The organism is Enterobacter sp. CC120223-11 (assembly GCF_900215375.1).
Classification (GTDB): Bacteria; Pseudomonadota; Gammaproteobacteria; order Enterobacterales; family Enterobacteriaceae; genus Scandinavium.
This window is the reverse complement of record NZ_OBEF01000012.1, coordinates 1-57,671: the sequence shown is the minus strand read 5'-3', so window position 1 is coordinate 57,671 and position 57,671 is coordinate 1. Positions and strand designations below refer to the sequence as shown.

At 56.4% G+C, this 57,671-nt stretch carries 48 protein-coding genes, 2 rRNA genes and 1 riboswitch (1 of these 51 running past the window's edge); of the genes, 16 read left to right on the top strand and 34 right to left on the bottom strand.

The features are described 5' to 3' along the window. Window positions 1–268: the 5' portion of a single-stranded DNA-binding protein SSB1 gene (ssb1, locus tag CRO87_RS14660; RefSeq protein ID WP_097163682.1), read on the bottom strand. 263 nt of this gene lie to the left of the window's left edge; 268 of the gene's 531 nt are visible here — the first part of the coding sequence; it begins with the start codon at window positions 266–268; its stop codon lies beyond the left edge, outside the window. Between the two features lie 246 nt (window positions 269–514). Here ssb1 and uvrA point away from each other — a divergent pair, with 246 nt between their 5' ends. Beyond that, on the top strand, window positions 515–3,337 hold the full coding sequence (uvrA, locus tag CRO87_RS14650) for an excinuclease ABC subunit UvrA (protein ID WP_097163681.1): 2,823 nt from the start codon (window positions 515–517) through the stop codon (window positions 3,335–3,337). Here the strand turns inward: uvrA and CRO87_RS14645 are convergent, their stop codons facing one another. The 5 genes from CRO87_RS14645 to dnaB all read right to left on the bottom strand — a co-directional run bounded on the left by CRO87_RS14645 (window position 3,338) and on the right by dnaB (window position 8,566). Beyond that, window positions 3,338–3,691 (bottom strand): MmcQ/YjbR family DNA-binding protein, encoded by a 354-nt coding sequence (locus CRO87_RS14645; protein WP_097163680.1) that lies wholly within the window; start codon window positions 3,689–3,691, stop codon window positions 3,338–3,340. A 112-nt stretch (window positions 3,692–3,803) separates the two neighbouring features. Continuing rightward, complete coding sequence (aphA, locus tag CRO87_RS14640; protein WP_097163679.1) at window positions 3,804–4,520, bottom strand: acid phosphatase AphA; 717 nt, start codon at window positions 4,518–4,520, stop codon at window positions 3,804–3,806. 207 nt (window positions 4,521–4,727) lie between these two features. Next, a complete protein-coding gene (gene tyrB / locus CRO87_RS14635; protein ID WP_097163678.1) occupies window positions 4,728–5,921 on the bottom strand; it encodes an aromatic amino acid transaminase in 1,194 nt (397 codons plus the stop codon). A gap of 130 nt (window positions 5,922–6,051) precedes the next feature. Continuing rightward, window positions 6,052–7,134: an alanine racemase gene (gene alr / locus CRO87_RS14630; protein ID WP_097163677.1), complete on the bottom strand. Its 1,083-nt coding sequence runs from the start codon at window positions 7,132–7,134 to the stop codon at window positions 6,052–6,054. Window positions 7,135–7,150: 16 nt separating this feature from the next. Further along, window positions 7,151–8,566 carry a replicative DNA helicase gene (dnaB, locus tag CRO87_RS14625; RefSeq protein WP_097163676.1) on the bottom strand — a complete coding sequence of 472 codons (1,416 nt, stop codon included), beginning with the start codon at window positions 8,564–8,566 and terminating at the stop codon, window positions 7,151–7,153. Between the two features lie 75 nt (window positions 8,567–8,641). Between dnaB and CRO87_RS14620 the strand changes: the two genes are divergently transcribed. Continuing rightward, the gene (locus tag CRO87_RS14620; RefSeq protein WP_097163675.1) at window positions 8,642–9,625 is read left to right on the top strand and encodes a quinone oxidoreductase; all 984 of its coding nucleotides are present in this window, start codon (window positions 8,642–8,644) and stop codon (window positions 9,623–9,625) included. Window positions 9,626–9,794: 169 nt separating this feature from the next. Here the strand turns inward: CRO87_RS14620 and pspG are convergent, their stop codons facing one another. The 4 genes from pspG to CRO87_RS14600 all read right to left on the bottom strand — a co-directional run bounded on the left by pspG (window position 9,795) and on the right by CRO87_RS14600 (window position 13,230). After that, window positions 9,795–10,037 carry an envelope stress response protein PspG gene (gene pspG / locus CRO87_RS14615; RefSeq protein WP_097163674.1) on the bottom strand — a complete coding sequence of 81 codons (243 nt, stop codon included), beginning with the start codon at window positions 10,035–10,037 and terminating at the stop codon, window positions 9,795–9,797. Between the two features lie 139 nt (window positions 10,038–10,176). Continuing rightward, a complete protein-coding gene (gene dusA / locus CRO87_RS14610) occupies window positions 10,177–11,172 on the bottom strand; it encodes a tRNA dihydrouridine(20/20a) synthase DusA (protein WP_097163673.1) in 996 nt (331 codons plus the stop codon). Window positions 11,173–11,253: 81 nt separating this feature from the next. Further along, window positions 11,254–12,564, bottom strand: coding sequence for a conjugal transfer protein TraF (traF, locus tag CRO87_RS14605; protein ID WP_097163672.1), 1,311 nt, complete (start codon window positions 12,562–12,564; stop codon window positions 11,254–11,256). A gap of 177 nt (window positions 12,565–12,741) precedes the next feature. Further along, a complete protein-coding gene (locus CRO87_RS14600) occupies window positions 12,742–13,230 on the bottom strand; it encodes a cupin domain-containing protein (RefSeq protein WP_097163671.1) in 489 nt (162 codons plus the stop codon). Between the two features lie 112 nt (window positions 13,231–13,342). Here CRO87_RS14600 and zur point away from each other — a divergent pair, with 112 nt between their 5' ends. Next, entirely contained in the window at window positions 13,343–13,864 is a 522-nt protein-coding gene (zur, locus tag CRO87_RS14595; RefSeq protein WP_097163670.1) for a zinc uptake transcriptional repressor Zur, read from the top strand. 64 nt (window positions 13,865–13,928) lie between these two features. Here zur and CRO87_RS14590 read toward each other — a convergent pair whose 3' ends face one another. From CRO87_RS14590 to CRO87_RS14575, 4 genes are all read right to left on the bottom strand, one after another. Next, window positions 13,929–14,138, bottom strand: a complete 210-nt coding sequence (locus tag CRO87_RS14590) for a CsbD family protein (RefSeq protein ID WP_097163669.1) — start codon at window positions 14,136–14,138, stop codon at window positions 13,929–13,931. A 146-nt stretch (window positions 14,139–14,284) separates the two neighbouring features. After that, window positions 14,285–15,604 (bottom strand): MATE family efflux transporter DinF, encoded by a 1,320-nt coding sequence (gene dinF, locus CRO87_RS14585; protein WP_097163668.1) that lies wholly within the window; start codon window positions 15,602–15,604, stop codon window positions 14,285–14,287. An 84-nt stretch (window positions 15,605–15,688) separates the two neighbouring features. Next, the gene (gene lexA, locus CRO87_RS14580; RefSeq protein ID WP_097163667.1) at window positions 15,689–16,297 is read right to left on the bottom strand and encodes a transcriptional repressor LexA; all 609 of its coding nucleotides are present in this window, start codon (window positions 16,295–16,297) and stop codon (window positions 15,689–15,691) included. Between the two features lie 109 nt (window positions 16,298–16,406). Then, on the bottom strand, window positions 16,407–16,775 hold the full coding sequence (locus tag CRO87_RS14575; RefSeq protein ID WP_097163666.1) for a diacylglycerol kinase: 369 nt from the start codon (window positions 16,773–16,775) through the stop codon (window positions 16,407–16,409). A gap of 129 nt (window positions 16,776–16,904) precedes the next feature. Between CRO87_RS14575 and plsB the strand changes: the two genes are divergently transcribed. Beyond that, entirely contained in the window at window positions 16,905–19,325 is a 2,421-nt protein-coding gene (plsB, locus tag CRO87_RS14570) for a glycerol-3-phosphate 1-O-acyltransferase PlsB (protein ID WP_097163665.1), read from the top strand. Window positions 19,326–19,442: 117 nt separating this feature from the next. Continuing rightward, window positions 19,443–20,051, top strand: coding sequence for a maltose acetyltransferase domain-containing protein (locus tag CRO87_RS14565; protein WP_097163664.1), 609 nt, complete (start codon window positions 19,443–19,445; stop codon window positions 20,049–20,051). Between the two features lie 44 nt (window positions 20,052–20,095). Here CRO87_RS14565 and ubiA read toward each other — a convergent pair whose 3' ends face one another. The 5 genes from ubiA to malK form a co-directional block, all read right to left on the bottom strand. Next, a complete protein-coding gene (gene ubiA / locus CRO87_RS14560; protein ID WP_097163663.1) occupies window positions 20,096–20,965 on the bottom strand; it encodes a 4-hydroxybenzoate octaprenyltransferase in 870 nt (289 codons plus the stop codon). Between the two features lie 13 nt (window positions 20,966–20,978). Further along, complete coding sequence (gene ubiC, locus CRO87_RS14555) at window positions 20,979–21,476, bottom strand: chorismate lyase (RefSeq protein ID WP_097163662.1); 498 nt, start codon at window positions 21,474–21,476, stop codon at window positions 20,979–20,981. A 189-nt stretch (window positions 21,477–21,665) separates the two neighbouring features. Next, a complete protein-coding gene (malM, locus tag CRO87_RS14550) occupies window positions 21,666–22,640 on the bottom strand; it encodes a maltose operon protein MalM (protein WP_097163661.1) in 975 nt (324 codons plus the stop codon). A gap of 117 nt (window positions 22,641–22,757) precedes the next feature. Next, entirely contained in the window at window positions 22,758–24,110 is a 1,353-nt protein-coding gene (locus tag CRO87_RS14545; RefSeq protein WP_097163660.1) for a maltoporin, read from the bottom strand. A gap of 40 nt (window positions 24,111–24,150) precedes the next feature. Next, a complete protein-coding gene (gene malK, locus CRO87_RS14540) occupies window positions 24,151–25,260 on the bottom strand; it encodes a maltose/maltodextrin ABC transporter ATP-binding protein MalK (protein WP_097163659.1) in 1,110 nt (369 codons plus the stop codon). 371 nt (window positions 25,261–25,631) lie between these two features. Between malK and malE the strand changes: the two genes are divergently transcribed. The 3 genes from malE (at window position 25,632) to malG (ending at window position 29,394) form a co-directional block, all read left to right on the top strand. Continuing rightward, window positions 25,632–26,822: a maltose/maltodextrin ABC transporter substrate-binding protein MalE gene (gene malE / locus CRO87_RS14535; RefSeq protein ID WP_097163658.1), complete on the top strand. Its 1,191-nt coding sequence runs from the start codon at window positions 25,632–25,634 to the stop codon at window positions 26,820–26,822. Between the two features lie 123 nt (window positions 26,823–26,945). After that, complete coding sequence (malF, locus tag CRO87_RS14530; protein ID WP_097163657.1) at window positions 26,946–28,490, top strand: maltose ABC transporter permease MalF; 1,545 nt, start codon at window positions 26,946–26,948, stop codon at window positions 28,488–28,490. A 13-nt stretch (window positions 28,491–28,503) separates the two neighbouring features. Further along, complete coding sequence (gene malG / locus CRO87_RS14525; RefSeq protein WP_097163656.1) at window positions 28,504–29,394, top strand: maltose ABC transporter permease MalG; 891 nt, start codon at window positions 28,504–28,506, stop codon at window positions 29,392–29,394. An 87-nt stretch (window positions 29,395–29,481) separates the two neighbouring features. On the opposite strand, the gene psiE is transcribed toward malG, so the two are convergent. From psiE to yjbE, 5 genes are all read right to left on the bottom strand, one after another. Then, window positions 29,482–29,892, bottom strand: a complete 411-nt coding sequence (gene psiE / locus CRO87_RS14520; RefSeq protein ID WP_014068487.1) for a phosphate-starvation-inducible protein PsiE — start codon at window positions 29,890–29,892, stop codon at window positions 29,482–29,484. A 258-nt stretch (window positions 29,893–30,150) separates the two neighbouring features. After that, window positions 30,151–32,247 carry a YjbH domain-containing protein gene (locus tag CRO87_RS14515; RefSeq protein WP_097163655.1) on the bottom strand — a complete coding sequence of 699 codons (2,097 nt, stop codon included), beginning with the start codon at window positions 32,245–32,247 and terminating at the stop codon, window positions 30,151–30,153. Continuing rightward, window positions 32,247–32,984 carry a capsule biosynthesis GfcC D2 domain-containing protein gene (locus tag CRO87_RS14510; protein WP_097163654.1) on the bottom strand — a complete coding sequence of 246 codons (738 nt, stop codon included), beginning with the start codon at window positions 32,982–32,984 and terminating at the stop codon, window positions 32,247–32,249. The genes CRO87_RS14515 and CRO87_RS14510 overlap by 1 nt, the downstream gene beginning before the upstream one ends. After that, window positions 32,981–33,619 (bottom strand): YjbF family lipoprotein, encoded by a 639-nt coding sequence (locus CRO87_RS14505; protein WP_097163653.1) that lies wholly within the window; start codon window positions 33,617–33,619, stop codon window positions 32,981–32,983. Before CRO87_RS14505 ends, CRO87_RS14510 begins: the two co-directional genes overlap by 4 nt. A 63-nt stretch (window positions 33,620–33,682) precedes the next feature. Then, window positions 33,683–33,925 carry an exopolysaccharide production protein YjbE gene (gene yjbE / locus CRO87_RS14500; protein WP_097163652.1) on the bottom strand — a complete coding sequence of 81 codons (243 nt, stop codon included), beginning with the start codon at window positions 33,923–33,925 and terminating at the stop codon, window positions 33,683–33,685. A 501-nt stretch (window positions 33,926–34,426) separates the two neighbouring features. On the opposite strand from yjbE, the gene CRO87_RS14490 reads away from it, so the two are divergent. Further along, window positions 34,427–35,848, top strand: coding sequence for an L-fucose/L-arabinose isomerase family protein (locus tag CRO87_RS14490; protein WP_097163650.1), 1,422 nt, complete (start codon window positions 34,427–34,429; stop codon window positions 35,846–35,848). 146 nt (window positions 35,849–35,994) lie between these two features. Here CRO87_RS14490 and pgi read toward each other — a convergent pair whose 3' ends face one another. Continuing rightward, entirely contained in the window at window positions 35,995–37,641 is a 1,647-nt protein-coding gene (pgi, locus tag CRO87_RS14485; RefSeq protein WP_097163649.1) for a glucose-6-phosphate isomerase, read from the bottom strand. 171 nt (window positions 37,642–37,812) lie between these two features. On the opposite strand from pgi, the gene CRO87_RS14480 reads away from it, so the two are divergent. The 6 genes from CRO87_RS14480 to CRO87_RS14455 all read left to right on the top strand — a co-directional run bounded on the left by CRO87_RS14480 (window position 37,813) and on the right by CRO87_RS14455 (window position 43,407). Next, window positions 37,813–39,600, top strand: coding sequence for a sodium:proton antiporter (locus CRO87_RS14480; RefSeq protein WP_097163648.1), 1,788 nt, complete (start codon window positions 37,813–37,815; stop codon window positions 39,598–39,600). Between the two features lie 57 nt (window positions 39,601–39,657). After that, window positions 39,658–39,852: riboswitch (Lysine riboswitch) on the top strand. A gap of 78 nt (window positions 39,853–39,930) precedes the next feature. After that, window positions 39,931–41,292 carry a lysine-sensitive aspartokinase 3 gene (gene lysC / locus CRO87_RS14475; RefSeq protein WP_097163647.1) on the top strand — a complete coding sequence of 454 codons (1,362 nt, stop codon included), beginning with the start codon at window positions 39,931–39,933 and terminating at the stop codon, window positions 41,290–41,292. Window positions 41,293–41,385: 93 nt separating this feature from the next. Further along, on the top strand, window positions 41,386–42,327 hold the full coding sequence (panS, locus tag CRO87_RS14470; RefSeq protein ID WP_097163646.1) for a ketopantoate/pantoate/pantothenate transporter PanS: 942 nt from the start codon (window positions 41,386–41,388) through the stop codon (window positions 42,325–42,327). A gap of 185 nt (window positions 42,328–42,512) precedes the next feature. Beyond that, complete coding sequence (locus tag CRO87_RS14465) at window positions 42,513–42,845, top strand: type II toxin-antitoxin system RelE/ParE family toxin (protein WP_097163645.1); 333 nt, start codon at window positions 42,513–42,515, stop codon at window positions 42,843–42,845. Then, entirely contained in the window at window positions 42,823–43,104 is a 282-nt protein-coding gene (locus CRO87_RS14460; protein ID WP_097163644.1) for an addiction module antidote protein, read from the top strand. Before CRO87_RS14465 ends, CRO87_RS14460 begins: the two co-directional genes overlap by 23 nt. Window positions 43,105–43,134: 30 nt before the next feature. Beyond that, window positions 43,135–43,407 carry a DUF3811 domain-containing protein gene (locus CRO87_RS14455; protein WP_097163643.1) on the top strand — a complete coding sequence of 91 codons (273 nt, stop codon included), beginning with the start codon at window positions 43,135–43,137 and terminating at the stop codon, window positions 43,405–43,407. A gap of 48 nt (window positions 43,408–43,455) precedes the next feature. On the opposite strand, the gene rluF is transcribed toward CRO87_RS14455, so the two are convergent. The 3 genes from rluF to metH all read right to left on the bottom strand — a co-directional run bounded on the left by rluF (window position 43,456) and on the right by metH (window position 50,098). Then, entirely contained in the window at window positions 43,456–44,349 is an 894-nt protein-coding gene (gene rluF / locus CRO87_RS14450) for a 23S rRNA pseudouridine(2604) synthase RluF (RefSeq protein ID WP_097163642.1), read from the bottom strand. Window positions 44,350–44,422: 73 nt separating this feature from the next. Beyond that, window positions 44,423–46,054 (bottom strand): Na/Pi cotransporter family protein, encoded by a 1,632-nt coding sequence (locus CRO87_RS14445; RefSeq protein ID WP_097163641.1) that lies wholly within the window; start codon window positions 46,052–46,054, stop codon window positions 44,423–44,425. 360 nt (window positions 46,055–46,414) lie between these two features. Next, on the bottom strand, window positions 46,415–50,098 hold the full coding sequence (metH, locus tag CRO87_RS14440; RefSeq protein ID WP_097163640.1) for a methionine synthase: 3,684 nt from the start codon (window positions 50,096–50,098) through the stop codon (window positions 46,415–46,417). 181 nt (window positions 50,099–50,279) lie between these two features. Between metH and iclR the strand changes: the two genes are divergently transcribed. Beyond that, window positions 50,280–51,107: a glyoxylate bypass operon transcriptional repressor IclR gene (gene iclR, locus CRO87_RS14435; RefSeq protein WP_097163639.1), complete on the top strand. Its 828-nt coding sequence runs from the start codon at window positions 50,280–50,282 to the stop codon at window positions 51,105–51,107. Window positions 51,108–51,217: 110 nt separating this feature from the next. Here iclR and aceK read toward each other — a convergent pair whose 3' ends face one another. The 6 genes from aceK to CRO87_RS14405 form a co-directional block, all read right to left on the bottom strand. Next, window positions 51,218–52,942 (bottom strand): bifunctional isocitrate dehydrogenase kinase/phosphatase, encoded by a 1,725-nt coding sequence (gene aceK, locus CRO87_RS14430; RefSeq protein WP_097163638.1) that lies wholly within the window; start codon window positions 52,940–52,942, stop codon window positions 51,218–51,220. A 75-nt stretch (window positions 52,943–53,017) separates the two neighbouring features. Then, a complete protein-coding gene (aceA, locus tag CRO87_RS14425; RefSeq protein WP_097163637.1) occupies window positions 53,018–54,322 on the bottom strand; it encodes an isocitrate lyase in 1,305 nt (434 codons plus the stop codon). Between the two features lie 35 nt (window positions 54,323–54,357). After that, window positions 54,358–55,959 carry a malate synthase A gene (aceB, locus tag CRO87_RS14420; RefSeq protein WP_097163636.1) on the bottom strand — a complete coding sequence of 534 codons (1,602 nt, stop codon included), beginning with the start codon at window positions 55,957–55,959 and terminating at the stop codon, window positions 54,358–54,360. Between the two features lie 267 nt (window positions 55,960–56,226). Next, window positions 56,227–57,156: a homoserine O-succinyltransferase gene (gene metA / locus CRO87_RS14415; RefSeq protein ID WP_097163635.1), complete on the bottom strand. Its 930-nt coding sequence runs from the start codon at window positions 57,154–57,156 to the stop codon at window positions 56,227–56,229. A gap of 213 nt (window positions 57,157–57,369) precedes the next feature. Next, window positions 57,370–57,485, bottom strand: a 5S ribosomal RNA gene (gene rrf / locus CRO87_RS14410). 105 nt (window positions 57,486–57,590) lie between these two features. Further along, window positions 57,591–57,671, bottom strand: a 23S ribosomal RNA gene (locus CRO87_RS14405); the annotation flags it as partial.

Below are 57,671 nucleotides of genomic sequence, written 5' to 3'. Positions count from 1 at the left end.
TCCATTTACGGGTACGCAGCTGGCCTTCAATATAAACCTGAGAACCTTTACGCAGATATTCACCGGCCACTTCGGCCAGTTTGCCGAACAGCACTACGCGGTGCCATTCTGTCTGCTCTTTCATTTCGCCGGTCGCTTTATCACGCCAGGATTCGGAAGTCGCCAGCGTAATGTTGGCCACTGCACCACCACTCGGCATGTAGCGTACTTCCGGGTCCTGGCCCAGATTACCGACGAGAATCACCTTGTTTACGCCTCTGCTGGCCATGATCGTGTCTCCTGAAAATGATACTGAATAGTTTAAGCGGGGGATTCTAACATTACAAAGCGGCCCTTTGATAGTTTGCGAGCCTGATTCCAGGAAACTGATGCGGACAACTTTCGTTGCAGCGAAACGTGGAAGCACGATTCCAGTACTGTATATTCATTCAGGTTAAACTGTGTCATAATTAGCCGTTTCTGCCGTTTGTCTCTCTGACAAACCTGCATGCCGAGTCTCTACCGGGAAAGGTGAATGGATAAGATCGAAGTTCGGGGCGCCCGCACCCATAATCTCAAAAACATCAACCTCGTCATCCCTCGCGACAAACTGATCGTCGTGACCGGGCTTTCGGGGTCAGGTAAATCTTCGCTGGCGTTTGATACGCTGTATGCCGAAGGGCAGCGGCGCTATGTTGAATCACTCTCTGCCTATGCGCGTCAGTTCCTGTCGCTGATGGAAAAGCCCGACGTTGACCATATTGAAGGTCTGTCGCCTGCCATCTCTATTGAACAGAAATCCACGTCGCACAACCCACGTTCCACCGTGGGGACCATCACGGAAATTCACGACTACCTGCGTCTGCTGTATGCCCGCGTGGGCGAGCCGCGCTGTCCGGATCACGACGTTCCGCTGGCCGCGCAAACCGTCAGCCAGATGGTGGATAACGTGCTGTCTCAGCCGGAAGGCAAACGCCTGATGCTGCTGGCACCGGTCATCAAAGAGCGTAAAGGCGAGCACACCAAAACGCTGGAAAACCTGGCAAGCCAGGGTTACATCCGCGCCCGTATCGACGGTGAAGTCTGCGACCTTTCCGATCCGCCGAAGCTCGAACTGCAAAAAAAGCACACCATCGAAGTGGTGATTGACCGCTTTAAGGTGCGCGAAGACCTGGCACAGCGCCTGGCGGAGTCCTTTGAAACTGCGCTGGAGCTTTCCGGTGGCACCGCCATCGTCGCCGATATGGACGATGAGAAAGCAGAAGAGCTGCTGTTCTCCGCCAACTTTGCCTGCCCGATTTGCGGCTACAGCATGCGCGAACTGGAACCGCGTCTGTTCTCGTTCAACAACCCGGCGGGCGCCTGCCCGACCTGCGACGGCCTCGGCGTGCAGCAATATTTCGACCCGGACCGCATCATCCAGAATCCGGAACTCTCGCTCGCGGGCGGCGCCATTCGCGGCTGGGATCGTCGTAACTTCTACTACTTCCAGATGCTGCGCTCGCTGGCGGAGCATTATGAATTCGACGTCGAAGCCCCGTGGGGCAGCCTGAACGCCCACGTGCAAAAAGTGGTGCTGTACGGTTCAGGAAAAGAGTCGATTGAATTCAAATACATGAACGATCGTGGCGACACCTCCGTGCGCCGTCATCCGTTCGAAGGCGTGCTGCACAATATGGAGCGCCGCTACAAAGAAACTGAATCTAACGCCGTGCGTGAAGAGCTGGCGAAGTTCATCAGCAATCGCCCGTGCACCAGCTGTGACGGCACCCGTCTGAACCGCGAAGCGCGCCACGTGTTTGTGGAAAACACGGCGCTGCCAACCATTTCCGACATGAGCATCGGCCACGCGATGGACTTCTTCAATAACATGAAGCTTTCCGGTCAGCGCGCAAAAATCGCCGAAAAAGTACTGAAAGAGATTGGCGATCGCCTGAAGTTCCTTGTCAACGTCGGCCTGAACTACCTGACGCTTTCCCGCTCGGCGGAAACGCTCTCCGGCGGCGAAGCCCAGCGTATCCGTCTGGCAAGCCAGATTGGCGCGGGGCTGGTTGGCGTGATGTACGTGCTGGATGAGCCCTCCATCGGCCTGCACCAGCGCGATAACGAACGCCTGCTCGGGACGCTGATTCACCTGCGTAATCTCGGCAACACGGTGATCGTGGTTGAGCATGATGAAGACGCTATTCGCGCGGCAGACCACGTCATTGATATCGGCCCTGGCGCTGGCGTACACGGCGGTGAAGTGGTCGCCGAAGGCCCCCTTGAAGCGATTATGGCCGTGCCGGAATCGCTGACCGGGCAGTTCATGAGCGGCAAGCGCAAAATCGAAGTACCGAAAGAGCGTGTGCCTGCCAATCCGGAAAAAGTCCTGAAGCTCACTGGCGCGCGTGGCAACAACCTGAAAGACGTGACGCTGACGGTGCCGGTTGGCCTGTTCACCTGTGTGACCGGGGTGTCTGGTTCAGGAAAATCGACGCTGATTAACGACACGCTGTTCCCGATTGCGCAGACGGCGCTCAACGGTGCAACGCTTGCAGAACCTGCGCCATACCGTGAAATCAGCGGCCTGGAGCATTTCGATAAAGTCATCGACATCGACCAGAGCCCGATTGGCCGCACACCGCGTTCAAACCCGGCAACCTATACAGGCGTATTCACGCCCGTACGTGAGCTGTTCGCTGGCGTGCCTGAATCGCGTTCACGCGGCTACACGCCTGGCCGTTTCAGCTTTAACGTGCGCGGCGGGCGCTGTGAAGCCTGTCAGGGCGACGGCGTGATCAAGGTGGAGATGCACTTCCTGCCGGACATCTACGTGCCGTGCGACCAGTGCAAGGGCAAGCGCTATAACCGCGAAACGCTGGAGATTAAGTACAAGGGCAAAACCATCCACGAAGTGCTGGACATGACCATTGAAGAAGCCCGGGAGTTCTTTGATGCCGTGCCTGCGCTGGCGCGCAAGCTGCAAACCTTGATGGACGTTGGCCTGACGTATATTCGCCTGGGGCAGTCTGCCACCACGCTCTCTGGCGGTGAAGCGCAGCGCGTGAAGCTGGCGCGCGAGCTGTCAAAACGCGGCACGGGCCAGACGCTGTATATCCTCGATGAGCCGACCACCGGTCTGCACTTTGCCGATATTCAGCAGCTACTGGAAGTACTGCATCAGCTGCGCGATCAGGGCAATACCATCGTGGTTATCGAACACAACCTGGACGTGATTAAAACCGCGGACTGGATTGTCGATCTCGGCCCGGAAGGCGGCAGCGGCGGCGGGGAAATTCTCGTCTCCGGTACGCCGGAAACGGTCGCGGAGTGCGAAGCCTCCCACACGGCGCGCTTCCTGAAACCTCTGCTGTAATTACTCTGAAAGCTGCTGTCGGACAGTTTCCGGCAGCAGCCCCATCGCCTGCTGATAAGACGCATCCACCAGAAAATAGATTTGTGAATCCGGCAGTGAGCCGTCGAGATAGACCGTGCTCCAGTGCGCTTTGTTGAGATGCTGGCTCGGTCGCACATCGTTGTGCTTCTCACGCAGTAAGTCTGCCAACTCCGGGCTGGTTTTCAGCGAGGTGGCCGGACGCCCCTCCACTTCTTTCACCATCGCAAACAGCACGTCAGACACCTTGATCTGCGTGGCCTTCCAGTCGCTGTGCACGCTCTGCTCAGCACCCGGCTTGTTCATGCAATATTGCAGCAACTCCGAAATGGTCATGGCATTCCCCTGAAGAGACGTGAATCTGTACTTAGTGTGCAACAAGCGGGGGAAAGGGGAAAGGGATCTGGTTAAAAAAACGGCAACCCCTGTGGATTGCCGCTATTCGTGCTCAGTATTCAGAATTAACGATAACCTCTTCACCGTACGCCCCTGCGTTTGGCAAAGGTTTGTAGGTGGAGTTAGAAGCCCGCAATACGCGGATGCCGCGCGCACCAACATCATGGGCCGCGGTGATGTCGTTATCAGAGTCTCCGTAGAAGACCTTGATGCCTTTCTCCTGCAACCACTGCGTTTTGGTGTTCTGCCCGGGCTTGTCGCCTGCGAAAATTACCGGGTTCATATTGGCGGCCGGGATCAGGAAATCATCCTGCAACGTTTTACTGACGGTTTCCGTTTTGGTCTGGCTGCGGCCAGTCACGAAATAGATGCTGTCGCCGCGCTTAACGTGCATGGCAATCAGTGAACGGGCCACTTCTTTCGGGATACTGAATTCATCCCAGCCGTTGTTCATCTTTTCCCAGAATTCCGGGTTTTTCAGATAATCTTCGCTCTCTGGCGAAAACGTTTTTTTACCGCGCCAGAAGCCTGGGCTTGAGAACAGCACGGTGTCATCGATATCGAAGCCAACGGCCATCGGCGCGCGGCCCAACAGACTGTTTTCAATCTGCGCCACGGATACCCAATGGATCGGTGCCTGTTCGGCGAGTTTCGCCACATTTGTGCCGACATAAAGCGGAGATGGCGACGATGCATGAGCATCCGCTATGGTGCTGTTTAGGGTAAACAACAAACAGATAGCGCTGAACGCTAAAGTAACCTTGCGCATAATTATCCCTGAATCATCCGATTGTTATTATTGAAAGCCTGTGGCTCGTCAAAAAAGCTTTTTGACCTTAACCGTGATGGGGGATGAAAGGAAGGAATATCTCGCCTGGATGTCATAGAAAAAGGTGATGATCACACTCAGAGTCTTATCACCCGCCAGGCATAACTTTGACGCCCCTTAAAACGGAGCGCCAAAGTCAGTGAGCACTTACATCACAGCAGAGAAAGCCTGTGCCACGCGCTGGACGTTACGGGTGTTCAGGCCCGCCACGCACATACGCCCGCTGGCAATCAGATAGACGCCAAACTCTTCGCGCAGGCGCTCCACTTGAGCGGCGCTCAGGCCGGTGTAGCTGAACATGCCACGCTGCTTCAGCAGGTAATCGAAGTTACCTTCTGGCATCGCCTGTTTCAGCACGTTTACCAGCTCCTGACGCATGGCCAGAATACGGGTGCGCATGGCTTCCACCTCCGCCAGCCACGAGGCTTTCAGCTCCGCGCTGTTCAGCACCGCCGACACCACCTGCGCCCCGAAATTCGGCGGGCTGGAGTAGTTACGGCGAACGGTTGCCTTCAGCTGCCCAAGTACACGACCAGCCGTTTCGCTGTCTTCACACACCACGGACAGGCCGCCGACGCGCTCGCCATACAGTGAGAAGATTTTGGAGAAGGAGTTGCTGACGAGCACCGGCAGGCCAGCGCTGGCAATGGTGCGAATCGCGTAGGCGTCCTCTTCCATTCCTGCGCCAAAGCCCTGGTAGGCGATGTCGAGGAAGGGGATCAGGTTGCGCGCTTTCAACACTTCCGTTACCGCATCCCACTGGGCGTTGGTCAGGTCTGCGCCCGTCGGGTTGTGGCAGCAAGGGTGCAGCAGGACGATGTCTTTTTCAGGTAACGAATTCAGTTTTTCCAGCAGCGCCTCAAAACGCACGCCGTTGGTTTCTGCATCAAACCACGGGTAAGTGCTTACTTCGAAGCCAGCCCCTTCAAATATGGCGATGTGGTTTTCCCAGGTCGGGTCGCTGACCCATACTTTCGAGCCCGCGAAGTAGTTTTTGAGGAAATCTGCCCCGACTTTAAGCGCTCCGGAGCCACCCAGCGTCTGAATGGTTGCCACGCGTTGCTGCTGCAGCACCGGATGATCGGCCCCAAACAGCAGCGGAGCGATGCCATTACGGTAAGTGTTTAACCCTTCCATCGGCAGATAAACGGAAGCCCCGTGCGGTTTGGCATTAAGCTGTGCCTCCGCGGCGGCAACCGCCTGTAATTGCGGGATAATGCCGTCTTCGTTGTAGTACAGGCCGATGCTGAGGTTCACTTTGTCGCTACGGGGATCTTCTTTGAATTTTTCCATCAGCGAGAGGATGGGATCGCCTGCGTAGGCGTCAACGTTCTGAAACACGCGATGATTCTCCAGGGTTATACAGGGCAGGAAACATCACAATAAACCGGAAAGCGGGGAAGATCGAGGGGATGTTGGGGTGAAAGCCGCAGATACCCTCTCCCAAAGGGAGAGGGTGAAAACGGGTAAATTACTCGTCGAGATACTTCATCGACACCCGTGACGTCAGACGCGTGATAAGTTCGTAAGCACTCACTTTCACCACTTCAGCGATGCGCTCAACCGGCAGGCCTTCACCCCACAGAATGACAGGATCGCCCGCTTTTTCGCAGGCTTCGGGGCCAAGATCGACGCAAATCATATCCATCGCTACGCGTCCTACAATCGGCACTTCGCGGCCGTTCACCAGCACGGGCGTGCCTGACGGCGCAGCGCGCGGGTAACCATCACCGTAGCCCATCGCCACCACGCCCAGGCGCGTATCGCGCTCGCTGGTCCAGGTGCCGCCGTAGCCCACGGGCTCTCCCGCTTTGTGATCGCGCACGGCAATCAGGCTTGAAGTCAGCGACATGACTGGCTGGAAGCCAAAATCCGTGCCCCACGGTTTTCCTTCGAGTGGCGATACGCCGTAAAGAATGATGCCCGGACGCACCCAGTCGAAATGGGATTGCGGGAACAGCAGAATGCCGCCAGACGCCGCGATAGAGCGCTGCCCCGACTTGCCTTCAGTGAAGGTCATGAAGATGTCGAGCTGCTGTTCAGTTGCACCGCATTCGGGCTCATCGGCACGCGCAAAGTGGCTGACCACATTGACCGGCTGGCGCACGTTTGTGCACTTACTCAGACGCTGGTAAAAGTTATTCGCCTCTTCAGGGCGCACGCCCAGGCGGTGCATGCCGGTGTCGAGCTTCATCCAGACAGTCACAGGTTCAGGCAGCGTGGCCTTTTCCAGCGCTTCCAGCTGCTCAAGATTGTGGATGGCGGTATGCATCCCCTGCACGGAGATCACCGGCAAATCTTCGGCGTTGAAGAAGCCTTCCAGCAGGAGAATGGGCTGAACGATACCGCCCGCCCGCAGGCGCAGCGCCTCTTCCAGGCGGGCGACGCCGAAAGCATCGGCATCGGGGAGCGTTCGCGCGGTCTCCAGAAGACCGTGTCCGTAGGCGTTCGCTTTCACGACCGCAACCAGTTTGCTGGCAGGGGCCAGTTCACGCAGGCGTTGCAGGTTGTGTCGCAGAGCGCGGCGGTTAATGACTACAGTTGCCGCTTGCATTTGAATTCCTTAGATATTACTCATCGTCATACTGAGGTCCGGCGTAGTTGTCGAAACGCGACCACTGTCCGTTAAAGGTCAGACGCACGGTACCGATCGGGCCGTTACGCTGTTTACCCAAAATGATTTCCGCGATCCCTTTCATGTCACTGTTCTCGTGATACACCTCATCACGGTAGATAAACATGATTAAGTCGGCATCCTGCTCGATGGAGCCGGACTCACGCAGGTCGGAGTTGACCGGACGTTTATCCGCACGCTGCTCCAGGGAACGGTTAAGCTGCGACAGCGCCACCACCGGCACCTGAAGCTCTTTCGCTAACGCTTTAAGCGAGCGAGAAATTTCCGCGATTTCTAGGGTACGGTTGTCCGACAGCGACGGCACGCGCATCAGCTGGAGGTAGTCGATCATAATGAGGCCGATGCCACCGTGTTCACGGGCGATTCTGCGCGCGCGGGAGCGCACTTCCGTTGGCGTCAGGCCGGAGGAATCGTCGATATAGATGTTACGTTTTTCCAGCAGAATGCCCATCGTGCCGGAAATGCGTGCCCAGTCTTCATCATCGAGCTGTCCGGTACGGATACGGGTCTGGTCGACGCGCGAAAGCGATGCGAGGGAGCGCATCATAATCTGTTCGGAGGGCATCTCGAGACTGAATATAAGTACCGGCTTATCTTGCAACATCGCCGCATTTTCAACGAGGTTCATTGCAAATGTGGTTTTACCCATCGACGGACGCGCCGCGACGATGATCAAGTCCGACGGCTGTAGTCCTGCGGTCTTTTTGTTGAGATCGTCATAGCCCGTATTCACGCCGGTAACACCGTCGTGCGGCTGCTGGAAAAGCTGTTCGATACGAGCGACGGTCGCATCGAGCACGTCGGCAATATTTCTTGGCCCTTCGTCTTTGTTCGCGCGGCTTTCGGCGATTTTAAACACGCGGGATTCGGCTAAATCCAGCAGGTCTTCACTGGTGCGGCCCTGCGGGTCAAAACCGGCTTCGGCGATCTCATTGGCGACCGAAATCATCTCACGCACGACGGCTCGTTCACGCACGATGTCTGCATAAGCGCTGATGTTCGCCGCACTTGGCGTATTTTTCGATAACTCTGCCAGATAGGCGAAGCCACCTACGCTGTCCAGCTGCCCTTCCCGCTCCAGCGATTCCGCAAGGGTGATAAGGTCAATCGGGCTGCCCGATTCCTGCAGGCGCGCCATCTCGGTAAAGATGTGGCGATGCGGGCGGGTGTAGAAATCTTCGGAGACAACGCGTTCGGCCACGTCATCCCAGCGCTCGTTATCCAGCATCAAACCGCCCAACACCGACTGTTCCGCTTCAATCGAGTGCGGCGGTACTTTCAGCCCGGCGACGATGGGATCGCGCTCGCGTGGCTCAGTCTGTTGTTTGTTGAAGGGTTTATTTCCTGCCATAGTGAATGGAGTTACCGGTTAAAGAGTGGGCCGTAAGATTATCATATCTGAGGCTCCTTCACATCTGGAGGAAAAATGGCAACGCGAATTGAATTTCACCAGCACGGTGGGCCTGAGGTGCTAAGCGCCGTGGACTTTACCCCTGCGGATCCCAAAGAAAATGAGGTCCAGGTAGAGAACAAGGCCATCGGCATTAACTACATCGACACCTATATCCGCAGCGGACTTTACCCACCGCCGTCTCTGCCAAGTGGCCTGGGTACGGAAGCGGCGGGCGTGGTGAGTAAAGTCGGCAGCGGCGTGAAGCACATTAAAGCGGGCGACCGCGTGGTGTATGCGCAATCCGCACTTGGCGCGTACAGCACCGTGCACAATGTGCCTGCCGATAAGGCAGCCATTCTGCCCGCCGCTATCTCTTACGAACAGGCGGCTGCCTCGTTCCTGAAAGGGCTGACGGTCTTCTACCTGCTGCGCAAAACCCACGAAATCAAGCCTAACGAGCCGTTTCTGTTCCATGCCGCCGCCGGGGGCGTGGGCCTGATCGCCTGCCAGTGGGCAAAAGCGCTGGGCGCGCAGCTGATTGGCACCGTCGGCTCGCCACAAAAAGCGCAGCGTGCATTGCAGGCCGGCGCCTGGCAGGTGATCAACTATCGCGAGGAAAACCTCGTGGAGCGTGTGAAAGAGATTACCCACGGCAAAAAACTGCGCGTGGTGTATGACTCCGTGGGCAAGGACACCTGGGAAGCCTCCCTCGACTGCCTGCAACGCCGCGGCCTGATGGTCAGCTTCGGCAACTCTTCCGGCGCGGTGACGGGCGTGAACCTCGGTATTCTGAATCAAAAAGGTTCGCTGTACGTCACCCGCCCTTCGCTCCAGGGCTACATCACCACCCGCGAAGAACTGCAGGAAGCCAGCAACGAGCTGTTTTCACTCATCGCCAGTGGCGTTATCAAAGTGGATGTGGCGGAGAGTCAGAAGTTTGCCCTGAAAGATGCGCGCAAAGCGCATGAAACGCTGGAGAGTCGGGCGACGGAAGGGTCGAGTTTACTCATTCCTTAACGGCAATGCTGACAAAGAATTAGGGCTTCCCGTGGGAAGCCCTTTCTTTTTTTATCGTTCGCTGTATGTAGGGTACAGCGCGATGAATTCGTTATCGCACTAAGAATGACAGATTTATGACGAACTGCCTACGCCGCCCTTCTCAGGTTGTGACCCAACCCGCACTCCCTTAATAACGCCAGCGATCGTCCCGGCGATACTGCGGCACTTTTGGCGCTTTTACCGCACGGATGATCCATACCACGGCGATGGCCAGCAGCAGCCACGGCAGCAGTTTGATCATCATTGCCAACAGGCCGCCAAAAAACATCAGCACGGTTGCCACGACAATCGCCGCCAGAATGCCCAGCACCGACACACCCGTTACCAGCAGCATGACAAAGAATCCGATGATAAAGAGCAGTTCAAACATGGCATTTTCCCCTTAAAAATAACCCACTGCCTTTTTCATTACAAAAATCATGCCAGAGTGTAAATGGTTGAATAAAAACGAAAACGCCTCGCAGCACAGTGCGAGGCGTGGTCAATCTGACTAACTTTTAGCGAATATTTTAGCGCTTGTTCGCCACTAACTGCAGCGCCTGCTCGAGCACTTCAATATCCGCGCCCGCTTTATGCGCATTCTCGCTCAGGTAACGACGCCACTGGCGTGCGCCAGGAATCCCCTGGAAAAGGCCGAGCATATGGCGGGTCACGTGGCCCAGATAAGTGCCATTGCTCAGTTCGCGTTCAATGTACGGATACATCGCGCGCACCACGGCAACCGGGTCGGGGTCAGCGGTATTCACACCAAAAATTTCGCGATCGACGGACGCCAGAATACCCGGGTTCTGATACGCTTCGCGGCCCACCATCACGCCGTCCATATGCTCCAGATGCGCTTTGGTTTCTTCCAGCGACTTGATACCGCCGTTGATGGACATTGTCAGATGCGGAAAATCACGCTTGAGCTGATAAACGCGCGGGTAGTCCAGCGGAGGAATTTCACGGTTCTCTTTCGGACTCAGGCCGGAGAGCCACGCTTTACGGGCGTGGATGATAAACATTTCGCACTCGCCGTGGCCGGACACGGTATTGATAAAGTCGCAGAGAAACTCGTAGCTGTCCTGATCGTCGATGCCGATACGGGTCTTCACCGTCACAGGAATCGACACGACGTCGCGCATCGCTTTCACGCAGTCAGCCACCAGCTGTGCGTTGCCCATCAGGCACGCGCCGAACATCCCGTTTTGTACGCGATCGGACGGACAACCCACGTTGAGGTTGATCTCATCGTAGCCGCGCTCTTCTGCCAGTTTCGCACAATGGGCCAGCGCCGCCGGATCGCTACCGCCAAGCTGCAACGCGACCGGATGCTCTTCCTCGCTGTAAGCCAGATAGTCGCCCTTGCCATGAATGATCGCCCCGGTGGTCACCATTTCGGTATACAGCAGCGTGTGGCGGGACAGCTGGCGCAGGAAGTAACGGCAGTGTCTGTCCGTCCAGTCGAGCATGGGCGCGATGGAGAAACGGTGGGCAGGGTAAGCAGTGCGGGTATCTGGCAGCATGGCGAAATTATGAGCGTTTATGAAAAAAGGGCGGCTACTATAGCATAAAGATAAAATGGAGGCGCGAAGCCTCCGTGATTGTCAGAACGTCAGGCCCAGCTGGACGCCAGCGCCCCAGGTTTGATCCTCACCGTAAAGGCCCATCAAATCGACGTGAACGGTGTTCATCGGCGCAAAACCAACGCCTGCGGTGAACACATTGCTGTCGTTGCCCTTCACATCCGCACGATAACCCGCACGCACCGCCAGCCAGCTCAGTGGCGTCACTTCCGCCCCGACGCCAACATACTGTGAATTGTCTTCACTCTTGAAGCCTTTGGTTTCTGTAAGATCGCCGTCAGCGGTCAGCGTCAGCAAATCGGTGTGCCATGCGACACCCGCCGTCACCAACGGGCGAATCTGATAAGTATCTTTGTAATTGGTGGTGACGCCCGTTGTGCCGTTGGTGATGCGCACATCTTTGGTATCGATATCGCGAGACATCAGGTTCTGCCCGCTCAGGCCCACCGTCCAGTTTTCGCCGAAATCTGCCGCTATACCGACATCGACGTTAAAACCAGTATCGTCATTGCGGTACTTATCCTTCTTCCAGTCGTCACTGTGATAGTTATCGATGGAGGTGGTGTAGTTATAAAGCCAGGTTTGCTGCAATTTCGGCGTGACGCCGAGCGATACCGGCACGCCGCCAATATCGAATTTTCGGGCAATCGCAATCCCATAATCAGAAACAATCGCCGCTTTACCGGAAGCCGTTGAATTGAGGTTGTTGGTGAGTTGGTCGCTGCCGTTGATCAACGCCCCGGCGGCCTGCCCGGCAGCAAACGCATCGGAGTTCTGGATGTTGCGCAGGTAGTCGATATCGCTTTGGTCTATGTTCGAGCTGACGCGGGCGTGCGCATAAGCTTTGGTGACGAACGCCAGAGACACGGCCGAGGTCGGTACGCTCACCGCAATCCCTGCCCCCGCGTTCGCGCGAGCCGTTTTGCCGCGCAGATCTTCCAGTTGGCCCGCCAGATCGCCCGCTGCGCTCTGGAACTGATTCATCGTGCCTTGCGGATCCAGCAAGATCCCCGTTGGCGTCAGGTTATCAATAACGTTTTCGTAGCGATCGATATCGTTACTGATGTCATCAATTTGATCGCGAAGATTGTCTTTGTCGGTAATCTGCGCCCCCACGGAAGGAATAACGACAGAGACATCATCATCCGGCTGGGACTTCGCCAACAGCGCGGGGTTAATCATCACCGCGCTGCCGTAGTTCGCCGACGCCACGCCGGTTCCGCCCATGGCGTCATTTCTTGCCTCTGACCAGGTGTTGGCCGCTCCCGCCTGATTTGCCATTAACAGTGATACTGCCGCTGACACCACTGAATATCTGAATGTTTTATTCACAAGTTTCTCGTTATTTGCAGATGAAGTTTATCCCACTCCAGTTATGCGCTGGAAAGGGCCGAACTATTGCTGTGAATAACGATGTAAAAGACGCCTTATTGGCCGATTTAAGTTAGGAAGAGCGCCGTTATCAGAATTGGAATAGAGGGCGCCCTTCACTATTTATAGAAGAGAATGCTATTTCTGCGAGGGCTTGCCGTCGTGCGGGCCGAAGAACTGCGGGGGATGATCGACCCAGCGGTCCTGCCGCGTGGCCGCATACTCCTGATTTAACGGGTAGTAAATGCGGTTGTGTTTCTTATTCGCCTCTCCTACCACAATCAGATTTACCTCAGTATCACTGTTATTAATAAAGGTGTGACACACACCGGTTCCGGCTGGAAAACCCACACAATCACCCGGCTCTAATTGCCACAAATAACCGTTAATCCATGCCTGTGGACGGCCCTCAATAACATAAATAAATTCTTCCTCATCACTTTCTGCGTGGGGATATGAGGTGCGTCTGCCTGGCGGAATACGTTCGTGGTGAATGCCGATATGCCTTAACCCCAGCTTACGGGCCAGTGGCGCACCGATGGAGAACAGCTCACTGCTGTCGGGGTAGGTGGAATCATCCGGCTCTTCGAGTTCACGCCAGTGACGAATACAGTCTGGTCTTTTCATCGTGTTTCCTCAGAAGGTTACGCGTCAGGTATAGCACACTCGGGGAGATATCGGTGTTTCAGTCATAACATGGTAAAGTAGGCGTTTACTTCATACCCGATCCGAGGCGCCTATGGACAAGACCACTCCACAAGACATGCTCGTGCAGGCCGAAAAGCTCTGTACCCAACGTGGCGTTCGTCTGACCCCTCAGCGCCTCGAAGTCTTACGCCTGATGACCCTGCAACAGGGCGCTATCAGCGCTTATGACCTGCTGGATTTGCTCAAAATCAGCGAACCGCAGGCGAAACCGCCGACCGTCTACCGCGCGCTGGAATTCTTACTCGAGCAGGGGTTCGTGCATAAAGTAGAGTCCACCAACAGTTACGTGCTCTGCCATCTCTTTGATAAACCCTCGCATACTTCGGCGATGTTTATCTGCGATCGCTGTGGCGTGGTGAAGGAAGAAGCGGCGGACGGCGTGGAAGATATCATGCATACGCTGTCGGCCCGGATGGGGTTTGCGCTGCGTCATAATGTGATTGAAGCGCACGGGTTGTGCTCTGCATGTGTAGAAGTGGAGTCCTGCCGCACGCAGGACTGCTGCGGCCACGATCATACGATTCAGATTAAAAGAAAGCCGGGCCAGAAATAAGAGCGGGCGGCTCTGAGCCGCCCTGAGGGTTGTACTTCCTTGTACGCACGGGTAGTGCTTTCGGTTACCAGCGGTAATCGTTGCGGGTTTCCCAGTCTTTGACCTCTTTCTCGGCCTGATCTTTCGCGTATCCGTAACGCTCCTGGATTTTCCCGACCAGCTGGTCGCGCTTACCTTCGATGACGGTGAAGTCATCATCGGTGAGCTTACCCCATTTCTCTTTCACTTTACCTTTGAGCTGTTTCCAGTTACCGCCGATTTCGTCTTTATTCATAATACTTTCCTCATCGTTCGGTGGAGCAGAGTGAAATAACGTCGTCCGTAATACCTGTTTCTGCTGGACGTGAGATTCAGTATAGGTAAGGATTTTGCCTTTCAGGAATTATTCAGAATCTTTAACCATCTGGAGAAATAAAATCCCTACGAAAACCAGGTGCCGTGCTGCCAGTGACGCCGCCAGATCCACGCCAGCGACAGGCCGCGAAGCCCAAGGAACACCGCCAGCGACAGCCACAGGCCATGGTTACCAAGAACGGGCACGCTCAGCAGCGTAACAGCGAAACCTGCCGCCGCGACCGCCATGCTGTTACGCATTTCCGCCCCGCGCGTCGCGCCGATAAACATGCCGTCCAACAGATAGCACCACACGCCAATCACCGGTAAAACGACCTGCCAGATAACGTAGCGGTCAGCCAGCTCCCTTAACGAAGGAATGGACGTCAGCATGGCAACGATATGTTCCCCGGCGAGGGCGTAGATCAACGCAAAGGCCAGCGCCACCAGCCCGGACTGCCGACAGGCCGCTTTCCAGACGTGCAGCAGCTGGCTGTCATCCTTCGCACCAAATGCTTGCCCGGAATGTGCCTCTACCGCATAGGCAAAGCCGTCCAGCGCGTAGGCCGTGAAGGTGAGCATCGTCATCAGCACGGCGTTGACGGCCACAATATCGCTGCCAAGCCTTGCGCCATAGATCGTCAACGCGCCAAAGCAGAGCTGCAGCAACAGCGAGCGCAGCATGATGTCGCGGTTCAGCGCCAGCAGGCGGCGAATATTGCCGCGCCAGGCGTCTTTCAGTTGCGCCAGGGAAATCCCCCGCAGGTGCAGCACACGCCGCACCATCAGCAGGCCGATGAAGAAAGTGGCGTATTCGGCACACACCGTAGCCAGCGCCGCGCCCTGCACGTTCATATGCAGGCCCATTACCAGCCACAAATCGAGCACGATATTCAGCACGTTACCGACAACCAGCAGAATCACTGGCGCACGCGCATACTGCACGCCAAGCAGCCAGCCCAGCAGCACCAGGTTTGCCAGCGAGGCGGGCGCGCTCAGCCAGCGAATTGAGAGGAAACGTCGCGCCTGTTCGAGCACCGCATCGCTACCGCCGACAATGTGCAGCGCAAGATCGATAAGCGGCGTACGCAATAGCACGATGGCAAGGCCCGCGCCGAGAGCCAGCAGCAGCGGCTGCACCAGCGCCCGCGCCAGACGAACAGGGTCTTTGGCGCCATAGGCCTGAGCGGTGAGGCCGGTGGTGCTCATACGCAGGAAAAGCAGCAGCATAAACAGGAAACTGGTCGCCATGGAGCCGACCGCCACGCCGCCGAGGTAAACGGGGCTGTCGAGATGGCCGATCACGGCTGTATCTACCAGCCCAAGCAGCGGGACGGTGATGTTGGAGAAAATCATTGGCAGCGCAAGACGCCACAATGCTTTGTCTGCAGCGGTGAAGAGCGACATGAAAAACCTGTGATAATGCGTTGGTAGAGAGAAGTGGCGCCTGAACAGCGCCACTGAAAACTTGATGGGACTACGCCGAAGGCATTACAGCCATTCGCCGTTGCGGATCACGCCGACCGCCAGCCCTTCGATGGAGAAGCTCTGCTCGCGCAGATTCACCACAATCGGGGAAAACTCGCTGTTCTCAGGCAGCAGCTCAACGGTGCTGCCCTGCTTTTTCAGGCGCTTCACCGTGACTTCATCGTCGATGCGCGCCACGACAACCTGGCCGTTACGCACGTCCTGGGTTTTGTGCACCGCCAGCAGATCGCCATCCAGAATACCGATGTCACGCATCGACATACCGCTGACGCGTAGGAGGAAATCGGCGCTCGGTTTAAACATGGACGGATCGACCTGATAATGGCCTTCAATATGCTGCTGTGCCAGCAGTGGTTCGCCTGCCGCTACGCGGCCAATCAGCGGGATGCCGGACTCTTCTTCAACCAGCAGACGAATACCGCGAGAAGCACCGGAGACAATCTCGATCGCGCCTTTACGCGCCAGCGCTTTCAGATGCTCTTCAGCCGCGTTCGGTGACTTGAACCCCAGGCGCTGCGCAATTTCCGCACGCGTTGGTGGCATGCCCGTCTGGCTGATGTGATCCCGGATAAGATCGAACACCTCTTGCTGCCTGGTCGTTAACGCTTTCATTCCGCCCCCTGGGTGTATATACAGTTATGCTGTGAGTATATACAGTCAATGGCGATTTTGGAACCGCTAAACGCACAAAAAACCAGACATTTGCCTCATTCTGCGGGCGTTATCGGAAATGTGACCACAGCAGCGTCGCCCAGGTGATGACCGCAACGAAAATCGACAGCAGCACTGCGGCAGACCCCATATCTTTGGCGCGCCCGGACAGCTCGTGGCGTTCGGTGCCGATGCGATCGACCACCGCCTCAATCGCGCTGTTTAAAATTTCCACTATCATCACCAGAAGGACTGAGCCAATCAGCAGTACACGGGTGATGGCATCCACATCCAGCCAGCAGGCAAGGATCACCGCGATAATAGCGACGGTGCCCTCCTGGCGGAAAGCCGCTTCGTTTTGCCACGCGGCACGAAAACCTTTCCAGGAATAGCCTGCTGCTTTAACGATTCGGGTGAGCCCGGTGGTATCATTAGCCATCAAAAGAACCTTTTACATTATTTAGCGTCAATGTCACTGCGCGCCGGGCGTACCAGAACAGATATTCTGTGCACTTTCTGTTATCCTTGCGGCGCATTTGCATGATTAACCAGAGGCTTTACATCGTTTATGTCTGGCTGGCCACGAATTTACTATAAATTACTGAATTTACCATTAAGCGTACTGGTAAAAAGTAAGTCCATTCCGGCAGAACCTGCCCAGGAACTGGGACTCGATACGTCACGTCCTATTATGTACGTTCTGCCGTATAACTCGAAGGCAGATCTGCTGACTTTACGCGCCCAGTGTCTGGCGCACGATCTCCCGGACCCGCTGGAGCCGCTGGAAATCGACGGTACCGTGCTGCCGCGCTACGTGTTCATTCACGGCGGGCCGCGCGCGTTCACCTATTACACGCCAAAAGAAGAGTCGATCAAGCTGTTCCACAACTATCTGGACCTGCACCGCAGCAATCCGGATCTCGATGTGCAGATGGTACCGGTTTCGGTCATGTTTGGCCGCTCTCCGGGTCGCGAAAAAGGCGACACCAACCCGCCGCTGCGCATGATGAACGGCTTCCAGAAGTTCTTTGCCGTCACCTGGCTTGGTCGCGACAGCTTTGTGCGCTTCTCGCCTTCCGTGTCACTGCGCCGCATGGCCACAGAACACGGCACCGATAAGATTATCGCCCAGAAACTGGCCCGCGTGGCGCGTACCCACTTTGCGCGTCAGCGTCTGGCTGCCGTTGGCCCACGTCTGCCTGCACGCCAGGATCTCTTCAACAAGCTGCTGGCATCCAAAGCGATTGCCCGCGCGGTGGAAGACGAAGCGCGCAGCAAGAAAATTTCCCACGAGAAAGCCCAGCAGAACGCCATCGCGCTGATGGAAGAGATTGCGGCCAACTTCTCGTATGAAATGATTCGCCTGACCGACCGCGTGCTCGGCTTCACCTGGAACCGGTTGTATCAGGGCATCAACGTCAATAACGCCGAGCGCGTGCGCCAGCTGGCCCACGACGGTCACGAAATCGTCTATGTGCCCTGCCACCGCAGCCACATGGACTATATGCTGCTGTCCTACGTGCTTTACCACCAGGGCCTGGTTCCGCCGCACATCGCCGCGGGCATCAACCTGAACTTCTGGCCAGCGGGCCCGATTTTCCGCCGCCTGGGTGCGTTCTTTATTCGTCGTACCTTCAAGGGCAACAAGCTCTACTCTACGGTGTTCCGCGAATACCTCGGCGAGCTGTTCAGCCGTGGCTATTCCGTTGAATACTTTGTGGAAGGCGGGCGCTCTCGCACCGGTCGTTTGCTGGATCCAAAAACCGGCACCCTGTCGATGACCATTCAGGCCATGCTGCGCGGCGGCACCCGTCCTATCACGCTGGTGCCTATCTACATTGGCTACGAGCACGTGATGGAAGTGGGCACCTACGCCAAAGAGCTGCGTGGCGCGACGAAAGAGAAAGAGAACCTGCCGCAGATGCTGAAAGGCCTGAGCAAGCTGCGCAATCTCGGCCAGGGCTACGTCAACTTCGGCGAACCGATGCCGCTGATGACTTACCTGAACCAGCACGTGCCTGAATGGCGCGAGTCTATCGACCCGATTGAGTCCATTCGTCCGGCCTGGCTGACGCCAACGGTGAACAACATCGCCGAAGACCTGATGGTGCGTATTAACAACGCAGGCGCGGCGAATGCCATGAACCTGTGCTGTACCGCGCTGCTGGCATCGCGTCAGCGCTCCTTAACGCGCGAACAGCTGACCGAACAGCTTGAGTGTTACCTGCAGCTGATGCGCAACGTGCCGTATTCGCCGGATGCAACGGTGCCGACAGTGAGCGCCAGCGATCTTATCGATCACGCGTTGCAGATGAACAAGTTTGAGGTCGAGAAAGACACCATCGGCGACATCATCATTCTGCCGCGCGAGCAGGCGGTGCTGATGACCTACTATCGCAACAACATCACGCATATGCTGATGATTCCGTCGCTGCTGGCCGCCATTATCACTCAGCATCGCAAAATCTCCCGCGAAGCGCTGGTGCATCACGTCGAAGCGCTCTACCCGATGCTGAAGGCCGAGCTGTTCCTGCGCTGGGAAAAAGCCGAGCTGGCGGGCGTGATTGACCAGTTGCTGGCAGAAATGCAACGTCAGTCGCTGGTCGCTATCGACAATGACGACGTTCGCGTGAACCCGTCTCACTCCCGCACGCTGCAGCTTCTGGCCGCCGGTGCACGTGAAACGCTGCAACGCTATGCCATCACCTTCTGGCTGCTGAGCGCCAACCCGTCCATCAACCGCAGCACGCTGGAAAAAGAGAGCCGCACCCTGGCTCAGCGTCTGTCGGTGCTGCACGGCATTAACGCACCGGAGTTCTTCGACAAAGCCGTGTTCAGTACCCTGGTGCTGACGCTCCGCGACGAAGGCTACATCAGCGATACCGGCGATGCCGAACCTGCTGAGACGATGAAAATCTACCAGATGCTGGCGGAGCTCATCACCTCGGATGTTCGACTGACGATTGAAAGCGCCAGTCAGGATAACTGACAGAAAACGCAATAAAAAAGCCGGGGAATCCCGGCTTTTTTGCGTCTGGCTACTTGCCTTTTCGGGACAAGTTTTGCCATAAAGAAGCACATTCTTTTCAGGAGCCCGGAGAGCCGCATGTCGATGAGAGAACGCATGACCAAAGGACAGCTGTTTACGGATATGTGTGAAGGCCTGCCCGAAGAGAGGCTGCGCGGTAAAGAGTTGATGCACGACTTCAACCACACCCGGCCATCAGAGGAAGCCAGAAGGATTAGCCTGCTTCAGGAAATGTTCGGCAAAGTGGGCAAAAACCCGTGGATAGAGCCGCCCGTCCATTTCGCCTACGGCAGTCATATTACGTTAGGGGATAATTTCTACGCCAATTTTAACCTGACCATCATCGATGACTGTCAGGTCACCTTCGGCAATGACGTGTTCATCGGCCCGAACGTCACTATCACCGTCACCGGCCACCCCATAGATGCCGAATTAAGAAATACCGGACAGAAATATGCTTTCCCCGTGACCATCGGGAACAACGTCTGGATAGGCAGCCGTGCGGTGATAAACCCGGGCGTGACGATTGGCGATAACAGCGTGATTGGTTCGGGCAGCGTCGTCACCCGTGATATTCCTGCCAATGTGGTTGCCGCAGGCGTGCCTTGTAAAGTGCTTCGTCCCGTTGGAGACAGAGACAAAGAGTTTTACTTCCGCGAGAGGACCATTGCCGAAGGAAAGCTGTGAGTGCCGAAAAGATAAGCCCGGGCGATTTCCCCGGGCCCGATGCATCAGAGCAGATAACTCATCGCCAGCCCGATGAACAGCACCAGTCCGACGTAGTTATTGTTTAAGAACGCCTTAAAGCAGGCGTCGCGTTCGCGGTCTTTGATCAGCTTCTGCTGGTAAATAAACAGCGCCCCGGCGATGAAAATCGACCAGTAAAACTCCCAGTGCAGCCCGCTCAGCCAGCCCACTGCGGCCATCAGCGCCAGGGTCATCACCTGCAATATGCCGATGATCAGCTTGTCGTTTTTACCAAACAGAATGGCCGTCGATTTCACGCCGATTTTTAAATCATCATCCCTATCGACCATTGCATACTGTGTGTCGTAGGCCACGGCCCAGCAGATATTGGCGATGAACATCAGCCAGCAGCTGAGCGGCAGCGCTTCGCTCACGGCGGCATAGGCCATCGGAATGGACCAGCCGAATGCCGCGCCAAGCACCACCTGCGGCAGATGGGTGTAGCGCTTCATAAACGGGTAAACCCACGCCAGCGCCAGGCCCACGACCGACAGCAAAATGGTCATGGTGTTGAGCGTCAGCACCAGCAGGAACGACACCAGCACCAGCACGGAGAAGACGATTCTCGCCTCTTTTTCACTCACGTCGCCGCTCGGGAGCGGACGATGGGCGGTGCGCTTCACGTGGCCGTCGAATTTGCGATCGGCATAGTCGTTGACGACGCAGCCCGCGGCGCGCATCGACCAGACGCCCGCGATAAACACCAGCAAAATCCACAGTGGTGGAATGCCCGGGGTCGCCACCCAGAGTGCCCACAGCGTCGGCCACAGCAGCAGCAGCGCGCCAATCGGTTTGTCGGTTCGCATCAGGCGGTGATAGGCCAGCAGCTTATGCTGCGTCAGACTCCACTCCATTCTTCTTTTCCTCTCAATACAGCGGCGATGCAGGTAAAAACAGCTCGGTTAACAGCAGAGGCTTGCCGCTCAGGCGAAGGCGGGAACGACGCCCCCACAGCTCTGCATCTTTACCGACTTCAATAAAATCACGGGTTAAGGTGGATGAGGTAAACAGATAGCGACCCAGCGGCGTGGTGCCGAGCTGCTGAAGCTGAAGCTCCGGCCCGTTGAGGGTGGATTCAGGCACCACCGTACGCCCGGCAAGCCAGGGTTCGCCATCGGCGCAGAGTAAAATTTCACGCAGCCAGTAGCGCGGCTCTTTCGGCAGGAGCGCCAGCTCCTCAACAACCTCATCTTGTCCGACAAAATCTTCCCGGACCAGCGTCACGGTGACGCGTTTTCCCTGCTGCTCAAAGCGTTTGGTCATGGAATCTTCCAGCAGCAGCCAGTCGCGCAGCTCTGCGTCGAGTTCCGGAAGGGTTGTGTAATAGCGTAACGCACGCAGCTGCGTCAGCGCAGGGTGTGACATGCCAGACTCTCCGATACATAACTTATCGGCATTGTATCTTAGAAAAGCGCTGCGGGGAGGAAGAAACGCGAATATACGATCTTCTGCGCAACAGCGATGCAATACCGGCTGCTGCGACAGAAAAAACGGTGCGCCCGAGTGGACGCACCGAATGGCTATAGCCTAAACATCAGCAATGTGGGGAGACTTTCACCCCTTGCCTTTTACACTACTGATAAAGGTGGAACGTGCAGAAGTCGAACCGAGGCGCTCGGCTTCGTTTAACAGCTTCAGGGCTTTGTCGATGTTGCCCTCATTTACGGCTTGCTTAATGGCATTATTGAAGTAGCTTTCGGTGTCATTGAGAACAGGCTCACTCTTCGCCGCCGGTGCCGCAGCCGCGGAAGCGGCAACAGGCGCAGCGACTGCGGTGGCAGCAACCGGGGCAGCTGCCGGAGCGCTGTAGACCGGAGCAGTCGTATTACCGACCATTACCGGGCTTGGGCTGGAAGAGCCAAACAACGGCCCGACAAGAATGCTGGAAGAGGAATTCGTTTTGACTTTCAGTTTCAGTGTGCCGTCAGTAACGTGACGCGCAATAGGATCCGGGATGTCTGGTACCGCATTGCCGTTACCTTTGGCATAGGCTTTGGCAGGATCAACCATCTGAGTGGTTTGCTGCAGATCCTTCGGAGTGGTAAACACCAGCACATAAATTTTCTGCTGACCCAGTGCAGGCGTTAAACGCATTACGCCTTCCAGGCGATTGGCGCTCATGACGCCCGGCTCCTGATAGGCAAAATAGCTGCTCGGGAAGTACGCCGATGGCGTCATGTTTTGATCAAGAATCAGCACGTTTGGTGCATAAACACGTGCATCTTTATTCACTTCACTGGTAAGCGTGATGTTCAGCTCGCCAATGTTCGCAGGCACGCTGTATGCCGCTACGGGGCCGGAAATTCCCGCTACGTTAAGCTGTTGGCCACCACCGGACAGATCGGTGTTTTGCGTTTTAGACTGATCGACAGGCGTCCAGACTAGCTGCTGCAAGGCAGACGCAGGTATAGCCGGTGCGGCAGAGGTATTCTGCGGGACGAAATTCACTTCTGCGAAGCTGACTGCCGGTACGCTTGTCAACAGACCAGCGGAGAGGCACAGCGCGATGAGACTTTTGTTCATTTTCATTTTATTGACCTCAAAGACAGGGCTCAGCGGTAGCCAGGCAATAGCGCGCTGAGTCTAAAACAGAGGGGCTTTCGCCCCTCTTTATTTGGCATAACAGTGGGTTAAATCAAATTCAACTTACCACCAGATTTCCATCTGGGCACCGAAGCTCCACTCATCGGAGTCACCACGGCCGAAGCCAGCGGTCTGCATACCGAAGTTAGAGTTGTAGTTGGCATTGTTGGTTGCCGGGCTACCACTCGTGTCGTAACCCCATTTCTCATCCCACTTCGCATAGGTTGCGAAGACGCGGATTGCCGGACGGGACCAGATGCTGTCGCCCGCCTGCCACTGCTGGGCCAGGGTGATTTTGTACTGGTTGTTGGTGTCGCCGGTGTTCTGGGATTTGACGTTGTCGTAGCCCACTTCCAGCAGGGTGCTCATGATTGGCGTCCATTTGTACATTGGGCGCACGCCCACGGTGTACCACTTGGTGCCGTTGTTGTTATCCCAGTTGATGTCCTGGTACATACCGACGTACATCAGGTCCCAGCTGTCGCCCAGGGAGATTGCGCCGTGGTCGAGGATACGCAGCAGGTGGCCGTTGTTGTTGATGCCGTAAGCGAACAACTGGCCATCTTCATCATTACCCAAACCTATGCCTGCGCCCTGAGACTGGCCTTTACCCTGAGAAGTCATGGCGTCAGTGGCGTACTGCACCACGAACTTGTTAAAGCCTTTCAGCATGCTCTGGGTGTGTTCAGCGGTGAACATCCAGCCGTCTTTGGACGCTTTTGGCTGCAGGTAGTAATCATCGTTGACGTTGGTATGGCCGTAGTCAACGCCCAGTTCCAGAGTACCGCCTGGGTTGATTTCCATCTGACCTAAACGCACGTCAAACACGTCGTTCGAAGTTGGCAGAGTGTAATCACGCAACTGTTGGCTGGCGAAAGCAGAAGAACCACCGGCTTCGGTAGAACGGGTTGCCGCAAAGGAGAGTTTACCAACGCCAACATCAATGTTTTCCAGACCTGCGCCCGGACCGGAGATATCCCAGTAGTAGAAGTCGATCATGTGCACGTCATGACGCTGATAGAAGCGCTTACCGGCCCACATGTTGGCGCCTGGCAGAGCGTCGATCAGGTTTTTACCCACGACGTTAAATTCACGGATTGCTGGCGTGGTGCCGTTCTCCCAGTCGTTCAACTGAGGAGAGGTATAGGCAATGTTGGAGTCGAAATAGAAGCTCTTATCCGCTTCTTTCCACACTTCCTGGCCTAATTTAATTTCGGCGTAGGTTTCGCACTCGTTACCCAGACGGTATTTAGACTGTGCACCAGTCGCCTGGAAACACTGTTGTGGGCCGCCGCTACCGGTCCAGCCGATACCCGAACGGGCGTAACCTTTAAAATCGACAGCGCCCGCGTGCGCAGACAGGATGCCTGCAGTCACGGCGATCGCCAGTGGAAGTTTGCGCAGAGTAATCATCATTCTATCTCCTGAGACCATTGCTTTTCTTTTGTTATGGGATTTAAACGCCCGGTTCTTTGTGCAACCGACGACATGCAGTGCCATCCTCACGGAACAGATGGCAACGCTCTGGCGGCAGACCGATAGCGAATGTGGCTCCCTCTTCTACCAACACCACGTCATTCTGGCGGTATACCAGGTTCTGACGGATGGCGGGGATCTGGATATGAATTTGCGTTTCGTGACCAAGCTGTTCGACGACCTGAACCACGCCTTCCAGAGTGACATCGGCGATGTCGCTTGGCAGAAGATGCTCAGGACGAATACCTAATGACATGTTGGCGCCCACCTGCACGCCGGTACTTTCCACCGGCAGCCAGATTTGCTGACGGTTGGGCAGTTCCACCTGCACCTGCTCGATGGCGGTGGCGGTGACCTTCACCGGCAGGAAGTTCATCTTCGGCGAGCCGATAAAGCCCGCGACGAAGCGGTCTGCCGGGTAGTGATAGAGTTCCAGCGGTTTGCCGACCTGCGCCACGCGCCCGGCGTCCAGCACCACGATTTTGTCGGCGAGCGTCATCGCTTCAACCTGATCGTGGGTGACGTAAATCATCGTGCGGCCCAGGCGCTTGTGCAGGCGTGAAATCTCAATGCGCATCTGCACGCGCAGCGCAGCGTCGAGGTTCGAAAGCGGTTCATCGAGCAAGAACACGCGCGGTTCCGCCACCAGCGTACGGCCAATCGCCACGCGCTGGCGCTGACCGCCAGAGAGCGCTTTCGGCTTGCGCTCCAGCAGGTGAGCGAGCTGCAATACTTCGGCAACCTGGGTCACGCGCTGATTAATCAGCTCTTTCTTCGCGCCCGCGAGTTTCAGGCCAAAAGACATGTTTTCCGCAACGGAAAGGTGGGGATACAGCGCATAAGACTGGAACACCATGCCGATGCCGCGTTCAGCAGGCGGCGTGTCGTTCATGCGTTTTTCACCAATCATCAGCTCCCCGCTGGTGATGGTCTCCAGCCCGGCAATCATTCTCAGCAGCGTGGATTTACCGCAGCCTGACGGCCCGACAAACACCACAAACTCTCCCTCATGGATGTCGAGATTGATGTCTTTCGACACCACCACGTCACCCCAGGCTTTGGTTACATTTCGCAGCTGAACGCTCGCCATCCCCTTCTCCCTTCGTTACAACCTGTCACTAACGGAAATACTCAAGATGGGCTGACTATGCGCGTCTAATAACTTTCATGAATCCTCCACCCCCTGCCTTTTTAATGGGGGAGGAGACGGGAGGATGAGGGGGACGGGTCTGAGCCCACATTTGGCGCGCTCTGGCGAAAATCGTGATGTACGCGGCAAAAAGCGGCGTCATTTTGTGTGCGCCATGACTCATAACTTAAATTTATGCAACGCAGATCACACAAACTGGGGGTGGGGCGTAGTGGCGGGGAGGATGGAAAGAGGTTGCTAAGAAAGGAAACTCAACGACGTTAAAGCCACCAGGCGTATCCACGAGCACATCACCAAACAGGACGGGATATATGAAAATCAAAACTGGCGCACGCATCCTTGCGCTGTCTGCATTGACCACGATGATGTTTTCCGCTTCTGCCCTCGCAAAAATTGAAGAGGGTAAGCTGGTTATCTGGATCAACGGCGATAAAGGCTATAACGGCCTCGCGGAAGTCGGGAAGAAATTCGAGAAAGATACCGGCATCAAAGTCTCCGTGGAGCATCCGGACAAGCTGGAAGAGAAATATCCGCAGGTTGCAGCGACTGGCGACGGCCCGGACATCATCTTCTGGGCGCATGACCGTTTTGGTGGCTACGCGCAGTCTGGCCTGCTGGCTGAAGTGACGCCGGACAAAGCCTTCCAGGACAAACTCTATCCGTTCACCTGGGATGCGGTCCGCTACAACGGCAAGCTGATTGCCTACCCAATTGCGGTCGAAGCGCTCTCCCTCATCTACAACAAAGACCTGGTGCCAAACCCACCGAAAACCTGGGAAGAAATTCCTGCGCTGGATAAAGAGCTGAAGGCGAAAGGTAAATCTGCGCTGATGTTCAACCTGCAGGAGCCGTACTTCACCTGGCCACTGATTGCCGCCGACGGCGGGTACGCGTTCAAATTTGAGAACGGCAAGTACGACGTGAAAGATGTGGGCGTGGACAGCGCGGGCGCGAAAGCAGGCCTGACCTTCCTGGTTGACCTCATCAAAAACAAACACATGAACGCGGATACCGACTATTCCATCGCCGAAGCGGCCTTCAACAAGGGCGAAACCGCGATGACCATCAACGGTCCGTGGGCGTGGTCGAACATCGACAAGAGCAAAATCAACTACGGCGTAACGATGCTGCCGACCTTCAAAGGCAAAGCCTCTAAACCGTTCGTGGGCGTGCTGAGCGCGGGCATCAACGCCGCCAGCCCGAACAAAGAGCTGGCGAAAGAGTTCCTCGAAAACTACCTGCTGACCAACGATGGTCTGGCAGAAGTGAACAAGGATAAGCCGCTGGGTGCCGTAGCGCTGAAAACTTACCAGGAGCAGCTGGAGAAAGATCCGCGCATCGCCGCCACTATGGCGAACGCCCAGAAAGGTGAAATCATGCCTAACATCCCGCAGATGGCCGCCTTCTGGTACGCCACCCGCACCGCGGTGATCAACGCCGCCAGCGGTCGTCAGACCGTCGATGCTGCGCTGAAGGATGCTCAGGGTCGTATTACTAAGTAATGCTTTTATCCCCTCTCCCTTTTAGGGAGAGGGCTAGGGTGAGGGTCGGCAGCTATCCCCTCACCCCGGCCCTCTCCCCTGAGGGGAGAGGGAGAACAGAATAAGTTGTAGAGGAAGATCCCCATGGATGTCGTTAAAAAGAGTCACTGGTGGCAAAGCGAAACGCTGAAGTGGTCCGTCATCGGACTGCTGGGCCTGCTGGTTGGCTACCTTATTGTTTTAATGTACGCCCAGGGGGAGTACCTGTTCGCCATCATGACGCTGATTTTAAGCGCTGTTGGCCTCTATATTTTCGCCAATCGTAAAGCCTACGCGTGGCGCTACGTCTATCCGGGCATGGCCGGGATGGGCCTGTTTGTCCTGTTCCCGCTGATTTGCACCATCGCCATCGCCTTCACCAACTACAGCAGCACCAACCAGCTGACCCAGGAGCGCGCGCAGCAGGTGCTGATGGACCGCTCTTATCAGGCGGGCAAAGCCTATAACTTCGGCCTGTACCCTGCGGGCGATGAGTGGAAGCTGGCCCTGACCGACGGCGACAGCGGCAAGAATTACGTCTCCGATGCGTTCAAACTCGGCGGCGAACAGAAAATCGCGCTGAAAGAAGCGGATGCCCTGCCGGAAGGCGAACGTGGCAACCTGCGCATCATCACCCAGAATCGCCAGGCGCTGAACCAGCTGACCGCGATCCTGCCCGATGACAGCAAAGTCATTATGAGTTCGCTGCGCCAGTTCTCCGGCACCCGCCCGCTGTATACCGAAGGCGAAAAAGGCGAACTGACCAATAACCAGAGCGGCGTGAAGTATCGCCCGAACAACCAGATCGGTTTCTATCAGTCGGTGAACGCCGACGGCAACTGGGGCGACGAGAAGCTGAGCCCGGGCTACACCGTCAGCATCGGCTGGGATAACTTCACCCGCGTCTTCACCGACGAAGGCATTCAGAAACCGTTCTTCGCCATTTTCGTCTGGACGGTGGTGTTCTCAGTGCTGACCGTGCTGCTGACCGTCGCCGTGGGCATGGTGCTGGCCTGCGTGGTGCAGTGGGAATCGCTGAAAGGCAAAGCCATTTACCGCGTGCTGCTGATTCTGCCCTACGCCGTGCCGTCGTTTATCTCAATTCTGATTTTCAAAGGGCTGTTCAACCAGAGCTTCGGTGAAATCAACATGATGCTGAGCGCACTGTTTGGCATCAAACCGGCCTGGTTCAGCGACCCAACCACCGCCCGTTCGATGATCGTCATCGTCAACACCTGGCTCGGCTATCCGTACATGATGATCCTCTGCATGGGCCTGCTGAAAGCGATTCCGGACGATCTGTATGAAGCCTCGGCAATGGACGGCGCGGGTCCGTTCCAGAACTTCTTCAAGATCACGCTGCCGCTGCTGATCAAACCGCTGACGCCGCTGATGATTGCCAGCTTCGCCTTTAACTTCAACAACTTCGTGCTGATTCAGCTGTTGACCAACGGTGGCCCGGACCGTCTCGGCACCACGACGCCTGCGGGTTATACCGACCTGCTGGTGAGCTACACCTACCGCATCGCCTTCGAAGGCGGCGGTGGCCAGGACTTCGGTCTGGCGGCGGCAATCGCGACGCTTATCTTCCTGTTGGTGGGTGCGCTGGCGATTATCAACCTCAAAGCCACCCGCATGAAATTCGATTAAGGGAGAATTCGACATGGCAATGGTTCAACCGAAATCGCAAAAGCTGCGCCTGTTTATTACGCACCTGTTATTGCTGATGTTTATCGCCGCGATCATGTTCCCGCTGCTGATGGTGGTCGCCATCTCGCTGCGTGAGGGCAACTTCGCCACCGGCAGCCTTATCCCGGATCAAATCTCCTGGGAGCACTGGAAGCTGGCGCTCGGCTTCAGCGTCGAACACGCCGACGGTCGCGTCACGCCGCCGCCGTTCCCGGTGCTGCTGTGGCTCTGGAACTCCGTGAAAATCGCGGGCATTACCGCAGTGGGCATCGTGGCGCTTTCCACTACCTGCGCCTACGCCTTCGCCCGCATGAAGTTCCCGGGCAAAGCGACGTTGCTGAAAGGGATGCTGATTTTCCAGATGTTCCCGGCGGTGCTTTCCCTGGTGGCGCTGTATGCCTTGTTCGACCGCCTCGGCCAGTACATTCCGTTTATCGGTCTGAACACGCACGGTGGGGTGATCTTCGCCTATATGGGCGGTATCGCGCTGCATGTGTGGACGATCAAAGGCTATTTCGAAACCATCGACGGCTCGCTGGAAGAAGCCGCTGCGCTGGATGGCGCAACGCCGTGGCAGGCCTTCCGCCTGGTGCTGCTGCCGCTGTCGGTGCCGATTCTGGCCGTCGTCTTTATTCTGTCGTTTATCGCCGCCATCACCGAAGTGCCGGTCGCATCCTTGCTGCTGCGCGACGTGAACAGCTACACCCTGGCGGTCGGCATGCAGCAATATCTCAACCCGCAAAACTACCTGTGGGGCGACTTTGCCGCCGCGGCGGTGCTCTCCGCCATCCCTATTACCGCCGTGTTCCTGCTGGCTCAGCGCTGGCTGGTGAATGGCCTGACCGCAGGCGGTGTAAAAGGCTGATTTTCATCGTTATACCCTGTGTAAGTAATGCCACTGTTATCCTCATACTTGTGACTGTTGTTAGGCGCTCTTCGGAGCGCCATTTTTTTATTCCCGCTTCAGCCGCTTCGAATTACACAGCCAAAGGGTGATAACCAACAGCAGGATCGCCGCAGAGTAGATCAGAACATCGAGAGGGGATTTGTGATCGACGATGATCAGCCGCACGATGGCGGTGATCCCGATATAGACAAAATAGCGCAGCGGAAAGTGAAAACCGGACTGAAAGTACTTCACAATCAGGGCGATAAATTCGAAATAGAGGAAGTAAACCACCAGCCCTTCCACCAGCTCATACTTGCTGGTTTGCTCCGGGGCGAACAGCACGTCCGCCAGATGGACGGTTTCTTTCCCGAGAAAGACCACCAGGATCAGGCCGAGGCTGAGCAAGCCCAGGTTGAGGACGGTCTGCAAAATAGTGGAGATAAACTCTACGCGAGGACGAGTGAGCGACGTCATACAGCACCTCCTTCATCAGGGCGAGATCTCTGTATAGCGTAAAAATGTGACGGGGATCTATATTTTTTGCTTATTTTTTGTGCAACCGGAGCGGGTATTTTCCCTCTCCCTAGCCCTCTCCCAAGGGAGAGGGAACAGAATAGAGCGGATTGCTTTACTCCCTCTCCCTAGCCCTCTCCCAAGGGAGAGGGAACAAAATAGAGCGGATTGCTTTACTCCCTCTCCCTCTGGGAGAGGGTCGGGGAGAGGGCAACGCAACTAGCGGAAATTCAAACTCTTGTCACTCGTCATGTCATACAGCTGGAACTTACGCCCAAGCTGCTGACCGCCGTCGCGGGTGAGCGGCGTCCAGCCAATCGCTGCGCGGCTGCGGGTCGGGCCAGACGAGAAGAGATCCAGCGGCACGGAAACATACACGCCTTTGGTGAAGTCGCCCTCGCCATACTCCTGCGCAGAAACGTTGGTAATGGTCGCGTAGGCGCCGACCACCACGCCGCTGTCGAAGTGCTTCGACACCTCAAGCGTGCCGCCCTTATCGCCTGCAAGATACTGGCCGACGCTGGCTTTAATCAGCACATCCTGGGCGAACGGCGGCGTCCAGTAGGCTGCAAGATTGCCGACTTTCGCGCTGTAATCGGTGAATTTCATCATGTCCATCGAGCTGCGCCAGTCACGCTGCTTCACGTAGTTGGCATCAATCCCTAACGCCCAGTTGCTGTCGACCGGACGCCACAGCACTTCCGCGCCCACGCCGCCGTACATGGTTTCCAGATAGCCGCCGTACACCTGACCGTAAAAATCATTCCCCAGATACTGGAAATAGTTCGCCTGCAGGTTGTTCACGTAGACGTCGTTCTCAACGTAGTCACGCACGTGGGTACGCACGCGCGGCAGTGATGAATCGTTCGGCGGATTGGTGTAGTTAAATTTGCCATAGTTGTTGGCGATGTTGCCGAACAGGCTGCCGGTGGTCAGCAGATGGTCGGTGACCCACCAGTCGGCGGTAGCCATCACGCCGAGCTGGTACATGTAGAAGCTTTCCGGGCCGCCAATCGACTGGCTGAGTATCGGGTCGATATGGAAATCAAAGCTGGATTTGTCGATGTACCAGCCCTGCTCGGTTTTCTCCGGCACGATCGGCGTTTCGCGTTTCTGCACCAGCTCCGTTTCCTGCCCCAGCGGTTCACCTTCCAGATGGCGCTTCAGGCTGGCAACGTTGGTTTCGGTCGTCACCTGCGGCATGTTCAGACGGTTTTCGGTAATGCGAATCGTTGAAATGCCATCAGGCAGATCGTTCATGATGATGCGGTTTGCACGCTCGATACCCTCACGTGAGTCGCGGTATTTTACCTGCTCGCCCGTGACGTACAGCGTGTCGCCTTTGGCCTGAATTTTCGGATCGGCGAGTCCGGCGTTGTATTTGAGCAGCGTCAGCTGATTGGCCACCACCGAGTGTTGCAGGATAGCATCCTGCGGCTCTGGCTGATATTTCGGCCGCGGGTTGTCATTATACGATGGACGCAAATCGTTGAAGTTAGTGCGCATCGTCACGCCGAACATAAAGGTGTTACCGCGCTCGTAGCTAAGGTTAACGTCGGCCCAGTCGGTCACGCGGTAAATGGCCCCGACGTTAAACTTACTTTTCTGTTCGAGCTTGCCGGCAAAGTCCTGACTGTAGTCGTTGCCCTCATACTCCAGCTTCAGGCGCAGCGGCTGCCAGGGCGTCTGGTACTCCACGCCGCCGAACAGGGAGGTCGGGCCGTGGAACATCTGACTGCTGTCCATCGATCCCGCCTGGCGATAGCTGTTATTGCGATAGCAGAATTTTTCGTCGTAGCTGCAAAATGGGTTCTTTACGTTACCGCTGGTGCCGAGGTAACCCCAGCCAAGCCCCAGGCTGAAATCAAACGGTCCCCAGGCTTTGTTCGCCACCACGTACTCTGCGTCGAACAGGCCTGTCCCGCCGATATCCCTTGCCCCCACGGACACCTGCGGCAGCCAGTAGCTCTCTTCCCACAGGCGTAATTTCAGGTCGAAGGCTTTGTCTTTATAGGTCTGATCGCCGGAGAAAGATTCGACGTTGCTGTAGGCCTTTGTGCGCACGTCGGTGTAGCGCAGTGTAGTTTCCAGCCACGGGAAAAGTTGCACCGAGGCGGAGTAGTAGCGGTACTGATCGTTATCGCGATAGTTCAGGCTCAGCTCACCCTCGCGCGCCATACGCGCCGTGGGCGTTTGCAGCAGGCCAACGCCGCCAAAATCAGACTGTGAAGGCCCAATGGGCGCCGGGTATGTTTCCGCATGACAGGCCGCGCTGACGCCCAGCGCCAGCAGGCTGTAGAGAAATCTGTTTTTCATTATTCCGGGATCCGCTGTGCAAGGGCCCGAAGAAGCGCGGCGTTCAGGTCGGCATACTTCTTCGTCCAAAGTGAGTCGGCGAAACCGACGAAAATGATGCTGCCTGGCATAGGTTCGATGTGGCGCTTGTTCCAGTAAGCCACCGGGGCCTTTTCACGGCGTCCGTCGGGATAGACCACCCACGCGTAGCTGCGGTCGGCACCGCTCAGCAGGTCCATGCCGTCGAGGTAATCCGTCACGTCTTTTTCAGGGACAAACGCTGTTTTTCCCGGACGGCTGACCAACCCAAAAACGGTGATGGTCGCAGGCTGCTGATTGACCCACAGGCTGTAATGCCCTTCCAGCGGCGGGTTTCTCTGCCGTCCCAGTCGGACCCTGTCCGGGTCGAGGCTGACAAACTGTCGGCCCGTCACGTTCAGCGCCTCAAGCTGCTGGCGCAGGCCACGAGTCGCGGCGGCATCCTCGCCACTTTCGTCGGCAGCCAACGCGTCCAGCTGAGCCAGCAAAGCCAGTTTCTGCTGCTGCGCCACGGCGCTGGCCTGCTTTTCAGCAATCACGGCGCCAGGCCACCAGCTGTTTGCCAGCCGCGGCTGCGCCACCAGATCCCCAAGATGGGCGGCGTCAGTGAGCGTTTTTGGCGTCTTCGCACCGTCGATGTAGACGTCAACGGTGCCCGCAGCAAACGCCAGTGGCGCAACAAGTAGCACCGTCAGCGCGGCAAGAAATGTTGTTTTCATGACTTCGCCGCCTTAATCAACGTGGTTTTCACCGGGAAGAAATGGGCCCCCAGGTATTGTTCGGACCGACGAATCTGCCCGTCGCTGTCGATCCAGAAGCGGTTCTGCCAGTGAGCCTGGTCGGTGCTTGCCTCTTCCACCAGCACGCGGACCGCGGTCCGATCACCCGCAAGCGTCAGGGTATCGGTGCCGTCCCAACGGAAGGTCGATCGGACGGTGGCGTAACGCACCTTCTGGTGCTCCGTCCAGCCCATCGTGCGGGTCCAGCTTGCACCATCGACAATCTGATTCGGTTTCAGCAGCGGATCGGCATCCAGGTTGTTGACGCTGATAAGGTTGTCACCGCCGAGCAGGGTTTTAACGATGCGCCCGTGCTGCGTCACGAGGGTCGCCCGGTCCTGAGTCACCCACTTCTGCTGACCGTTTTCATCGAAGGCGAGCACCACAAAAAGCTGTGGGCCGTTATTGAGCTGCATGTACTGGCTGGCGTAGGGCATGTCCCTGATGTCGTCGGCGGTGAGCTGTACGCCCGGCGTGCCAAACAGGCTTTGCCAGAGCGATTTGCCAAGCCCCTGGGTGCTGGCGGAACAGGCCTGAAGCAACAGGCAAAGAGTGACAATAAGGGGTCGCTTCACGACGCTTCTCCGAAGGGGCAAAATAACCACACCGAAGTGTGGTTAGGGTTAAACCCGCGAGACTTAACGGGTGCTTGTGGTTGTGGTGGTCGTGGTTCCGGTATTGGAGCCATCACCACTACCGGTCGCCGCCAGTGCGACCCCCACGGCCGAACTTACGGCGCTGGCGCTGGTGGCGGCAGAACTGCCCGCGGACACCGACGTCGCTGCCGACCCTGCCGCTTCACCGGTTTCCACCGGAGCCGCGAAAGCAGAAGTCGCCGCAAGCGCAGAAATGGCAAAAATGCCATACAGTGCTTTTTTCATTGCTATTTCCCTTCATTGGTTGAATGAATGGAGAATCACCTGAGAAATTCAGGCGCCATCGAGTATACACAACTGAAACCGCTGAATTACGGCACAGGAAATAAGCAGGCGGGTTTTAGGACTAGAGGAATAAAACAGAATAAATACGTTTTACTAAATCATTTACCTCTTTAAATTCAAACAACTACAAATTGCACACCCTCAAGATAATCCTAAAAATAAAAATACCAGCCAGAAGTCACAATCATTTTTAGGATTAACCTGAACAATGCGGAGAGAATAACCAGCAGGCTTTCGTTCATTTATTTCCCTAAAATTTAAAGGGGGAAGTATTTCATTTTCTCGCTGGTGAACAGGGGCAAATAAGCAATCTGCGATCCGGATTCGCCTCTCCTCTGCCACAGTGCCACCCTCCGCTTTTCACTGTCCATCAGCAACAGGTTTACCGCGGTTGCCCCGCGTAAAGTGACGGCATTCCGTTGCCCTGTTCTGAGGATCCCCATGAAAACATTTACCGTTGGTTTGTTCGGCATTGGTCTGGATACGTACTGGCCGCAGTTTCACGGCCTGCGTGAGCAGCTTGAAGGCTATCTCGGCCAGGTGGAAAACCGCCTGCAAGGTCAGGAGGTCCAGGTGGTGAACGCCGGGTTGGTCGATAATCCGCAAACAATGGACGCTGCCACCGCGCAGTTTTCGGAACAGCGCGTTGATGCGCTGGTGCTGTATATCACCACCTACGCGCTGAGTTCGGCCGTACTGCCGCTGGTGCAACAGCTCAACGTGCCGGTGCTGATCCTGGCGCTTCAGCCAGAGAAAAAAGTGCCCTGTTCAACCATCAATCAGCTTGAAGATCGCGGCGAGCGCACCGGGCAGTGGCTGGCACATTGTCAGGCCTGCAGCGCGCCGGAGCTGGTGAACGTTCTCCAGCGGGCCAATATCGGCCACACGCTGGTACCGGGCTATCTCGACGATCCGCAAGCATGGCAGGAAATCAACAGCTGGCTTGCCGCCGCCGCCGTTGTAAAAACACTGAAAACAACCAACGTCGGCGTGCTCGGCCACTATTACAACGGCATGTATGACGTCTATTCGGACATGACCAACCTGTCGGCCAAATTTGGCGTGCGTTTCAAGGTGCTTGAAGTGTGCGAGCTGGTCGCGTCGCTTCCTTCAGCGTCAGACGCTGAGCGTCAGCAGAAACGCACCGAGGTGTTTGAAGCGCTGAGCGTTGACCCGTCCTGCGAGGAGTACGAATTACAGCGCGCCGTGGCCACGTCTGTCGCGCTGGATAAGCTCGTGGCGAAGCATCAGCTGGGTGCGATGGCGTATTACTACGAAGGCGCATCCGGTTCAGCGCAGGAGAACATCATTACCTCGGTGATCCTCGGCAATACGCTGCTGACGGAGCGTGACATTCCCGTCGCGGGGGAATGCGAGATCAAGAACGTGATTGCGATGAAAATCCTCAGCCTGCTGAAGGCGGGCGGCTCGTTCTCTGAGCCTTACGGCATTGATTTTGAAAACGACACCGTGCAGTGGGGCCATGACGGTCCGGCGCATCCGCTGATGTCCGCAAACAAGGTGCGGCTGGTGCCGCTGCCGGTGTATCACGGCAAGCCGGGGAAAGGCGTATCGATTCAGATGACCGTCAAACCTGGCCCGGTGACGTTTTTATCCGTGGTGGAACATCGTGACGGCAGCGTGACGCTGCAGTACGCCGAAGGGGAGGCCGTGCCGGGCGACGTGCTGGATATCGGCAACACCAACAGCCATTATCGCTTTGCACTTTCCGCACGCGAGTTTACCCGCCGGTGGTGCGAAGGCGGCCCGGCGCATCATTGCGCGATCGGGATGGGTCACGTTGGCGAAAAACTGGAGGCCGTGGCGAAACTTTTGGGGGTGAAGAGTTTGCGGATTGGATGACGAACGGTTCCCTCGCCCCTCTGGGGAGAGGGTTAGGGTGAGGGGAACAAGAGCTGTGCGGCCTGATGCCCTCACCCCGACCCTCTCCCACTGGGAGAGGGTGCAAACACTAAAAAGGCTTCTCCGAGAGAGAAGCCTTTTGCTGTTTATTTCCAGGCTTTATAACGGTTAATCAGGCCGTTGGTGGAGCTGTCGTGGCTGCTGACGTCTTTATCGTCGGTCAGCTCTGGCAGAATGCGGTTCGCCAGCTGTTTGCCCAACTCAACGCCCCACTGGTCGAAGGTGAAGATGTTGAGGATTGCGCCCTGAGTGAAGATTTTGTGCTCATACAGCGCAATCAGCGCGCCCAGGCTGAACGGTGTGATTTCACGCAGCAGAATGGAGTTGGTCGGGCGGTTGCCTTCGAACACCTTGAACGGCACTACGTGATCCAGCGTGGCAGGATCTTTACCCTGATCGCGGTATTCCTGTTCAACCACTTCACGGGACTTACCGAACGCCAGCGCTTCAGTCTGCGCGAAGAAGTTAGACAGCAGCTTCGGATGGTGATCGGAAAGCGGGTTGTGGGTGATCGCCGGGGCAATAAAGTCACAAGGAACAATTTTGGTGCCCTGGTGAATCAGCTGATAGAACGCATGCTGACCATTGGTGCCTGGTTCGCCCCAGATGATCGGGCCAGTCTGGTAATCCACGGCGTTGCCGTTACGGTCAATGTATTTACCGTTGGATTCCATATTGCCCTGCTGGAAGTAGGCCGGGAAGCGGTGCATGTACTGGTCGTACGGTAGGATAGCTTCGGTTTCAGCGCCAAAGAAGTTGTTGTACCAGATGCCAATCAGCGCCAGCAGAACCGGCAGGTTTTTTTCCGGTGCGGTGGTGGAGAAGTGTTTGTCCATCGCGTGCGCGCCGGAGAGCAGCTCAACGAAGTTGTCGAAGCCCACGGACAGAATGATGGACAGGCCAATCGCCGACCACAGAGAGTAGCGGCCGCCAACCCAGTCCCAGAACTCGAACATGTTGGCAGTGTCGATGCCGAACTCGCCAACCGCTTTACCGTTGGTGGAGAGCGCCGCGAAGTGTTTCGCCACGTGCTTCTGGTCACCGGCGGTGTTCAGGAACCAGTCGCGCGCGCTGTGGGCGTTGGTCATGGTTTCCTGAGTGGTGAAGGTTTTGGAGGCGACCAGGAACAGGGTGGTTTCCGGGTTCACTTCTTTCAGCACTTCGGCGATGTGAGTGCCATCGACGTTAGAAACAAAGTGCATATTCAGGTGGTTTTTGTACGGACGCAGCGCTTCGGTCACCATGAACGGGCCGAGGTCAGAGCCGCCGATACCGATGTTCACAACGTCGGTAATCGCTTTACCGGTGTAGCCTTTCCAGCTGCCGGAGATGATCGCTTCGGAGAAGTGCTTCATCTTTTCCAGCACCGCGTTCACTTCCGGCATCACGTCCTTGCCGTCAACGATGATTGGCGTGTTGCTGCGGTTACGCAGGGCAACGTGCAGCACGGCGCGGTCTTCGGTGCGGTTGATTTTCTCACCGGAGAACATGGACTTGATAGCACCCGCCAGATCTGTCTCTTTCGCCAGCGCCTGTAACTTGTTCAGCGTCTCTTCGGTGATGCGGTTTTTGGAGAAATCCACCAGCATCTGATCGTCAAACGTGGCGGAAAACTTGGCGAAGCGGTCGCCATCTTTCGCGAACAGGTCGGCAATCGACACGTCCTTCATTTCATCATAATGTTTCTGTAATGCCTGCCAGGCAGAGGTCTGCGTTGGATTGATGTTTTTCATAGCAATACTCTTCTGATTTGAAAAATGTGACTTCGGTCGATTGTAGCGCCTGCGGCGCTTTTTGTGATGATTTTTGTGTCATTACGCGTTTCGGCCATCGCTGCGTTATCCTGCATATATCGCCCGACGGACAATCTTCCCTCGCACTAAGCGAATAAGGAAAATAAAAAAATGGAGCTACCTGTCCCGTTTCTGCTGGTCATCATCGCTATCGCTTCTCTGCTGGCCCAATGGCTGGCATGGGGTTTACGTATTCCCGCCATTCTGCCGCTGCTGCTGATAGGCGTCGGCCTTGGCCCTGGATTACATATTCTTGAGCCCGACCTGCTGTTTGGCCCGCTGCTGTTTCCGCTGGTATCGCTGTCGGTGGCCATCATTCTGTTTGAGGGCGCGCTGACGTTGCGCTTCGATGAAATTCGTGGCCTCGGCGGCGTGGTACGCAACCTGGTGACCGTGGGAATGCTTATCACCTTTGCCGTTATTTCGCTGGCCTGCTGGGGCATCCTCGGGCTGACGCCGCAAATTTCTGCGCTCATTGGTGCGGTGACGGTGGTCACTGGCCCGACGGTAATCGCTCCCCTGATGCGCGTGGTACGCCCAACGGCTTCCATCAACCAGGTGCTGCGCTGGGAAGGGATTGTGATCGACCCCGTTGGGGCGATTTTTACCCTGCTGGTGTTTGAATTTATTACCGCAAGCGAAGTCTCCAGCGGCGGCTGGCACCTGCTGCTGATGCTGACGCAAACCCTGGCCACAGGCCTTGTCAGCGGCGCGATTTTTGGTTTCTTGCTCGGCACCGCGCTGAAACGCGGCTGGCTGCCGGGCTATTTGCATAATTTTTCGGTACTCGCGATCGTGCTCCTGACCTTTGGCCTGTCGAACACCCTGGCAGATGAGTCCGGGCTGCTGGCAGTGACGGTGCTTGGCATCTGGCTTGCCAATATGAAAGAGGTCGAAACGGCGGATATTGTGGAGTTTAAAGAGGAGCTTTCCGCCATTCTGCTCTCCGCGCTGTTTATCATCCTGGCAGCCCGGCTGGATATTCAGGCGCTCTGGGCCATGGGCTGGCCACTGTTGCTGCTGTTGCTGGTCGTACAGTTTGTTGCCCGCCCTCTCTGCATTCTGGCCTCAACCTTCCGCTCCGCCCTCGAGTGGCGCGAAAAGCTGCTGCTGTGCTGGATTGCCCCGCGCGGCATTGTCGCCGCCGCGGTCAGCTCGTTGTTCGCGCTGACGCTACAAAAAAACGGCTACGAAGGCGCCGATCAGCTGGTGACGGTCGTCTTCGCCATTATCATCGGCACGGTGGTTTTGCAAAGCCTGACCAGCGGCTGGCTCGCGCGCGGGCTTGGCGTGCAGCAGCGTAAACCGCGCGGTATTTTAATTGTCGGGGCGAATACGGTCGCCCGCACCCTCGCCCAGGCACTGAAAAAACTCGATATTCCCGTCCAGCTCAGCGACAACAGTTGGGAATACTACCGCCTGGCGCGAATGGAAGGCTTGCCGACCTACTACGGCAACGTCTGGTCGGAACATGCCGAAAACTACCTGAATCTGAGTGAAACGCGCCAGGTACTCGCCCTGTCGCCTAATCGCCATCAAAATGCGCTCGCTGTGCTGCATTTCAGGCATATCTTCGGCGAAAAGCGCGTATTCTCCATTCGAACAGGTCAGGAAACCAAAGGCCGGAGCGAAAAAGAGACGAGCCATGAGCGGCTGTTTGATAAAGAAATCACCTGGGCACGACTCAGCAGCCTGCTGGCGAAAGGGGCAGTGGTCAAAGTGACACGGCTGAATGAGAACTTTGGCTGGGAGGAATACCAGCAAGCAAACCCGGGCGCAACTCCGCTTTTTGCCCGCAAAGTGGACGGTGTACTGATGGCGATGAACAGCCAACTCACCCCGCCGCTGCCCTGTACATTGGTGGCGATAGTCGAAAATGAAAAATCGACACCATCGTAACATTGACAACCCCCCTTCAACCCTTTAATTATAATCCCCTACCTGCGCATTCGTGCGCAGGCCAGAAGAGGAGCACCGCCCAGGCGAGGTGTTTGAGGAGCCAGTCCACAGACAACACCTTATGGGGAGCGGTGCCGAGATGGCGGAGCACCTGGCAGTGCTCACCATCGGCTACAGAGGCTGAATCCTCTGGGTTGTCACCGGAAGCGACCCGCAGTCGGGCGCTTCACAAGGTGGAGCGCTTCTGGGTGAACTGTAGCCCTCTACGTTGCCCTTCCGCTCTTCCCTTGTGCCAAGGCTGAGAATTTAATTCCCTGACACGAGGTTGTTATGACACAAGCCGTTTCCCCGCTCGTTGTGGCCAAATTTGGTGGCACCAGCGTTGCCGATTACGATGCCATGAACCGCAGCGCCGACGTGGTGCTTACCGACTCTGGCGCACGCGTAGTGGTGCTTTCCGCCTCTGCGGGCGTCACTAACCTGCTGGTTGCCCTGGCCGAAGGCCTTGAAGCCACCGAGCGCTTTGTGAAGCTCGACGCGCTACGCAAAATTCAGTTCGATATTCTTGAGCGCCTGCAAAATCCGAACGTGATCCGCGAAGAAGTCGAGCGCCTGCTGGAAAACATCACCACTTTGGCGGAAGCCGCTTCGCTTGCCACCTCCACCGCGCTGACCGACGAACTGGTGAGCCACGGCGAACTGATGTCGACGCTGCTGTTTGTCGAAATCCTGCGTGAGCGTAGCGTTGCTGCACAGTGGTTTGACGTACGCAAAGTGATGCGCACCAGCGATCGCTTTGGTCGTGCTGAACCGGACGTTGCCGCCCTGGCTGAGCTCACCGCTCAGCTGCTTGCCCCGCGCCTGGAAGAAGGTCTGGTGATTACCCAGGGCTTTATCGGCAGCGAAGCGAAAGGCCGCACCACGACGCTTGGCCGCGGCGGTAGCGATTATACGGCTGCCCTGCTCGGCGAGGCGCTGCATGCTACTCGCGTAGACATCTGGACCGACGTGCCGGGCATCTACACCACCGACCCGCGCGTGGTGCCTGCCGCACATCGCATCGATGAAATTGCGTTTGAAGAAGCGGCAGAACTCGCCACCTTCGGCGCGAAGGTGCTGCACCCGGCCACGCTGCTGCCTGCAGTACGCAGCGATATTCCCGTTTTCGTCGGCTCCAGCAAAGATCCAAAAGCGGGCGGGACGCTGGTGTGCAAAAAAACCGAAAACCCGCCGCTGTTCCGCGCCCTGGCGCTGCGTCGTAAGCAAACCCTGCTGACGCTGCATAGCCTGAACATGCTGCATTCCCGCGGCTTCCTCGCGGAAGTCTTCGGTATTCTGGCGCGGCATAACATTTCGGTCGATCTGATCACCACCTCGGAAGTGAGCGTTGCACTGACGCTCGACACCACCGGTTCTACAGCCACCAGCGATACGCTGCTGACGCAGTCTCTGCTGATCGAACTTTCCGCGCTTTGTCGCGTGGAAGTTGAAGAGAATCTGGCGCTCATTGCGCTGATTGGCAACGATCTGTCGAAAGCCTGTGGCGTGGGCAAAGAGGTGTTCGGCGTGCTCGAACCGTTCAACATCCGCATGATTTGCTACGGCGCATCAAGCCATAACCTCTGCTTCCTCGTGCCGGGCGGCGAAGCCGAGCAGGTCGTGCAAAAACTTCATCACAATCTGTTTGAATAAAATCCCTTAGCAGGATAAACAATAGATAAGGCCGGGCTCGAACCCGGCTTTTTTATACCTATAAAAAGACAACACAACTTTAAGGAAAACAAGATGCTCGCTAAATTCACGCGGCTGTTCCCGCTCTGGGCCGTGCTGCTCTCTGTCCTCGCCTACAAAACGCCGACAACCTTCACGCCGATTGGCCCGTGGGTCACCACGCTGCTGATGCTGATCATGTTCGGCATGGGCGTTCACCTGAAGCTCGACGACTTTAAGCGCGTGCTGTCACGCCCGGCCCCGGTGGCGGCAGGCATTTTTCTGCACTATCTGGTGATGCCGCTCGCGGCGTGGCTGCTGGCGATGCTGTTCCGGATGCCGCCTGAACTCTCTGCCGGAATGGTGCTGGTCGGGAGCGTCGCCAGCGGAACGGCGTCGAACGTGATGATTTTTCTGGCGAAGGGTGACGTTGCGCTGTCCGTAACGATTTCATCCGTTTCCACGCTGGTTGGCGTGATTGCCACGCCGCTGCTGACGCGCCTGTACGTCGACACTCATATTCAGGTCGACGTGATGGGCATGCTGCTCAGCATTCTGCAAATCGTGGTGATCCCGATTGCGCTGGGGCTGGTCGTCCATCACCTGCTGCCGCGCCTGGTGAAAGCCATTGAGCCTTACCTGCCCGCCTTCTCGATGGTCTGTATTCTGGCCATCATCAGCGCCGTGGTGGCCGGTTCTGCCTCGCACATTGCCTCAGTTGGCTTCGTGGTGATTATCGCGGTGATCCTGCACAACACCATCGGCCTGCTCGGCGGTTACTGGGGCGGACGCCTGTTCGGTTTCGACGAATCCACCTGCCGTACGCTGGCCATTGAAGTCGGCATGCAGAACTCCGGCCTTGCTGCGGCCCTCGGCAAAATCTACTTCGGCCCGCTCGCAGCGCTGCCCGGCGCACTGTTCTCGGTCTGGCACAACCTCTCCGGCTCGCTGCTGGCGGGCTACTGGTCCGGTAAGCCTGTCGAAAAAGAGAAGATTGCGGTGGCGAAGGAGAGCTAACTCGCAGGACATGGCCCCGAGTGGGGCCATGTTTTAGTTCAGTGCGCAACAAACGCTCGTATTGCAAAATGCTGCGTGCAGCTTTCAGACATTACAATTTAAGCCCCCGCATTCCTTTTTCCTGCTTTCCGTCACATCTCTTTCCTTGCACTCTGACCTGTAGTTTATAAAATACAGGAAAGGATATGAAAATTATTCAGCAAACTCCTGTCTATCAGAAATGGGAATCTCGTCTGAAGGACAGAAGAGTGAAGGCGCTTATTGCCGCGCGTATTTTTCGGCTGGCAAACGGGCAGCCCGGAGATGTGAAATCCATCGGCGACAATATTAGTGAAATACGTATTCACTATGGCCCAGGATACCGCATCTATTTTCAAAGACGGAACGACATAATTATCCTGCTACTCTGTGGTGGAGACAAAAGTTCTCAAAGTAATGACATCGTCGCTGCAAAGTATCTCGCCAGAGAATACGAAACAAAAGAGGCTCAGCCCTATGAAAAATCTGACCATTTATGATCCCGCCAGCGCGCTGGTCGATGACGAGTGCATTGCTATTTTCATGAATGATGCTCTGGAAACGGGCGATGCGGCCTATATCGCTGAAGCACTCGGCGTGGTTGCCAGAGCGAAAGGCATGCACGCGATTGCGACAGAAACTGGGCTTTCACGCGAACAGCTTTACCGCTCTTTCAGCAATAAAGGCAACCCAACCCTCAAATCCACCCTCGCAATGATGAAAGCGCTGGGCCTGGAGCTGACAATCAAGAATACTTAACGGCGTCACTCTTCAATCGAGGTAATCATCATGGCAATCGCCCGTCTGACCCAGCAGGACATGACCGAGAAAGAACAACGCGAGCTGAAAACCCTCCTCGACCGCGCCCGTATTGCTCACGGTCGCCCGCTGACGAACGCAGAAAACAATCACCTCAAAAAAGAGTATATCGACAAGCTGATGGCCGAACGGGAAGCCGAGGCGAAGAAAGCGCGTCAGCTGAAGAAAAAGCAGGCTTATAAAACCGATAAAGAAGCGACGTTTTCGTGGTCGGCGAGCACGCCGGTGCGTGGAAGGCGGTAGTGCTTTTTGCCGGGTGGCAGCTCCGCCCCCGGCTATATAACAGAAGGCTTAGCGCCCTTTCTTCTTACGCCCAGGCGACGTAAAGCGCTTACGGTTGGCTAACTCCGCCGGGGTTTTCGCCATATTTTTTGCACCGCTGCTGGCCGGTTTTTTCGCAGGCGTAGCGGCGGTTTTCGGCTTAGCCTTAGCCTTATGTTTGGCTTTTTCCGATTCGTCTTCCGAGGACGAATGCTCAATTAACTTAAACAGATCGATCAGTTCGTCGTCGGTCAGGTCGCGCCATTCACCGAGCGGCAGGCCCTTGAGATTGACGTTCATGATCCTTGTGCGCTCAAGTTTGGTCACTTCAAAACCGAAATGCTTGGTCATACGACGAATTTGACGGTTCAGCCCCTGCACCAGAATGATACGGAACGTGAACGGACCTTCTTTTTTCACTTTACATTTTTTGGTGACGGTACCGAGGATCGGCACACCTGCGCTCATGCCACGAATAAAATCATCGGTGACGGGTTTATCCACCGTAACCAGATACTCTTTCTCATGATCGTTACCAGCACGCAGAATTTTATTCACCAGATCGCCATGGTTGGTGAGGAAAATCAGCCCCTGGGAATCTTTGTCGAGGCGGCCAATCGGAAACACGCGTTTGCTGTGATTAACGAAATTGACGATGTTATCGCGCTCACCATCTTCCGTGGTGCTGATAATGCCGACCGGTTTATTGAGTGCTATCAGCACCAAATCTTCCTCATCACGCGGTTCAATCAGCTGCCCATTGACCTTCACCACATCACCGGCAATAACCTGATCCCCCACCGAGGCACGCTTGCCGTTGATGAACACGTTGCCCTGCTCGATGTAGCGGTCGGCGTCGCGACGCGAGCAAATCCCGCTTTCGCTGATGTATTTGTTTAATCGGGTTGATTGTTCTGGCAGCATAGTTTCTCCTGTAAGCGTGAACTATACCGCAGGCTGCCGGGCATAGAAAATACCCGACAGCCTTCAGGCAGGATTAATAGTCGTCGCGATCGTCGTCTTCGTCTGGCTGCTCCATCACGCTGTAAGCAACGGCGCAGAACAGCGAGTTCAGACGCTTCATGTCGCCAAGCAACCCCAGGTGGAGCGAACTGGTTTCGATACTTTGCACGTTTTGCTGATGCAGGCGATCAACGTGTGCATGCGAATAGCGACGGTTAAGAATGCGGAAACGGTGCTTATTACGACGCAGGCGGCGGGCGCTGTCGACGTCGCCGGAGAAGAACACCGACATCGCCAGCTGCAGATTGCTGAGCAGTTGCTCGAATAAACCGTCCAGCTCCTTCAGCCCTTCAATGGAGAAGGCCCGCCGCGCGGCGAGGGATTTGTCGGCAATTTCACTGCCCATGCGCTCGATGATGTCCGAGGCCTGTTCAAGGTTCAGCGACATCTCGATGATTTCCGCCCAGCGGCGCGACTCCTCTTCCGCCAGTTCGTCCTTCGGCATCCGCGCCAGATAGAGCTTGATGGCGGTGTAGAGCACGTTGACGTCATCGGCAATCTTACGCAGCTCTTTCTCCTCTCGCGGCTCGCCGTGCATCACTTTGCGCAGGCCATCCATCATGTTTTCCATGGCGTCGCCTATGCGCAGCGTTTCGCGGGCAGCATTCGCCAGCGCGAGCGTTGGCGTGTCCAGCGCCGTAGGATCCAGATGTTTCGGCTTCAGGCGGGCATCAAGCTCCGGCACGTCCTGAATGATGCGCTTGCAGAAGCGTGCCATCGGCTCGGCAAACGGCACCATCGCCAGGCAGCGGATCAGGTTGTAGAAGACGTGGAAGTAGATAACCAGTTCAGATTTCGCTACCGGCAGGCGTGCCATGACATCTGCCAGGATATGCACGAACGGCAACACAATCAGGCTACCAATCAGCTTGAACAGCAGGCTGCCGAGCGCCACGCGACGGGCGGCGGCATTGGCAGCGCTGTTGTTGAGCATCGCCAGCAGGCCCGAACCGAGGTTAGCGCCAATGACCAGGCACAGCGCGACAGGGAACGAAATCACACCCGTGGCGGTGAGCGTGGCCGTCAGCAGCACCGCAGCCAGGCTTGAGTAGGTGATGACCGCGAACAGTGCGCCAATCAACGCATCCAGCATGATATCGCCGGTCAGCGAGGCGAAGATAACCTGCACGCCGTTGGCCTGGGTAATCGGGTGGACGGCCTGCACAATCAGTTCCAGCGCCAGCAGGATCAGGCCAAGGCCAATCCCCACGCGTCCAAGCTGCCCGGCGCGGGTTTGCTTGCGGCCCAGGAAGAAGATAACCCCGATGAAAATCAGCAGCGGCGACAGCCAGGAGAGGTCAAACGTCAGCACACGCGCCATTAGCGCGGTACCCACATCGGCCCCGAGTACAATGACAAGCGCTGGCGTCAGCGCCACCAAATCCTGCGCGACAAACGACGTCACCAGCATGGTGGTGGCGTTGCTGCTTTGCACCAGCGCGGTGACGCCGATCCCCGCGCAGAAGGCGAGTGGTTTCTTTTCGACGCTGCGGCTAAGAACGGTTCGCAGGCGTGCGCCAAACACGCGCATAACGCCGGTTCGAACAATGTGAGTGCCCCACACCAAAAGGGCGACAGCAGAAAGCAGGTGTAACAGAGTCAGCACGGATTTTTGTTCTCCTTATCGTTATAGGTATTCCATCGGATGTCTCCCTCTCCCCGACCCTCTCCCACAGGGAGAGGGAGAATATACGGCACCATTCCGGTTCCCTCTTTCCTTTGGGAGGGAGAGAATATACGGCACCGCTCCAGTTCCCTCTCCCTTTGGGGGGGAATATACGGCACCACTCCGGTTCCCTCTTCCCTTTGGGAGGGGGAGAATATACGGCACTGTTCCGGTTCCCTCTCCTTCAGGGAGAGGGTTAGGGAGAGGGGAAATATAACCCTTTCATCAGTATAGGGGTTTACGCCCCGGAAAGAGACAGGGCACCGTTACGGTGCCCTGTTTGTTGTAAGAAAAGATGACTTAATCAGCGTCATAGCCCAGATTTGGCGCCAGCCAGCGCTCGGCTTCGGCCACGCTCATTCCCTTACGGAACGCGTAATCCTCCACCTGATCGCGCTGAATCTGCGCCACGGCGTAGTATTTGCTGTCCGGGTGGCTGAAGTACCAGCCGGACACCGATGCGCCAGGCCACATGGCGTAGGATTCGGTCAGCTTCATACCTGTGTGCGTTTCCGCGTCCAGCAGCTGCCAGATGGTGGCTTTCTCGGTATGCTCCGGGCAGGCCGGATAGCCCGGTGCCGGGCGAATGCCCTGGTAGTTTTCGCGAATCAGCTCTTCGTTGCTGAGGTTCTCATTCGCGGCATAGCCCCAGTACACCTTACGCACGCGCTCGTGCAGGTATTCTGCAAAGGCTTCCGCGAGACGGTCCGCCACGGCTTTTATCATGATTTTGTTGTAATCATCGTGCTGCGCATCGTAGGCATCCGCCAGCGCATCTTCTTCGAGGCCGCCGGTCACCGCAAATGCGCCGATGTAATCCGCTTTGTTGGAAAGTTTTGGCGCTACGAAATCCGACAGGCAGTAGTTAGCGAAGCCGGTTTTTTCGGTTTGCTGACGCAGATGATGGCTGACCGCCAGCACGTGAGTACGGGTTTCATCGCGATAAATTTCGATGTCGTCGCCTTTGCGGTTTGCCGGGAACAGCCCGACCACGCCGCGTGGGTTCAGCGATTTTTCCGCGCTGAGCTTGTCGAGCATCTCGTTGGCGTCCGCAAACAGGCGCTTCGCCTCTTCACCCACCACTTCGTCTTCGAGAATGCGCGGGTATTTCCCCGCCAGCGACCAGGTCATAAAGAACGGCGTCCAGTCGATGTAGTTACGCAGGGTTTCGATGCTGGCCGTTACCGCCTGCACGCCCAGACGATGGGCCACCGGCGGCGTGTAGCTTTCCCAGTCAAAGGCCAGGTCGTTATCACGCGCAGCCTGCAAGGAAACTGGCGGCGTGCGCGGTTTTTTACGCGCGTGCTGGATACGCACGGTTTCATATTCCTGACGCGTGCGGGCAACAAAATCATCCCGCTGCGTGGTGGAAAGCAGCGACGACACCACGCCAACGGTGCGCGAGGCGTTCTGCACGTATACCGTCGGGCCGCTGTAGTTCTGCTCGATTTTCACCGCCGTGTGCGCCTTCGAGGTGGTCGCCCCACCAATCAGCAGCGGAATGGTGAAGCCCTGACGCTCCATCTCTTTCGCCACGTTAACCATTTCGTCAAGCGATGGCGTGATCAGCCCAGAAAGACCGATCAGGTCGGCATTCACTTCGCGCGCGGTTTTGAGGATTTTGTCCGTCGGCACCATCACGCCAAGATCGATAATTTCGTAGTTGTTACATTGCAGCACCACGCCGACGATGTTTTTACCGATGTCGTGCACGTCGCCCTTCACGGTGGCGATCACCATCTTGCCGTTGCTGCTGCCCTTCTCTTTGCTGGCCTCAATGTAGGGCTCGAGGTAAGCCACCGCCTGCTTCATCACGCGGGCGGATTTCACCACCTGCGGCAGGAACATTTTGCCTTCGCCGAACAGGTCACCAACCACGTTCATGCCGTCCATCAGCGGGCCTTCAATGACCTCAATCGGGCGTGCGGCCTGCTGGCGTGCCTCTTCGGTATCGGCCTCAATAAACTCGGTGATGCCTTTGACCAGCGAGTATTCAAGACGCTTTTTCACGTCCCAGCCGCGCCATTCCGCCTGCTGAGTATTGGCGGCTTCGTCGGTTTTGCTGCCACGGTATTTTTCCGCCAGATCCAGCATGCGTTCGGTGCTGTCATCGCGACGGTTGAGGATCACGTCTTCCACCGCATCACGCAGTTCCGCAGGCAGGTCGTCATAAATCGCCAGCTGCCCGGCATTCACAATCCCCATGTCCATGCCGTTGCGGATGGCGTAGTAGAGGAACACGGCGTGAATGGCTTCGCGCACAGGGTCGTTGCCACGGAACGAGAAGGAGACGTTGGAGACGCCCCCGGAAATCAGCGCGTGTGGCAGCTCGCGTTTGATATCTTCGCAGGCACCGATAAAGTCCTGCGCGTAGTTGTTGTGCTCTTCGATACCGGTCGCCACGGCGAAGATATTCGGGTCGAAAATAATATCTTCCGGCGGGAAGCCGACTTCTTTGGTCAGGATGTTGTAGGCGCGGCGGCAAATTTCGATTTTGCGCTCGCGGGTATCCGCCTGGCCGACTTCGTCAAAGGCCATCACCACCACGGCGGCGCCGTAGCGACGCACTTTTTTGGCGTGATGGATAAAGGCCTCCACGCCCTCTTTCATCGAAATGGAGTTGACGATGCCTTTACCCTGGATGCACTGCAGGCCTTTCTCAATCACATCCCATTTCGAGGAGTCGATCATGATCGGCACGCGGGCGATGTCTGGCTCACCGGCGATCAGGTTCAGGAAACGCACCATCGCCGCTTCGGCGTCGAGCATCCCTTCGTCCATGTTGATGTCGATGATCTGCGCGCCGCTTTCCACCTGCTGACGCGCCACATAGAGCGCTTCGGCGTACTTTTCTTCTTTAATCAGCCGCTTAAATTTTGCAGAACCGGTGACGTTGGTCCGCTCGCCGACGTTCACAAACAGGCTGTCATCGCCGATGTTCAGCGGCTCAAGCCCTGCGAGACGGCAGGCAACAGGAATGTCAGGCAGCTGACGTGGCGCAAGACCTTCCACCGCACGGCTCATTGCCGCGATGTGCTCCGGCGTGGTGCCGCAGCAACCGCCGACGATATTGAGGAAGCCCGACTCCGCCCATTCGCGGATCTGCGCGGCCATGGTCGCTGCGTCGAGATCGTACTCACCGAAGGCATTCGGCAGCCCGGCGTTCGGGTGCGCGGTCACGTAGCATTCGGCAATACGGGAAAGCTCCTGCACGTACTGGCGCAGCTCATCTGGCCCCAGCGCACAGTTCAGGCCGAAGGAGAGCGCATCCGCATGGCGCAGCGAGTTATAAAACGCTTCGGTGGTCTGGCCGGAAAGCGTACGCCCCGAGGCGTCGGTAATGGTGCCGGAAATCATGATTGGCAGATCGACGCCGAGCGCTTCCAGCTCCTCTTTCACCGCAAAAATCGCCGCTTTGGCGTTCAGGGTGTCGAAGACGGTTTCGATAAGAATCAAATCGGATCCACCTTCCACCAGCGCTTTGGTGGATTCGCGATAGGCGGCCACCAGCTGATCGAAGGTGATATTACGGAAGGCAGGATCGTTTACGTCGGGAGAGATGGACGCCGTACGGTTCGTCGGGCCAAGCACGCCCGCTACGTACCGCGGTTTTTCCGGCGTTTTCGCCGTCCATTCATCAGCGCAGGCACGGGCCAGTTTTGCCGCCGCGAAGTTAATTTCCGCCGACAGCGACTCCATCTCGTAATCCGCCATCGCGATGGTGGTCGAGTTGAAGGTGTTGGTTTCAACGATGTCCGCCCCGGCCTCAAAGTAGGCGTTGTGGATGGCGGCGATGATGTCCGGTTGGGTCAGCACCAGCAGGTCATTGTTGCCTTTCAGGTCGCTGGACCACTGGGCGAAGCGTTCGCCACGGTAGTCCTCTTCGCTCAGGCGATAGCTCTGGATCATGGTGCCCATGCCCCCGTCCAGAACCAGGATTCGGTCTTTTAACTGCTGCTTCAGCTGCTTTTCGATGGTGCTCACGCGGACTCCCGACAACGCTCTTATCAACAAGCCATAGTGGCATAATCAACCAGCGTGGAAAAGAGAGCCACCGCGAACATGAGAGATGCTCACGACTACTGCTCCGATCAGTTCTAATAACGGTTGCATTATAATCAAATAAAACGAAAATGATTTCCACGATACAGAAAAGGAGTCCGTCATGGTGGCGACCGTTCCCGCGAAACGCGGCAGAAAACCAGCCCCTGCAGCCGCCGCTCCGGCTGGCGGCCAGGTGCAGTCCTTAACCCGCGGCCTGAAGCTACTGGAGTTCATTGCCGAATCGCACGGTGATGTAGCCCTGACCGAACTGGCACAGCAGGCGGGCCTGCCCAACTCCACGACGCACCGCTTACTGACCACCATGCAGCAGTTAGGGTTTGTCCGCCAGATTGGTGATTTAGGCCACTGGACGATCGGCGCACACGCGTTTATCGTCGGCAGCAGCTTCCTGCAAAGTCGCAACCTTCTGGCTATCGTCCATCCGATTCTGCGCAAGCTGATGGAAGAGTCCGGCGAAACCGTCAACCTGGCGGTGCTGGATCAGAGCGACCATCAGGCGATCATCATCGACCAGGTGCAGTGCACACAGCTGATGCGTATGTCCGCACCGATTGGCGGCAAGTTACCCATGCATGCTTCCGGAGCGGGGAAAGCGTTTTTAGCGCAGCTGAGCGACGAGCAGGTCAGCGGCCTGCTGCACCGTAAAGGGCTGCACGCCTACACGCACGCCACGCTGGTGTCGCCGGTACATCTGAAAGAGGATTTAGCACAGACGCGCAAGCGCGGTTATTCCTTTGATGATGAGGAACACGCGCTCGGCCTGCGCTGCGTGGCGGCCTGTATCTATGATGAACATCGCGAGCCATTTGCCGCCATTTCTATCTCCGGCCCGATTTCACGTATGACCGATGATCGCGTGACGGAGTTAGGTGCCTTAGTGATTAAGGCCGCGAAGGAAGTGACGCTGGCTTATGGCGGGATTAAGTAAGCCTTGATTGCCCGGCGGCGCTACGCTTGCCGGGCCTACAAAACCTTAAGTCTGATTTGTAGGCCAGGTAAGGCATCAGCCGCCACCTGGCAATCAGCGACATCAGGCTATTAGCTATATTTCACACAAAAACGCTGGCGCTTACGGTAGGCAAACACATCTTCGACGTGACCGTCACGGATCCGCGTCTGTAATCCTCGCCAGTATTCCGCACGCAGCAAATCGGCGTGCATCTCCTCGAACAGTGGCCCGATACGGGCATCGGCGCACAGCCAGTGGCGAAACTCCTCCGGAAACACATCGCCCGGCGAAACGCTGTACCACGGCTCGCTGGCAAGCTCATCTTCCGGATAACGCGGCGGCGGAATATTGCGGAAATTCACTTCCGTCATGTAGCAGATTTCGTCGTAATCGTAGAACACCACCCGCCCATGGCGCGTTACGCCGAAGTTTTTGAATAACATGTCGCCAGGGAAGATATTTGCCGCCGCTAGCTGACGAATCGCGTTCCCGTACTCTTCCACTGCATCGCGCAGCATCTGCCCATCGACCTGTTCAAGCCACAGATTTAGCGGCACCATCCGCCGTTCGATGTAGAGATGGCTGATGGCTATACGGTCGCCCAGATCGGTAAGTTTTTGCGGCACTTCCTGCCACAGTAAATCGAGCAAGGCAGGGGAAATTTGCCGCTTCTCCAGCACGAAATTTTCGAACTCCTGGGTATCCGCCATGCGCCCGACGCGATCGTGCTCTTTGACCAGCTGATAGCAGGCGCGAACGTGGGCAGCAGTCATCTCTTTTTGCGGCGCGAAGCGGTCTTTGATCACCTTAAACACCCTGTCGAATCCGGGCAGCGTGAACACCAGCATGACCATGCCGCGAATGCCGGGCGCTTCGATAAACTGTTCATCGGCCTGTCGAATATACGTCAGGTATTCACGATAGCTTTCGGTTTTGCCGTGCTTCTGGCAGCCAATGGCCATATACAGTTCGGCGGTCGTTTTGCCGGGCAGGATTTCACGTAGCCACTCCACCAGTGCGGCAGGCAGTGGCGCATACACCATGAAATAAGAGCGGGCGAAGCCAAAGACGATGCTGGCCTCGGCGCTGGTCGTCAGGCAGGTATCAATGAATAGCTCACCTTCATCACTGCGATGAATGGGCAGGAGCAGCGGCACCATTCCCTGGGGCGTGTGCAGTTTAGCAATCAGCCAGGCCGCTTTATTACGGTAAAACAGTTCATTCGCTACCTGTAAATGCGCTTCCTGCAGCACGTCCTGACCAAAGGTTTCGCTGAGATGCGCCAGGATGTACTCCACGTCACGGGCCAGATTTTGCCAGCGCAGGCGCAACGGCAGCTCCGTAAGCATCTGGCTGAATAACGCTCCCCAGCCGGTGTGCGGGTAGAAATCCTTCGCCAGCGGACGCGAGATCGTGCGAAAGCGTCCTTCAGGCTGGGAGCTAAAGATAAAAAGCCGCTCGGGAGTCAGCGAGCGGTGATCGAAGAGCCGACAATAAACTGAGTTAAAAAAGCTTTCGGCAATTTCAAAGCGCGGATAGTCGGGCAGTAATGCGGTGTAGTGCTCTTTCACCCTCAGCAGAAAGTCTGCGTCGGGGCTTTTACCGTCAGTGATGCAGCGCAGTTGCTCAACAACCAGGCCCACGTGGTGATCGTAGAGGTGAATACGTTGCTTCATCGCCTGCTGCACGGCGTGCCAGTCGGCTTGTTCAAAGCGCTGCTGCGCACCGGAAGTGACTTCCAGAAAGCGGCCATACTGCGCGTCAAAGCCTTGCAGGATGGTTTGGGCGATAAGCAGTTCAAGGTCGCGCGTCATGAGTATCCCCGTCACTATTTCCCCTCTCCCTAACCCTCTCCCTGAGGGAGAGGGAACAGATCGGCGGGATATTGATTAGAACTGTGACTCTTCCGTTGACCCGGTCAGCGCAGTGACGGACGAAGCTCCGCCCTGAATGATGGTGGTCACCTTATCGAAGTAGCCCGTCCCCACTTCCTGCTGGTGGGATACGAAGGTGTAACCGTCCTGGGCTTTCTCAAACTCTGGCTGCTGCACTTTCTCCACGTAGTGGCGCATCCCTTCGCCCTGCGCGTACGCGTGGGCCAGGTCGAACATGTTGAACCACATGCTGTGAATGCCTGCCAGGGTGATGAACTGGTACTTGTAGCCCATCTCAGAGAGCTGCTGCTGGAAGCTGGCGATGGTTTTATCATCCAGGTTTTTCTTCCAGTTGAACGACGGCGAGCAGTTGTAGGCCAGCAGCTTGCCCGGGTATTTCGCATGAATCGCGTCGGCGAAGCGACGAGCCAGCTCCAGATCCGGCGTGGACGTTTCACACCACACCAGGTCGGCGTATGGCGCATAGGCCAGCCCACGGCTGATCGCCTGCTCGATACCTGCCCGGGTGCGATAGAAGCCTTCGCTGGTGCGCTCGCCAGTGACAAATTCGCTGTCGTACGGGTCACAGTCGGAGGTGATCAAATCGGCTGCATCAGCGTCAGTACGGGCAATCAGCAGCGTCGGCACGCCAAGCACGTCCGCCGCCAGGCGCGCGGCCACCAGTTTCTGAACCGCTTCCTGAGTCGGCACCAGCACTTTGCCGCCCATGTGTCCGCATTTCTTCACCGAGGCCAGCTGATCTTCAAAGTGAACCGCCGCCGCCCCGGCCTCAATCATCGACTTCATCAGCTCGAACGCGTTGAGCACGCCGCCAAACCCGGCTTCTGCGTCAGCCACGATCGGCAGGAAATAATCAATAAAGCGTGGATCGTTGGGTTCAATGCCAGAAGCCCACTGGATCTGATCGGCACGACGGAAAGTGTTGTTGATCCGATCCACCACGCACGGCACCGAGTTCGCCGGGTAGAGCGACTGATCCGGGTACATGCTGGAGGCCAGGTTAGCATCTGCCGCAACCTGCCAGCCGGAGAGATACACGGCCTCAATGCCGGCCTTCGCCTGCTGCAATGCCTGACCGCCCGTCAGCGCCCCGAGGCTATTCACGTACCCTTTTTTCGATTCACCGTGCAGCAGGCGCCACATTTTCGCGGCACCGCGCTGTGCCAGCGTGCATTCCGGGTTTACCGAACCACGCAGCTTCACCACCTCTTCCGCGCTGTACGGGCGACGAATGCCTTCCCAGCGTGGGTTTGTCCATTCTTTCTGTACTTCTTCGATTTGTTGGGTACGGGTTTTCATTGGCAGATGCTCCATTTTTATTATCGGTGATGTGTTCAGGCCAGCAGGCGATAGCCGGGCAGCGTTAAGAAGTCGACGAGTTCATCGGAGGTGGTGATTTGCTCCATCAGGCGCGCGGCTTCGTCGAAACGGCCACTGCTGAACCGGTGTTCGCCCAGTTCGTCCTGAACAACCAGCAGCTCTTCGGCGAGCATCTGGCGGAACAGAGCTTTCGTCACTGGCGTACCGTTGCTGAGCGTTTTCTGGTGGTGGATCCACTGCCAGATCGACGTGCGCGATATTTCCGCCGTGGCGGCATCTTCCATCAGGCCGTAAATCGGCACGCAGCCGTTGCCAGAGATCCAGGCCTCGATGTACTGCACCGCGACGCGAATATTGGCACGCATGCCTTCTTCCGTTCGCTCCCCTTCGCAAGGCGCCAGCAGCTGTTCTGCGGTAATCGGTGCATCTTCATCGCGAGTGACAGACAGCTGGTTAGGGTTTTCCCCCAATACGTCGTTAAAGACGGCCATCGCCGTATCCGCCAGGCCCGGATGAGCAATCCAGGTGCCGTCATGACCGTTGTTGGCTTCCAGCGATTTATCGGCTTTCACCTTATTGAGCACCTGCGCATTGCGCGCCGTGTCTTTGCTGGGAATAAACGCCGCCATGCCGCCCATCGCAAACGCACCGCGCTTATGGCAGGTTTTGATCAACAAACGCGAATAGGCGCTGAGGAAAGGCTTATCCATTGTGACAACCTGGCGATCCGGCAGTACGCGATCCGGGTGGTTCTTCAACGTTTTGATATAGCTGAAGATGTAATCCCAGCGACCGCAGTTCAGACCCACGATGTGGTCACGCAGGGCATGCAGGATTTCGTCCATCTGGAACACCGCTGGCAGCGTTTCAATCAGTAGCGTTGCTTTGATGGTGCCGCGTGGTAATTCGAAGCGATCTTCGGTGTAGCTGAACACTTCGCTCCACCATGCCGCTTCCTGCCAGGCCTGCGTTTTCGGCAGGTAGAAATAAGGGCCGCTGCCTTTGGCTAACAGGCGCTTATGGTTGTGGAAAAAGTAGAGTGCGAAATCAAACAGGCTCCCCGGAATAGCTTCCCCACGCCAGGTCACGTGCTTTTCCGGCAGGTGCAGACCGCGCACGCGACACACCAGAACGGCTGGGTCAGGTTTCAGCTGATAGATTTTTCCGTCTTCATTGGTGTGACTGATGCTCCCGTTGACCGCATCACGCAGGTTGATTTGCCCGTCGATAACCTTATGCCAGTTCGGGGCCAGTGAATCTTCAAAATCAGCCATGAACACTTTGACATTGGCATTCAGGGCATTGATCACCATTTTGCGTTCAACCGGGCCGGTGATTTCCACGCGGCGGTCGAGCAAATCCTGCGGAATACCGCGAATTTTCCAGTCACCATTTCTAATGGAATCCGTTTCCGAAATAAAATCAGGAAGCCTGCCGTCATCAATATCTTGCTGCTGCTGGATGCGTGCGGCCAGCAGCTTATTACGCTGCGGGGTAAACCTGGTGACCAGTTCACTCAAAAAATCGATCGCTTCCGGCGTCAGGATCTGCTGCTCCTGCGCGCCAAACGGCTGGCTAAAGGCCAGTTCTTCGGTGGTTGTTGCCTGTTGTGTCATTGCGCGGCTCCTCATCGTTGATCCCAGGTCACTTCCCAAAGTAAACAAAGATCGTTGTATGGTTTTCGTTCAGCTCAGTTAAGCCTACGCAATAATAATTATAAATCAAAAACAATTTCCATTTTTAAATGGAAATACACATAACACATTGATAACAATGAATTTAAAGTTATCATTTAATTTGGCGTGCTTTTCGGAAATAAAAAAGGCACCCGAAGGTGCCTGATGTGGAGTGCTGAATCGCTTTATGATCGTTTAGGCGGTGGATTACTCCAGCGTCGGATTCATATGGCGCAGATCGTATGGCGTGATCTGATAAACGTAATAGTTCAGCCAGTTAATGAACAGCATATTGCCGTGGCTGCGCCAGGTTGCTCGCGGTTTGTTTTGCGGATCGTTTTGCGGGAAATAATTGTGCGGGACCTCGGGGGAAAGACCTGCTTCTTCGTCACGGAAATACTCGCTCGCCAGGGTATGGGCATCATATTCTGGATGGCCGGTGACGAAGGCGATACGCTTATCTTTGCTGGCAAACAGATAAGCGTCACCGTCTTCCGTTTCGGCCAGGATCTCGAGATCGGTGTAGTCGCGAATCAGCACAGCCGGGAAGTCAGCGTAGCGAGAATGCGGAGCCAGGAACGAATCATCAAAGCCACGCGTCAGCAACGCGTGCGGGTGAAGAATATGGTGCTCGTATACGCCAGAGAGTTTTTCCGTTCGGGTTTGTTTGGGAATGCCGTACAAAATATTCAGCGCTGCCTGAACTGCCCAGCAGACAAAGAGCGTTGAGGTGACGTGGTCTTTTGCCCACTCCAGCACCTGTTTAATCTGCGGCCAGTAGGCAACATCGTTGAACTCAACCAGTCCCAGCGGTGCGCCAGTCACAATCAGCCCATCGTAGTTATCTTTACAGATGTCTTCAAAGTTGCAGTAGAAGTTGTTGAGATGCTCGGTAGGCGTGTTACGGGATTCGCGTGCATCAATGCGCAAGAGCTGGACATCAACCTGCAATGGCGAGTTCGACAGCAGGCGTAAAAACTGGTTTTCCGTCTCTATCTTTTTCGGCATCAGGTTAAGGATTAACACCTTCAGCGGGCGAATTTCCTGGTTGGTGGCACGCGATGCCGTCATCACAAAGACGTTCTCATCACGCAAGAAATTGACGGCTGGCAGCTCGTCCTGCACCCGAATCGGCATAACCTTGTTACCTCACAGCATACGTTTACACGTTTAGACATCCAGATAGCTGAAGATAACCGGGAATAAGTCAAATGTCGAGTCTACATGTGAAAGGTGAGAAAGTTTCACGACGTAATTTAGGGTAAGTACTGTGGATATGTCTGTGGAAAGGTTGCGGACAAACGCAAAAAAACCCCATGCTTTCGCATGAGGTTTTCTTGTCTGTTTGATGCCTGGCAGTTCCCTACTCTCGCATGGGGAGACCCCACACTACCATCGGCGCTACGGCGTTTCACTTCTGAGTTCGGCATGGGGTCAGGTGGGACCACCGCGCTAGTGCCGCCAGGCAAATTCTGTTTTCAACATGCACGTCTTACTCTGTGCACATCGACTAATCTGTTATCAGGCTGAAAATGTGTCTGTCTCTCACGCCAAAACAGCTTCGGCGTTGTAAGGTTAAGCCTCACGGTTCATTAGTATCGGTTAGCTCAATGTATCGCTACACTTACACACCCGACCTATCAACGTCGTAG

What these genes read in the sequence shown, in the direction of transcription:
- aceK (WP_097163638.1), bottom strand. Translation starts at nt 52,942, where the DNA reads ATGACGCGCGACCTTGAACTGCTTATCGCCCAAACCATCCTGCAAGGC.
- ubiA (WP_097163663.1), bottom strand. Translation starts at nt 20,965, where the DNA reads ATGGAGTGGAGTCTGACGCAGCATAAGCTGCTGGCCTATCACCGCCTG.
- aceB (WP_097163636.1), bottom strand. Translation starts at nt 55,959, where the DNA reads ATGACACAACAGGCAACAACCACCGAAGAACTGGCCTTTAGCCAGCCG.
- alr (WP_097163677.1), bottom strand. Translation starts at nt 7,134, where the DNA reads ATGCAAGCGGCAACTGTAGTCATTAACCGCCGCGCTCTGCGACACAAC.
- CRO87_RS14480 (WP_097163648.1), top strand. Translation starts at nt 37,813, where the DNA reads ATGGAGCTACCTGTCCCGTTTCTGCTGGTCATCATCGCTATCGCTTCT.
- dusA (WP_097163673.1), bottom strand. Translation starts at nt 11,172, where the DNA reads ATGCTGCCAGATACCCGCACTGCTTACCCTGCCCACCGTTTCTCCATC.
- CRO87_RS14515 (WP_097163655.1), bottom strand. Translation starts at nt 32,247, where the DNA reads ATGAAAAACAGATTTCTCTACAGCCTGCTGGCGCTGGGCGTCAGCGCG.
- CRO87_RS14600 (WP_097163671.1), bottom strand. Translation starts at nt 13,230, where the DNA reads ATGAAAAGACCAGACTGTATTCGTCACTGGCGTGAACTCGAAGAGCCG.
- CRO87_RS14460 (WP_097163644.1), top strand. Translation starts at nt 42,823, where the DNA reads ATGAAAAATCTGACCATTTATGATCCCGCCAGCGCGCTGGTCGATGAC.
- pspG (WP_097163674.1), bottom strand. Translation starts at nt 10,037, where the DNA reads ATGTTTGAACTGCTCTTTATCATCGGATTCTTTGTCATGCTGCTGGTA.
- zur (WP_097163670.1), top strand. Translation starts at nt 13,343, where the DNA reads ATGGACAAGACCACTCCACAAGACATGCTCGTGCAGGCCGAAAAGCTC.
- CRO87_RS14455 (WP_097163643.1), top strand. Translation starts at nt 43,135, where the DNA reads ATGGCAATCGCCCGTCTGACCCAGCAGGACATGACCGAGAAAGAACAA.
- CRO87_RS14490 (WP_097163650.1), top strand. Translation starts at nt 34,427, where the DNA reads ATGAAAACATTTACCGTTGGTTTGTTCGGCATTGGTCTGGATACGTAC.
- malF (WP_097163657.1), top strand. Translation starts at nt 26,946, where the DNA reads ATGGATGTCGTTAAAAAGAGTCACTGGTGGCAAAGCGAAACGCTGAAG.
- rluF (WP_097163642.1), bottom strand. Translation starts at nt 44,349, where the DNA reads ATGCTGCCAGAACAATCAACCCGATTAAACAAATACATCAGCGAAAGC.
- CRO87_RS14465 (WP_097163645.1), top strand. Translation starts at nt 42,513, where the DNA reads ATGAAAATTATTCAGCAAACTCCTGTCTATCAGAAATGGGAATCTCGT.
- plsB (WP_097163665.1), top strand. Translation starts at nt 16,905, where the DNA reads ATGTCTGGCTGGCCACGAATTTACTATAAATTACTGAATTTACCATTA.
- lysC (WP_097163647.1), top strand. Translation starts at nt 39,931, where the DNA reads ATGACACAAGCCGTTTCCCCGCTCGTTGTGGCCAAATTTGGTGGCACC.
- CRO87_RS14510 (WP_097163654.1), bottom strand. Translation starts at nt 32,984, where the DNA reads ATGAAAACAACATTTCTTGCCGCGCTGACGGTGCTACTTGTTGCGCCA.
- uvrA (WP_097163681.1), top strand. Translation starts at nt 515, where the DNA reads ATGGATAAGATCGAAGTTCGGGGCGCCCGCACCCATAATCTCAAAAAC.
- CRO87_RS14620 (WP_097163675.1), top strand. Translation starts at nt 8,642, where the DNA reads ATGGCAACGCGAATTGAATTTCACCAGCACGGTGGGCCTGAGGTGCTA.
- ubiC (WP_097163662.1), bottom strand. Translation starts at nt 21,476, where the DNA reads ATGTCACACCCTGCGCTGACGCAGCTGCGTGCGTTACGCTATTACACA.
- CRO87_RS14565 (WP_097163664.1), top strand. Translation starts at nt 19,443, where the DNA reads ATGTCGATGAGAGAACGCATGACCAAAGGACAGCTGTTTACGGATATG.
- malK (WP_097163659.1), bottom strand. Translation starts at nt 25,260, where the DNA reads ATGGCGAGCGTTCAGCTGCGAAATGTAACCAAAGCCTGGGGTGACGTG.
- aceA (WP_097163637.1), bottom strand. Translation starts at nt 54,322, where the DNA reads ATGAAAACCCGTACCCAACAAATCGAAGAAGTACAGAAAGAATGGACA.
- malM (WP_097163661.1), bottom strand. Translation starts at nt 22,640, where the DNA reads ATGAAAATGAACAAAAGTCTCATCGCGCTGTGCCTCTCCGCTGGTCTG.
- CRO87_RS14590 (WP_097163669.1), bottom strand. Translation starts at nt 14,138, where the DNA reads ATGAATAAAGACGAAATCGGCGGTAACTGGAAACAGCTCAAAGGTAAA.
- iclR (WP_097163639.1), top strand. Translation starts at nt 50,280, where the DNA reads ATGGTGGCGACCGTTCCCGCGAAACGCGGCAGAAAACCAGCCCCTGCA.
- aphA (WP_097163679.1), bottom strand. Translation starts at nt 4,520, where the DNA reads ATGCGCAAGGTTACTTTAGCGTTCAGCGCTATCTGTTTGTTGTTTACC.
- malE (WP_097163658.1), top strand. Translation starts at nt 25,632, where the DNA reads ATGAAAATCAAAACTGGCGCACGCATCCTTGCGCTGTCTGCATTGACC.
- lexA (WP_097163667.1), bottom strand. Translation starts at nt 16,297, where the DNA reads ATGAAAGCGTTAACGACCAGGCAGCAAGAGGTGTTCGATCTTATCCGG.
- psiE (WP_014068487.1), bottom strand. Translation starts at nt 29,892, where the DNA reads ATGACGTCGCTCACTCGTCCTCGCGTAGAGTTTATCTCCACTATTTTG.
- pgi (WP_097163649.1), bottom strand. Translation starts at nt 37,641, where the DNA reads ATGAAAAACATCAATCCAACGCAGACCTCTGCCTGGCAGGCATTACAG.
- CRO87_RS14575 (WP_097163666.1), bottom strand. Translation starts at nt 16,775, where the DNA reads ATGGCTAATGATACCACCGGGCTCACCCGAATCGTTAAAGCAGCAGGC.
- CRO87_RS14645 (WP_097163680.1), bottom strand. Translation starts at nt 3,691, where the DNA reads ATGACCATTTCGGAGTTGCTGCAATATTGCATGAACAAGCCGGGTGCT.
- CRO87_RS14545 (WP_097163660.1), bottom strand. Translation starts at nt 24,110, where the DNA reads ATGATGATTACTCTGCGCAAACTTCCACTGGCGATCGCCGTGACTGCA.
- dinF (WP_097163668.1), bottom strand. Translation starts at nt 15,604, where the DNA reads ATGTCGCTCTTCACCGCTGCAGACAAAGCATTGTGGCGTCTTGCGCTG.
- dnaB (WP_097163676.1), bottom strand. Translation starts at nt 8,566, where the DNA reads ATGGCAGGAAATAAACCCTTCAACAAACAACAGACTGAGCCACGCGAG.
- yjbE (WP_097163652.1), bottom strand. Translation starts at nt 33,925, where the DNA reads ATGAAAAAAGCACTGTATGGCATTTTTGCCATTTCTGCGCTTGCGGCG.
- metA (WP_097163635.1), bottom strand. Translation starts at nt 57,156, where the DNA reads ATGCCGATTCGGGTGCAGGACGAGCTGCCAGCCGTCAATTTCTTGCGT.
- malG (WP_097163656.1), top strand. Translation starts at nt 28,504, where the DNA reads ATGGCAATGGTTCAACCGAAATCGCAAAAGCTGCGCCTGTTTATTACG.
- panS (WP_097163646.1), top strand. Translation starts at nt 41,386, where the DNA reads ATGCTCGCTAAATTCACGCGGCTGTTCCCGCTCTGGGCCGTGCTGCTC.